The organism is Streptomyces sp. NPDC042102, from assembly GCF_055582305.1.
This window is the reverse complement of sequence record NZ_JBVJDL010000005.1, coordinates 406,152-458,798: the sequence shown is the minus strand read 5'-3', so window position 1 is coordinate 458,798 and position 52,647 is coordinate 406,152. Positions and strand designations below refer to the sequence as shown.

The 52,647-nt window shown below is 73.6% G+C and carries 45 protein-coding genes, 1 rRNA gene and 2 pseudogenes (1 of these 48 cut by a window edge); 34 read left to right on the top strand and 14 right to left on the bottom strand.

Going from position 1 to position 52,647, the window contains the following annotated elements; genetic code table 11:
• The 3 genes and pseudogenes from rrf to ACZ6KO_RS24210 all read left to right on the top strand — a co-directional run.
• A 5S ribosomal RNA gene (gene rrf / locus ACZ6KO_RS24220) occupies positions 1-91 on the top strand; the annotation flags it as partial.
• 364 nt (positions 92-455) lie between these two features.
• Positions 456-1,124, top strand: a pseudogene (locus tag ACZ6KO_RS24215) (tetratricopeptide repeat protein); the annotation flags it as partial.
• Between the two features lie 144 nt (positions 1,125-1,268).
• Positions 1,269-2,138, top strand: coding sequence for a tetratricopeptide repeat protein (locus tag ACZ6KO_RS24210; protein WP_469306090.1), 870 nt, complete (start codon positions 1,269-1,271; stop codon positions 2,136-2,138).
• Between the two features lie 119 nt (positions 2,139-2,257).
• Here the strand turns inward: ACZ6KO_RS24210 and ACZ6KO_RS24205 are convergent, their stop codons facing one another.
• A complete protein-coding gene (locus ACZ6KO_RS24205; RefSeq protein WP_469306067.1) occupies positions 2,258-3,529 on the bottom strand; it encodes a DUF1015 family protein in 1,272 nt (423 codons plus the stop codon).
• A gap of 115 nt (positions 3,530-3,644) precedes the next feature.
• Between ACZ6KO_RS24205 and ACZ6KO_RS24200 the strand changes: the two genes are divergently transcribed.
• From ACZ6KO_RS24200 to ACZ6KO_RS24185, 4 genes are all read left to right on the top strand, one after another.
• Positions 3,645-4,694 carry an HAD hydrolase-like protein gene (locus ACZ6KO_RS24200; protein ID WP_469306066.1) on the top strand — a complete coding sequence of 350 codons (1,050 nt, stop codon included), beginning with the start codon at positions 3,645-3,647 and terminating at the stop codon, positions 4,692-4,694.
• A gap of 132 nt (positions 4,695-4,826) precedes the next feature.
• The gene (locus ACZ6KO_RS24195; protein ID WP_469306065.1) at positions 4,827-5,873 is read left to right on the top strand and encodes a FecCD family ABC transporter permease; all 1,047 of its coding nucleotides are present in this window, start codon (positions 4,827-4,829) and stop codon (positions 5,871-5,873) included.
• Positions 5,870-6,946 (top strand): FecCD family ABC transporter permease, encoded by a 1,077-nt coding sequence (locus ACZ6KO_RS24190; protein ID WP_469306064.1) that lies wholly within the window; start codon positions 5,870-5,872, stop codon positions 6,944-6,946. The genes ACZ6KO_RS24195 and ACZ6KO_RS24190 overlap by 4 nt, the downstream gene beginning before the upstream one ends.
• Positions 6,943-7,779, top strand: coding sequence for an ABC transporter ATP-binding protein (locus ACZ6KO_RS24185; protein WP_469306063.1), 837 nt, complete (start codon positions 6,943-6,945; stop codon positions 7,777-7,779). Before ACZ6KO_RS24190 ends, ACZ6KO_RS24185 begins: the two co-directional genes overlap by 4 nt.
• Before the next feature lie 58 nt (positions 7,780-7,837).
• On the opposite strand, the gene ACZ6KO_RS24180 is transcribed toward ACZ6KO_RS24185, so the two are convergent.
• Positions 7,838-8,185: an SCP2 sterol-binding domain-containing protein gene (locus ACZ6KO_RS24180; RefSeq protein WP_469306089.1), complete on the bottom strand. Its 348-nt coding sequence runs from the start codon at positions 8,183-8,185 to the stop codon at positions 7,838-7,840.
• Positions 8,186-8,229: 44 nt separating this feature from the next.
• Here ACZ6KO_RS24180 and ACZ6KO_RS24175 point away from each other — a divergent pair, with 44 nt between their 5' ends.
• From ACZ6KO_RS24175 to ACZ6KO_RS24155, 5 genes are all read left to right on the top strand, one after another.
• Entirely contained in the window at positions 8,230-8,553 is a 324-nt protein-coding gene (locus ACZ6KO_RS24175; protein ID WP_469306062.1) for a hypothetical protein, read from the top strand.
• A gap of 7 nt (positions 8,554-8,560) precedes the next feature.
• Positions 8,561-9,376 carry a TlyA family RNA methyltransferase gene (locus ACZ6KO_RS24170; protein ID WP_469306061.1) on the top strand — a complete coding sequence of 272 codons (816 nt, stop codon included), beginning with the start codon at positions 8,561-8,563 and terminating at the stop codon, positions 9,374-9,376.
• 20 nt (positions 9,377-9,396) lie between these two features.
• Positions 9,397-10,326 carry an NAD kinase gene (locus ACZ6KO_RS24165; protein WP_469306060.1) on the top strand — a complete coding sequence of 310 codons (930 nt, stop codon included), beginning with the start codon at positions 9,397-9,399 and terminating at the stop codon, positions 10,324-10,326.
• A 98-nt stretch (positions 10,327-10,424) separates the two neighbouring features.
• Positions 10,425-12,203, top strand: coding sequence for a DNA repair protein RecN (gene recN / locus ACZ6KO_RS24160; RefSeq protein WP_469306059.1), 1,779 nt, complete (start codon positions 10,425-10,427; stop codon positions 12,201-12,203).
• Positions 12,204-12,439: 236 nt separating this feature from the next.
• Complete coding sequence (locus ACZ6KO_RS24155) at positions 12,440-13,564, top strand: glycosyltransferase family 4 protein (protein WP_469306058.1); 1,125 nt, start codon at positions 12,440-12,442, stop codon at positions 13,562-13,564.
• Positions 13,565-13,757: 193 nt separating this feature from the next.
• On the opposite strand, the gene ACZ6KO_RS24150 is transcribed toward ACZ6KO_RS24155, so the two are convergent.
• The 3 genes from ACZ6KO_RS24150 to ACZ6KO_RS24140 form a co-directional block, all read right to left on the bottom strand.
• A complete protein-coding gene (locus ACZ6KO_RS24150; protein ID WP_469306057.1) occupies positions 13,758-15,377 on the bottom strand; it encodes a PucR family transcriptional regulator in 1,620 nt (539 codons plus the stop codon).
• Positions 15,378-15,534: 157 nt separating this feature from the next.
• Complete coding sequence (locus tag ACZ6KO_RS24145; protein WP_469306056.1) at positions 15,535-16,917, bottom strand: FAD-binding protein; 1,383 nt, start codon at positions 16,915-16,917, stop codon at positions 15,535-15,537.
• Positions 16,918-17,024: 107 nt separating this feature from the next.
• Positions 17,025-18,830: a glycoside hydrolase family 15 protein gene (locus ACZ6KO_RS24140; protein ID WP_401456597.1), complete on the bottom strand. Its 1,806-nt coding sequence runs from the start codon at positions 18,828-18,830 to the stop codon at positions 17,025-17,027.
• 540 nt (positions 18,831-19,370) lie between these two features.
• On the opposite strand from ACZ6KO_RS24140, the gene ACZ6KO_RS24135 reads away from it, so the two are divergent.
• From ACZ6KO_RS24135 to ACZ6KO_RS24075, 13 genes are all read left to right on the top strand, one after another.
• Positions 19,371-21,023 (top strand): CTP synthase, encoded by a 1,653-nt coding sequence (locus tag ACZ6KO_RS24135; protein WP_401456596.1) that lies wholly within the window; start codon positions 19,371-19,373, stop codon positions 21,021-21,023.
• Between the two features lie 81 nt (positions 21,024-21,104).
• Positions 21,105-21,740, top strand: a complete 636-nt coding sequence (locus ACZ6KO_RS24130) for an NUDIX domain-containing protein (protein WP_469306055.1) — start codon at positions 21,105-21,107, stop codon at positions 21,738-21,740.
• A 151-nt stretch (positions 21,741-21,891) separates the two neighbouring features.
• Complete coding sequence (locus ACZ6KO_RS24125; RefSeq protein ID WP_469306054.1) at positions 21,892-23,856, top strand: tetratricopeptide repeat protein; 1,965 nt, start codon at positions 21,892-21,894, stop codon at positions 23,854-23,856.
• A 150-nt stretch (positions 23,857-24,006) separates the two neighbouring features.
• Positions 24,007-25,122, top strand: a complete 1,116-nt coding sequence (ald, locus tag ACZ6KO_RS24120) for an alanine dehydrogenase (RefSeq protein ID WP_469306088.1) — start codon at positions 24,007-24,009, stop codon at positions 25,120-25,122.
• Positions 25,123-25,449: 327 nt separating this feature from the next.
• Entirely contained in the window at positions 25,450-26,610 is a 1,161-nt protein-coding gene (locus tag ACZ6KO_RS24115; protein WP_401456592.1) for a ParA family protein, read from the top strand.
• Positions 26,607-27,092 (top strand): hypothetical protein, encoded by a 486-nt coding sequence (locus ACZ6KO_RS24110; protein ID WP_469306087.1) that lies wholly within the window; start codon positions 26,607-26,609, stop codon positions 27,090-27,092. Before ACZ6KO_RS24115 ends, ACZ6KO_RS24110 begins: the two co-directional genes overlap by 4 nt.
• An 862-nt stretch (positions 27,093-27,954) precedes the next feature.
• Positions 27,955-29,157, top strand: coding sequence for a segregation and condensation protein A (locus ACZ6KO_RS24105; RefSeq protein ID WP_469306053.1), 1,203 nt, complete (start codon positions 27,955-27,957; stop codon positions 29,155-29,157).
• Between the two features lie 43 nt (positions 29,158-29,200).
• Complete coding sequence (gene scpB, locus ACZ6KO_RS24100; protein ID WP_469306086.1) at positions 29,201-29,770, top strand: SMC-Scp complex subunit ScpB; 570 nt, start codon at positions 29,201-29,203, stop codon at positions 29,768-29,770.
• Complete coding sequence (locus tag ACZ6KO_RS24095) at positions 29,770-30,990, top strand: pseudouridine synthase (protein WP_469306052.1); 1,221 nt, start codon at positions 29,770-29,772, stop codon at positions 30,988-30,990. Before scpB ends, ACZ6KO_RS24095 begins: the two co-directional genes overlap by 1 nt.
• Before the next feature lie 185 nt (positions 30,991-31,175).
• Positions 31,176-31,784, top strand: coding sequence for a nicotinamide riboside transporter PnuC (pnuC, locus tag ACZ6KO_RS24090; protein WP_469306051.1), 609 nt, complete (start codon positions 31,176-31,178; stop codon positions 31,782-31,784).
• Positions 31,781-32,869, top strand: coding sequence for an AAA family ATPase (locus ACZ6KO_RS24085; RefSeq protein WP_469306050.1), 1,089 nt, complete (start codon positions 31,781-31,783; stop codon positions 32,867-32,869). Before pnuC ends, ACZ6KO_RS24085 begins: the two co-directional genes overlap by 4 nt.
• The gene (locus ACZ6KO_RS24080; protein ID WP_469306049.1) at positions 32,866-33,639 is read left to right on the top strand and encodes an NUDIX hydrolase; all 774 of its coding nucleotides are present in this window, start codon (positions 32,866-32,868) and stop codon (positions 33,637-33,639) included. Before ACZ6KO_RS24085 ends, ACZ6KO_RS24080 begins: the two co-directional genes overlap by 4 nt.
• Complete coding sequence (locus ACZ6KO_RS24075; RefSeq protein ID WP_469306048.1) at positions 33,636-34,655, top strand: ADP-ribosylglycohydrolase family protein; 1,020 nt, start codon at positions 33,636-33,638, stop codon at positions 34,653-34,655. Before ACZ6KO_RS24080 ends, ACZ6KO_RS24075 begins: the two co-directional genes overlap by 4 nt.
• A gap of 26 nt (positions 34,656-34,681) precedes the next feature.
• Here ACZ6KO_RS24075 and ACZ6KO_RS24070 read toward each other — a convergent pair whose 3' ends face one another.
• The 3 genes from ACZ6KO_RS24070 to ACZ6KO_RS24060 form a co-directional block, all read right to left on the bottom strand.
• Positions 34,682-35,356 carry a nucleotidyltransferase domain-containing protein gene (locus ACZ6KO_RS24070; RefSeq protein ID WP_469306085.1) on the bottom strand — a complete coding sequence of 225 codons (675 nt, stop codon included), beginning with the start codon at positions 35,354-35,356 and terminating at the stop codon, positions 34,682-34,684.
• Positions 35,357-35,403: 47 nt separating this feature from the next.
• Positions 35,404-35,823, bottom strand: coding sequence for a Rieske (2Fe-2S) protein (locus ACZ6KO_RS24065; protein WP_469306047.1), 420 nt, complete (start codon positions 35,821-35,823; stop codon positions 35,404-35,406).
• A gap of 102 nt (positions 35,824-35,925) precedes the next feature.
• Positions 35,926-36,267: a DUF952 domain-containing protein gene (locus ACZ6KO_RS24060; protein ID WP_469306046.1), complete on the bottom strand. Its 342-nt coding sequence runs from the start codon at positions 36,265-36,267 to the stop codon at positions 35,926-35,928.
• A 95-nt stretch (positions 36,268-36,362) separates the two neighbouring features.
• Here ACZ6KO_RS24060 and ACZ6KO_RS24055 point away from each other — a divergent pair, with 95 nt between their 5' ends.
• The 5 genes from ACZ6KO_RS24055 to der all read left to right on the top strand — a co-directional run bounded on the left by ACZ6KO_RS24055 (position 36,363) and on the right by der (position 41,096).
• Complete coding sequence (locus ACZ6KO_RS24055) at positions 36,363-36,812, top strand: YidB family protein (RefSeq protein ID WP_469306045.1); 450 nt, start codon at positions 36,363-36,365, stop codon at positions 36,810-36,812.
• Positions 36,813-36,983: 171 nt separating this feature from the next.
• Positions 36,984-38,072, top strand: coding sequence for a prephenate dehydrogenase (locus ACZ6KO_RS24050; RefSeq protein WP_469306044.1), 1,089 nt, complete (start codon positions 36,984-36,986; stop codon positions 38,070-38,072).
• 114 nt (positions 38,073-38,186) lie between these two features.
• The gene (gene cmk / locus ACZ6KO_RS24045; protein ID WP_469306043.1) at positions 38,187-38,912 is read left to right on the top strand and encodes a (d)CMP kinase; all 726 of its coding nucleotides are present in this window, start codon (positions 38,187-38,189) and stop codon (positions 38,910-38,912) included.
• Positions 38,913-38,968: 56 nt separating this feature from the next.
• Positions 38,969-39,556 carry a lysophospholipid acyltransferase family protein gene (locus ACZ6KO_RS24040; protein ID WP_469306084.1) on the top strand — a complete coding sequence of 196 codons (588 nt, stop codon included), beginning with the start codon at positions 38,969-38,971 and terminating at the stop codon, positions 39,554-39,556.
• Between the two features lie 76 nt (positions 39,557-39,632).
• Positions 39,633-41,096: a ribosome biogenesis GTPase Der gene (gene der, locus ACZ6KO_RS24035; protein WP_469306042.1), complete on the top strand. Its 1,464-nt coding sequence runs from the start codon at positions 39,633-39,635 to the stop codon at positions 41,094-41,096.
• A gap of 34 nt (positions 41,097-41,130) precedes the next feature.
• On the opposite strand, the gene ACZ6KO_RS24030 is transcribed toward der, so the two are convergent.
• Entirely contained in the window at positions 41,131-41,526 is a 396-nt protein-coding gene (locus ACZ6KO_RS24030; RefSeq protein ID WP_469306041.1) for a hypothetical protein, read from the bottom strand.
• 187 nt (positions 41,527-41,713) lie between these two features.
• Positions 41,714-42,502 carry a hypothetical protein gene (locus tag ACZ6KO_RS24025; protein WP_469306083.1) on the bottom strand — a complete coding sequence of 263 codons (789 nt, stop codon included), beginning with the start codon at positions 42,500-42,502 and terminating at the stop codon, positions 41,714-41,716.
• A gap of 320 nt (positions 42,503-42,822) precedes the next feature.
• Here ACZ6KO_RS24025 and ACZ6KO_RS24020 point away from each other — a divergent pair, with 320 nt between their 5' ends.
• Positions 42,823-43,611, top strand: a complete 789-nt coding sequence (locus tag ACZ6KO_RS24020) for a transglycosylase family protein (RefSeq protein ID WP_469306040.1) — start codon at positions 42,823-42,825, stop codon at positions 43,609-43,611.
• 35 nt (positions 43,612-43,646) lie between these two features.
• Complete coding sequence (locus ACZ6KO_RS24015) at positions 43,647-44,702, top strand: helix-turn-helix transcriptional regulator (protein WP_469306039.1); 1,056 nt, start codon at positions 43,647-43,649, stop codon at positions 44,700-44,702.
• On the opposite strand, the pseudogene ctaD reads toward ACZ6KO_RS24015, so the two are convergent.
• The 3 genes and pseudogenes from ctaD to ACZ6KO_RS24000 form a co-directional block, all read right to left on the bottom strand.
• Positions 44,587-46,278: pseudogene (gene ctaD, locus ACZ6KO_RS24010) on the bottom strand (aa3-type cytochrome oxidase subunit I); the annotation flags it as partial. The gene ACZ6KO_RS24015 and the pseudogene ctaD overlap by 116 nt on opposite strands.
• Before the next feature lie 477 nt (positions 46,279-46,755).
• Positions 46,756-47,850 carry a phosphatase PAP2 family protein gene (locus ACZ6KO_RS24005; protein ID WP_469306038.1) on the bottom strand — a complete coding sequence of 365 codons (1,095 nt, stop codon included), beginning with the start codon at positions 47,848-47,850 and terminating at the stop codon, positions 46,756-46,758.
• Between the two features lie 225 nt (positions 47,851-48,075).
• Positions 48,076-49,212 (bottom strand): hypothetical protein, encoded by a 1,137-nt coding sequence (locus tag ACZ6KO_RS24000; protein ID WP_469306037.1) that lies wholly within the window; start codon positions 49,210-49,212, stop codon positions 48,076-48,078.
• Between the two features lie 275 nt (positions 49,213-49,487).
• Between ACZ6KO_RS24000 and ACZ6KO_RS23995 the strand changes: the two genes are divergently transcribed.
• Complete coding sequence (locus tag ACZ6KO_RS23995) at positions 49,488-51,173, top strand: MFS transporter (protein ID WP_469306036.1); 1,686 nt, start codon at positions 49,488-49,490, stop codon at positions 51,171-51,173.
• Positions 51,174-51,453: 280 nt separating this feature from the next.
• Positions 51,454-52,620 (top strand): acyl-CoA dehydrogenase family protein, encoded by a 1,167-nt coding sequence (locus ACZ6KO_RS23990; RefSeq protein ID WP_469306035.1) that lies wholly within the window; start codon positions 51,454-51,456, stop codon positions 52,618-52,620.
• A 9-nt stretch (positions 52,621-52,629) separates the two neighbouring features.
• On the opposite strand, the gene ACZ6KO_RS23985 is transcribed toward ACZ6KO_RS23990, so the two are convergent.
• On the bottom strand, positions 52,630-52,647 hold the final stretch of the coding sequence (locus ACZ6KO_RS23985) for a cell division protein SepF (RefSeq protein ID WP_401456559.1). It continues 429 nt past the right edge of the window; 18 of the gene's 447 nt are visible here — the last part of the coding sequence; the start codon falls outside the window, past its right edge — the gene reads right to left on this strand; it ends in the stop codon at positions 52,630-52,632.

The following is a 52,647-nucleotide window of genomic DNA, read 5'->3' as shown; positions in this document are numbered from 1 at the left end:
GCCCGGTTACATTCCGAACCCGGAAGCTAAGCCTTTCAGCGCCGATGGTACTGCAGGGGGGACCCTGTGGGAGAGTAGGACGCCGCCGAACAATCTTTCAAAGGACCCTTGGTCCTCAGCGTTCACGCTGAGGACCAAGGGTCCTTTTTGTTTTTGCTCGTTTTTACGCCGGAGCGCGGCCATGGGCTGGTTGCGCGAGAATGACTAGCGGTACCCCGAAGACAGGAGTCACACCCATGTCCAACTCTCCCGACGATCGTCCGGAGCGCGAGCCCCGTCGCAACGACGGTGGTGACAGGGGCGGCTACCGCGGGGGCCGTGACGACCGTGGCGGTGACCGCGGCGGCTACCGTCGCGACGACCGTGGCGGCCGGCCCAGCGGTGGCGGCTACCCGCGTCGTGACGACCGTGGCGGCCGTCCGGCCGGCGGCGGCGACCGCGGTGGCTTCCGCGGCCGCGACGACCGCGGCGGCGACCGCGGTGGCGACCGCGGTGGTTACCCGCGTCGTGACGACCGTGGCGCCGGTGGTTACCCGCGTCGCGACGACCGTGGCGGCGACCGTCCGTCCTTCCGTCGCGACGACCGGGGCGAGCGTCCCAGCTACCCGCGTCGTGACGACCGTGGCGGCGGTGGTTACCCGCGCCGTGACGACCGTGGTGGCGACCGTCCGTCGTTCCGTCGCGACGACCGCGGCGAGCGTCCGAGCTACCCGCGTCGTGATGACGAGCGCGGTGGTTTCCGCGGCCGTGACGACCGCGGTGGCGACCGTCCGAGCTACCCGCGTCGCGACGACCGCGGCGGTGACCGTCCGTCCTTCCGTCGCGACGACCGCGGCGAGCGTCCCAGCTACCCGCGTCGTGACGACGAGCGCGGTGGTTTCCGCGGCCGTGACGACCGCGGTGGCGACCGCCCCAGCTACCCGCGTCGCGACGACCGTGGTGGCGACCGTCCGTCCTTCCGTCGCGACGACCGCGGCGAGCGTCCCAGCTACCCGCGCCGTGACGACGACCGGGGCGGCTTCCGCCGTGACGACCGGGGCGGCGACCGGGGCGGTTACCGCGGTGGCCGTGATGACCGCGGTGGCGACCGTGGTGGCTACCGGGGCCGTGACGACCGTGGCGGCGACCGTGGTGGGTACCGCGGTGGCCGTGATGACCGTGGTGGCTACCGCGGCCGTGACGAGCGGGACCGTGACTTCCGCGACCGCGAGCCCGTCAAGCGGCTCCCGATCGACGAGGACGTCACCGGTGACGAGATCGACGCCGACGTGCGCCAGGAGCTGCTGAGCCTGCCCAAGGGGCTGGCCGAGGAAGTCTCCCGGAACCTGGTCATGGTCGCGCGGCTGATCGACGAGGAGCCGGAGCAGGCGTACGCGTACTCGCGCATCGCCCTGCGCCTGGCCTCCCGCGTCGCCGCCGTCCGCGAGGCCGCCGGCTTCGCCGCGTACGCCACGCAGAAGTACAGCGAGGCGCTGGCGGAGTTCCGTGCCGCCCGCCGCATGACCGGTTCCGTCGAGCTGTGGCCCGTCATGGCCGACTGCGAGCGTGGTCTGGGCCGCCCCGAGCGGGCCCTGGCCATGGCCGGCGAGCCCGAGGTGCAGAAGCTGGACAAGGCCGGCCAGGTCGAGATGCGGCTGGTCGCGGCCGGTGCCCGGCGGGACATGGGGCAGCTGGACGCCGCCATCGTGACCCTCCAGAGCCCGGAGCTGGCCTCCAACTCCGTCCAGCCGTGGACCGCGCGGCTGCGCTACGCGTACGCCGACGCGCTGCTGGCGGCCGAGCGCGAGGACGAGGCGCGCGAGTGGTTCGCCAAGACCGTCGAGGCCGACAAGGACGGGGCGACCGACGCCTCCGACCGGCTGGCCGAGATGGACGGGGTCGAGTTCGTCGACGCGATGACCGACGAGGACGACGAGGAGTCGGACGACCCGGAGGTCCGCGCGGCCGAGCGGGCGGCGGACCGGACCGAGTACTACGACGAGGACGACGAAGAGTACGAGCCGGTCGGGGCGGGCGACGAGGACGAGGACACCCGGCCCGCCGGCGGCGACCTCGGTGCGGACGACATCGCCGACGAGGTCATCTTCGAGGAGGACGTCGAGCACAAGTCCGGCCAGGACGGGCGCGACGACCGCTGAGGCGGCTGACGCATGAGACGAAGGGCGGTACCCCGGTGAGGGGTACCGCCCTTCGTCGTGCCGTGTCCGTCGTCCGGGGGCCGTCGGGGGCTGCCGCAGAGCCCCGGGGTCGGGGTCGGTCAGTCCAGGCTGCGCAGGACCAGGCCCGTCGCCGGCTTCGGGCCGAACGACGTCGACTTGCGGGGCATGGTGACGCCCTGCCGGGCCAGGTCCCGTACGACTTCCTCGCGGACCGGGTGCAGCAGCACCGCCGTTCCGCCGGTGCGTTCGGCCATGGCGATGGTGGCCTCGGTGTCGTGGATGTAGGTGATGTGCTCGGGGGTGTCCGGGACCCGCCACACCGCGTCGAGGAGGGTGGCGTGCAGCACCGTCGCGTCGAGACGGCGCCAGGCCTCCGGACGGTCGTGCCGCACCGTACGGTCGATGAGCTCCGGGTCGGGGTCGGTGACCAGGTGGAAGCGGCCGTCGCCGGCGAGCAGGAAGGCGTTGCCCTCGGCGGTGGCCGCCGCCAGCGCGTCCAGTGCGGCCGGCAGCGGGCCGTCGACGACCCGGGTACGGAACCGGCCGCCGAGCGCGGCGAGGGCGTCGGCCACCGGCAGCCGGCGCAGCATCCGGTGGATGGCGCGGACCTGGAGCGGGTAGCGGGCCGTGTCCACCAGGAGGACCAGGCCGAAGTCCCAGTCGGTGGGACTCTGGTGCTCCTCCTGCAGGCGCAGGTACGTCGCCCAGCGGTGGTGGCCGTCGGCGATGAGGGCCTGGCGGCTGCCGAGGTCGGCGGTGACGGCGGCCAGCGCGGCCGGGTCGGTGATGGACCACAGGCGGTGGCAGAAACCGTCCTCCGTGGTGGTCGACAGCAGCGGTGTCCCGGCGGCGGTGGCCTCGACGACGCGGGCGGCGCCGGATCCGGGGTCGTCGCCGCGGTAGGTCAGGAGCAGCGGTTCGAGATTGGCCGAGGTGGCACGCATCAGGCCGGCCCGGTCGGTGACCACGTGCGGCATGACGTCCTCGTGCGGCAGGACGATGCCGGCGTCGGCGGTGGACAGGGCCAGGGCGCCGATGACGCCGCGCTGGAGCAGATCGCCCTTGCGCTGCTCGTAGACGTACAGGGCCGGCTCGGGGTCGGCGGACAGCACGCCCTCGGCGAGCCAGTCGTGGAGGGTCCGGGCGGCCTGCTCGTTGCGGGCGTCGGGGGTGTCCGCCTGGGGCAGGATCAGCCGGACGATGTTGTGGGGGTCGGCGGACTCGAGGTGGTTGAGGCCGTCGGGACGCACGACCACGTCGTACGGCGGCGAGGTGACGGCGGCGAGGCTGCCGACACGCTCCCGGACATAGCGCAGGCCATGGAAGGGGATCAGGCGCAGTCCGTGTTCCGCGGTACCAGATGGGGTCATTGGTGCATGGTAAGGGGCATCTCGCGATGCGGGATGATCGGGGGAGTACGGATTTCGGTCATGATCACGCACGGTCCGGCGGTGGCGCCGGAGTGCGGGGACGAGGAGCGGGCGGATGAGTCGGCAGAGCAGGACCAGGCCCTCCGGGAGCGAGCGGAGCCTGCACCGGGCGTACGACACGGCCCTGCTGGACCTGGACGGCGTGGTGTACGCGGGCGGTCTGGCGATCGCCCACGCCGTGGAGTCGCTGGGGGCGGCGCGCGCGGACGGGATGCACCTGGCGTACGTCACGAACAACGCGCTGCGCACGCCGGACGCGGTCGCCGAGCACCTGACCGAGCTGGGCATCCCGACGGTGGCGGACGAGGTGATCACCTCCGCGCAGGCGGTGGCCCGGCTGATCTCCGAGCGGCTGCCGGCCGGTGCGAAGGTGCTGGTGATCGGCGGCGAGGGGCTGCGGGTGGCGCTGCGCGAGCGCGGACTGGTGCCCGTGGACTCGGCGGACGAGGCGGACCTGGCGGCGGTGGTGCAGGGCTACGGCGGGCCGGAGCTGCCGTGGAGCCGTTTCGCGGAGGCCAGCTACGCGATCGCGCGCGGGCTGCCGTGGTTCGTGTCGAACACGGACCTGACGATCCCCAGCGCACGGGGGATCGCGCCCGGCAACGGGGCGGCCGTCGAGGTCGTCCGGATCGCGACGGGCGCGGAACCCGAGGTGGCGGGCAAGCCGCTGCCCCCGATGCACCGGGAGACGATCCTGCGGACGGGCGCCGAGCGGCCGCTGGTGGTGGGGGACCGGCTCGACACGGACATCGAGGGGGCGTTCAACGGGGAGGTGGACTCGCTGCTGGTGCTGACCGGGGTCACGGACGGGGCGCAGCTGCTGCGGGCCGAGCCCCGGCACCGGCCGACGTACGTGGACCGCGATCTGCGGGGGATGCTGACCGGGCAGCCGGAGGTGGTGGCGGCCGGCGAGGGGTTCCGGTGCGGGGCGTGGACGGCGGTCGCCGGGGACGGCGCCCTGGAGCTGCGCGAGGACGGCGACGGGGCGGGCGAGGGGGATCCGCTGGACGGGCTGCGGGCGCTGTGCGCGGCGGCCTGGAGCCGGGCCGGGGACGGAACCTGCGAGCTGGACGCGGACAAGGCGCTGGCGCGGCTGGGCCTTTGAGCGGGCGGGGGATGCCGGGCGCGATGCCGGGCGGTGCCGCGCAGTGCCTGGCGGTGCCGGGTGGTGTCGCGGGGCGGCCTCGGGGCAGCACACCTGATCAACAGGGTCGGAGGGTAGGCTAACCTAACCTTCGTGTTGGCTGAGAGTCCCCCGAAAGAGAGCGCGGCGCCGGTCGCCGCCGTCCGCCCGCGGCACGCGGCGCGCGCCGCCGGTCTGCTGTTCGCCCTCGGCGCCCTCGCACTGATCGCGGTGGCGAGTATCGCCGTCGGCGCCAAGCAGATGCCGCTGGAGGAGGTCTGGCACGGCCTGTTCCACTACACGGGCACGACCTCCGACGTGGTGGTGCGCGACCTGCGGGTGCCGCGCACCCTGCTCGGGCTGATGGTCGGGCTCGGGCTCGGGCTGTCGGGCGCGGTCATGCAGGCCCTGACCCGCAACCCGCTGGCCGAGCCGGGCATCCTCGGCGTCAACGCCGGTGCGGCCGCCGCCGTCGTCTCCGCCATCAGCTTCCTGGGCGCGAGCAGCCTGAGCGAGTTCGTCTGGTACGCCTTCGCCGGCGCGGCCGTGGTGTCGGTCGTCGTCTACGTCCTGGGCGGCAGCCGGAGCGCCACACCGGTCCGGCTGGCGCTGGCCGGCACCGCGGCCAGTTTCGCGCTCGTCAGTTACGTCAACGCCGTCCAGCTCATGGACAGCAAGGCGCTGGGCAAGCTGCGCTTCTGGTCGGTCGGTTCGCTGGCCTCCGCCACCATGGACACGGTCACGCAGGTCGCACCGTTCCTGCTGGCCGGCGCGGTGCTCGCGCTGGCGCTGGGGCGGCCCCTGAACGCGATGGCCATGGGCGACGACACCGCGCGGGCGCTGGGCGCGCATCTGACGCGGACCCGGATCACCGCCATGGTGGCCATCACCCTGCTGTGCGGGGCGGCGACGGCGGCCTGCGGGCCCATCGTCTTCATCGGCCTGATGGTCCCGCACCTCGTCCGCGTCTTCACCGGGCCCGACATGCGCTGGGTGCTCGCCTACTCGGCGGTCCTCTCGCCCGTGCTGCTGCTGGGCGCGGACGTCATCGGCCGGGTCGTCACGCGCCCCGCCGAGCTGCAGGTCGGCATCGTCTCGGCGATCATCGGCGGGCCCGTCTTCATCTACCTGGTTCGGCGCAAGAGGATGGCCCAGCTGTGACCGTGACTGCCAAGTCCCCCGAGGGCCGGGTCTCCCGGCCCCGACCCCGGGCGCTGCGCGGCCCCGGCGGGCTGTCCCTGCGCGTCGAGCCGCGTGCCGTGGTCGCCGGGGTGCTGCTGCTCGTCGCCGCACTGGCGATGGCGGTCGTGCTGATCGGCACCGGCGACTTCCAGATCGCGCCCGCCGACGTCGTCCAGACCCTGCTGGGCAACGGCACGCCCGCGAACGACTTCATCGTCAACGACCTGCGGCTGCCGCGGGCCCTGGTCGGGCTGCTGGTCGGCGCGGCCCTCGGGATGTCCGGCGCGCTCTTCCAGTCGGTGTCGCGCAATCCGCTCGGTTCCCCGGACCTGCTCGGTTTCGGATACGGCTCGGTGGTCGGCGCACTCGTCGTCATCACGGTCTTCAAGGGCGACGCCACCGAGGTCGCGCTCGGGGCGGTGGTCGGCGGCCTCCTCCTCGGCCTCGTCATCTATCTGCTCGCCTACCAGAAGGGCATTCACGGCTACCGGCTGGTGCTCGTCGGCATCGGAGCCTCGGCGGTGCTGGTGGCCGTGATCCAGTTCCTGCTGACCAAGGCCCAGGACACCGAGGCCGCCCGGGGCATCGTGTGGATGACCGGCTCGCTGGCCGGGCGGGACTGGGCCCAGGTCTGGCCGCTCGCGGTGGCCTGCGCGGTGCTGTTCCCGCTGGTGCTCGGGCAGGGGCGGGCCCTGCGGATGATGGAGATGGGCGACGACGCGGCGTACGCGGCCGGCGTACGGGTGGAACGTACCCGGATGCTGCTGATGCTGGCGGCGATCCTGCTGACCACGGCGGCGGCAGCGGCAGCCGGCCCGATCTCCTTCGTGGCGCTGGCGGCGCCCCAGCTCGCCCGGCGCCTGACCCGCTCGCCCGGGTCGAACCTGGTGTCCGCCGCGCTGATGGGCTCGGTGCTGCTGCTGGTGTCCGACTGGGCCTCGCAGCGGGCCTTCGGCGCCGACCAGCTCCCGGTGGGCGTGGTGACCGGGCTCGTCGGTGGTGTCTACCTGCTCTGGCTGCTCGTCACCGAGCGCAAGGCGGGACGTATATGAAGTCACAAGGGAGTGCGCAAGTGCAGGTGCAGCGGCTGACCGCGGAGAACGTGACCCTCGGCTACGACGAGCGGGTCATCGCCGAGAACCTGTCGGTGGAGATACCCGACAACTCCTTCACCGTGATCGTCGGACCGAACGCGTGCGGCAAGTCCACGCTGCTGCGGGCCCTTTCGCGGATGCTGAAGCCGGCGGCGGGGCGGGTGCTGCTCGACGGGCAGGCGATCGGGTCGCTGCCGGCCAAGAAGGTCGCCAAGACGCTGGGGCTGCTGCCGCAGTCCTCGATCGCGCCGGACGGGATCACGGTCAGCGACCTGGTCTCGCGCGGCCGCTACCCGCACCAGGGGCTGCTGCGGCAGTGGTCGCCGGAGGACGAGCGGATCGTCCAGGAGTCGATGGCCTCCACGGGCGTCGCGGAGCTCGCGGACCGGGCCGTGGACGAGCTGTCGGGCGGCCAGCGCCAGCGGGTGTGGATCGCGATGGCCCTGGCGCAGCAGACGCCGCTGCTGCTGCTGGACGAGCCGACGACGTACCTGGACATCCAGCACCAGATCGACGTCCTGGACCTGTGCGCGGAGCTGCACGAGACCCAGGGCCGCACGCTGGTCGCGGTGCTGCACGACCTCAACCACGCCGCCCGCTACGCCACGCACCTGATCGCGATGCGCGGCGGCCGGGTGGTCGCGGAGGGCCCGCCGGCCGAGGTGGTCACGGCGGAGCGGGTGGAGGAGGTCTTCGGGCTGCGCTGCCAGATCATCGACGACCCGGAGACGGGTACGCCGCTGGTCGTCCCGGCGGCGCGGAAGGCCCGGGCGAAGGTCCCGACGGCGTAGCGGGGCGCGGGCGGCCGGGCGCAGGCCGCCCGTCCGCCCGTCCGCGGCCGTCGGCCGCTCAGAGCAGCGAGCGCAGGCGCAGCAGGTCGCGGAAGCCGGCCTCCAGGCGGACGCGGCCGCCCGCCCACGCCTTCGCGAAGTTCAGCCGCCCGGCGACCATCGCCACCAGGTCGTCGCCGGTCATCGCCAGCCGGATCTCGGCCTTCGTCGCGGGCGGCCCCGCCGCGAGGCCGGCCACATGGATGCGGCCGCCCTCGAGCCGGCCCGTGAAGGTCCGGTCGAGGTCGGTGATGTGGCAGCTGAGCGTGCGGTCGAGCGCGGTCGCACCGCGCACGTCGCCGTCGGCCCGCGCCAGGTTCTCGGAGAGTTGGTCGAGTGCCGCTCGGCACTCCTCGATCGTCGCCATCGTGATCACGACCGTACCGCACGCCTTCGGGGTAGCGTCGGGGCATGAGCGACGAAGTGTTCCCGGAACCGGACGACGTGCCGGACGCGGCGGCGGACGACGTGCCGGACGCCCTCGCGGGCGGAGACGGTGCCGGTGAGGGCGACGGTGCGGGGGACGGGCCCGCCGGGCCCGCGCCGCTGGGCGTCGTACGGACCGCGACCGGCCACGCCGGGGTGGACGCCCTGCTGGAGCGGCTGGCCGACGCCGACCACCTCCCGGCGGACGGACATGTCGAGGTGTACGAGGATGTACACAGGGGACTGCGGGACACGCTGACCGCGCTGGACGCAGCCCCCGCGACTCGTCCGTACGAAAACAGGAGCTGAACCGAACGTGGCAGGAGTGGCACGCCGCCGCCTGGACGCCGAACTGGTACGCCGCAGCATGGCCCGCTCGCGCGAGCACGCGGCCCAGCTGATCGCCGCCGGCCGGGTCACCGTCGGCGGCACCACCGCGACCAAGGCCGCCACCCAGGTCGAGACCAGCGCCGCGCTGGTGGTCCTCAAGGACGACAGCGACCCCGACTACGTCTCGCGCGGCGGTCACAAGCTCGCCGGCGCACTGGCCGCCTTCACTCCGCTGGGGCTGCGCGTCGAGGGCCGCCGGGCCCTGGACGCGGGCGCCTCGACCGGCGGGTTCACCGACGTGCTGCTGCGCGCGGGCGCCGGTCACGTCGTCGCCGTCGACGTCGGCTACGGGCAGCTGGCGTGGTCGCTGCAGAGCGACGAGCGGGTCACGGTGAAGGACCGCACGAACGTCCGGGAGCTGACGCTGGAGCAGATCGACGGCGTCCCCGTCGACGTCATCGTCGGCGACCTGTCGTTCATCTCCATCGGCCTGGTGCTGCCCGCCCTGGTGCGCTGCGCGGCGCCGGACGCCGACCTGGTGCTGATGGTCAAGCCGCAGTTCGAGGTGGGCAAGGAGCGGCTCGGCAGCGGGGGCGTCGTCCGCAGTCCCGAGCTGCGCGCGGAAGCCGTGCGCGAGGTCGCGCGGGCGGCGGGGGCGCTGGGGCTCGGCGTACTCGGGGTGACCGCGAGTCCGCTGCCCGGGCCCTCGGGGAACGTCGAATATTTTCTCTGGCTGCGGGCGGGGGCACCGGCACTCGACCCGGCGGACGTTGACCGTGCAGTGGCGGAGGGGCCGCGGTGACAGTTTCAACAGGGGGATCGGTGGATTCGGCACAGGATTCCGGGCTCGGGCCCGCGACGGCGCGGACCGTCTTCCTGCTCGTGCACACCGGGCGGCCGGCGGCCATCCGCAGCGCCGAGCTGGTGATCAAGGGACTGCTGCGGTGCGGGCTGGGCGTACGGCTGCTGCGCCACGAGGCGGGCGACGTGTCGCTGCCATCCGAGGTGGAGCTGGTCGAGGAGAGCACCCCCGACGTGCTCGACGGGTGCGAGCTGCTGATCGTCCTGGGCGGTGACGGGACGCTGCTGCGCGGCGCGGAGTTCGCGCGCGCCTCCGGGGTGCCGATGCTGGGCGTGAACCTGGGCCGGGTGGGCTTCCTGGCCGAGGCCGAGCGCGACGACCTGGACAAGGTCGTGGACCGGGTCGTCACCAAGGAGTACGAGGTCGAGGAGCGGATGACGCTCGACGTCCTCGTCCGGACGAACGGTGACGTGGTCCACCGGGACTGGGCGCTGAACGAGGCGGCCGTCCAGAAGGTGTCCCCCGAGCGGATGCTGGAGGTGGTGCTGGAGATCGACGGCCGGCCCGTCTCCGGGTTCGGCTGCGACGGGATCGTCTGCGCGACCCCGACCGGCTCCACGGCGTACGCCTTCTCGGCGGGCGGGCCGGTGGTGTGGCCGGAGGTCGAGGCGCTGCTGATGGTGCCGATCAGTGCGCACGCGCTGTTCGCGAAGCCGCTGATCACCTCGCCGGACTCGGTGCTGGCGGTGGAGGTCCAGACGGGCACTCCGCACGGGGTGCTGTGGTGCGACGGCCGCCGCACGCTGGAGCTGCCGCCCAGCGCCCGTGTGGAGGTCCGCCGGGGCAGCGTGCCGGTCCGGCTGGCTCGGCTGCACCACGCGGTCTTCACGGACCGTCTGGTGGCGAAATTCGCCCTGCCGGTCTCGGGGTGGCGCGGGGCGCCGCACTGAGGCGGGTACGGGCCCGCCCGTCCGATCCGGCACCGATCCGTAACCCGATCGGTGCCGGGTCACACGGTGCCGTCGCATGCCACCGGTGAAACCTCGGTATGGTGCAGGACGTGCTTGAGGAGATGCGGATACGGTCGCTGGGTGTCATCGACGACGCGGTGGTCGAGCTGTCGCCCGGATTCACCGCGGTGACCGGCGAGACCGGCGCGGGCAAGACGATGGTGGTCACCAGCCTCGGGCTGCTGCTCGGCGGCCGGGCCGACCCGGCGCTGGTGCGGATCGGGTCCAAGGCGGCGATCGTCGAGGGCCGGATCGTCATGCGGCCGGACGCGCCCGCCGCCGTGCGGGCCGAGGAGGCCGGGGCCGAGCTGGACGACGGGGCGCTGCTGATCAGCCGGACCGTTTCCGCCGAGGGGCGCTCGCGCGCCCATGTCGGCGGCCGCTCGGTGCCCGTGGGGCTGCTCGGCGAGCTCGCCGACGACCTGGTGGCCGTCCACGGCCAGACCGACCAGCAGGGCCTGCTGCGGCCGGCCCGGCAGCGGCAGGCGCTGGACCGGTACGCCGGCGGGGCCGTCGCCGTACCGCTGGAGAAGTACGGGGCCGCCTACCGGCGGCTGCGGGCCGTCGCCGCCGAACTGGACGAGATCACCACCCGGGCCCGGGAGCGGGCCCAGGAGGCCGACCTGCTGCGCTTCGGGCTGGACGAGATCGCGGCCGTCGAGCCGCGGGCCGGCGAGGACGCCGAGCTGGCCGCGGAGGCGGAGCGGCTGGGCCACGCCGAGGCGCTGGCCTCGGCGGCGCAGCTCGCGCACGCGGCGCTCGCCGGCAACCCGGAGGACCCCGAGGGCGTCGACGCCAACACGCTCGTCGCGGGCGCGCACCGGGCGCTGGAGTCCGTGCGCGCGCACGACGCGGCGCTGGGCGTGCTCGCCGAACGCATCGGCGAGGTGGGCATCCTGCTGGCGGACGTGGCCGGGGAGCTGGCCGGGTACGCCGACGACCTCGACGCCGACCCGCTGCGGCTGGCGGCGGTGGAGGAACGGCGGGCGGCGCTGACCCAGCTGACCCGCAAGTACGGCGTGGAGGTGGCCGCCGGGCACGACACGAAGGCGGCCCACTCGGTGGACGCCGTGCTGGCGTGGGCCGAGCGGGGCTCGGCGCGGCTGCTGGAGCTGGACGGCGACGACGAGCGGATCGGGGACCTGACCGCCGAGCGGGACGCGCTGAGCGCGGAACTGTCGGGGCTGGCCCAGGCGCTGACGGACGCCCGTACGGAGGCGGCGGCGCGGTTCGCGTCGGCCGTGACCGCGGAGCTGGCGTCGCTGGCGATGCCGCACGCGCGGGTGACGATCGACATCCGCCAGACCGAGGACCCGGCCGGGGTCGAGGTCGGCGGCCGGCCGGTCGCGTACGGGCCGTCGGGCGCGGACGAGGTGGAGCTGCTCCTCGCCCCGCACCCGGGCGCGCAGCCGAGGCCGATCGCCAAGGGTGCCTCGGGCGGTGAGCTGTCCCGGGTGATGCTGGCCGTCGAGGTCGTCTTCGCGGGCTCGGACCCGGTCCCGACGTACCTCTTCGACGAGGTCGACGCGGGTGTCGGCGGCAAGGCGGCGGTGGAGGTCGGCCGGCGGCTGGCGAAGCTGGCGAAGTCGGCGCAGGTCGTGGTGGTCACGCACCTTCCGCAGGTGGCGGCTTTCGCCGACCGGCAGCTGCTGGTGGAGAAGACCAACGACGGCTCGGTGACGCGCAGCGGCGTCACGGTCCTGGAGGGCGAGGACCGCGTCAGGGAACTGTCGCGGATGCTGGCGGGCCAGGAGGACTCCGAGACGGCGCGGGCGCACGCGGAGGAACTGCTGGCGGCGGCGCGCGCCGACGCGTAGCCCCGCGCCGCGCCGGGCCCGGCCCGGCCGTGTCGTCGTCGCGGTCGCCGGTCCGGTGAAGCATGGCAGGGGGTACCGGCAACGGGCCCCGGGCCGGATATGTAGCCCGTGTGGGTGACGCTTCGCCGGAAGTCGCGTGCTCTTGCGTGGGATCCCTCCCCGTACGGTCCCGGAACGCGCGTACGGGCTGGCATCCTGGGCGACGTCCCTGCCTTCGTCACTCAGGAGCTCCGGCCGTGAGCAGCACACCGGTTCCGGTCCAGGCCCCGTCGTACGGGCGGCCGCCGTTGCGTACCGTCCAGGTCCTCGGGGACGCCTGCGCGGGCGTCCCCGGCGGCGGGGCGGGGAGCAGCGCGCACGTGCGGTCGCTGGCCACGGGGCTCGCGGCGCGCGGGGTGCGGGTGACGGTGTGCGCGCCGGTCGAGGCGGAGGGGGAGTACGACTTCACGGGCGCCGGGGCGCAGTTCACGCCGGCGGCGGTGAGCGCGCTGCGGGCCGCGTGCGCCGGGGCGGACGTGGTGCACGCGCACGGCGTGCACGCCGGGATGCGGGCGGCGCTGGCGCTGCGCGGCTTCCGGGTGCCGCTGGTGGTCACCTGGCACGGCTGCGGGCCGGGGGCCGAGGGGCTGCTGGGCCGGCTGACCCGGGTGCTGGAACGGCGGGTCGCGCGGTCCGCGGCGGTGGTGCTCGGCGCGACCTCGGACCAGGTGGACCTGGCGCGGCGGCGCGGGGCGCGGGACGCCCGGCTGGCCCCCGTGACGGTGCCGGTGGCCGGCCCGGGCCCGGCCGACCCCGGGAAGGTGCGGGCCGAACTGGGGGCGGTGGAGCGGCCGCTGCTGATCGCGGTCGGCAGCCTCGTCCCGCACCGCGGGTACGGCGTACTGCTGGACGCGGCCCGGTCCTGGCGGGAGCTGGATCCCGTACCGCTGCTGGTGATCGCGGGCGAGGGCGCGCTGCGGGCGTCGCTGGCGCGGCGGATCGAGGCCGAGGGGCTGCCGGTGCGGCTGCTGGGCAGGCGGTCGGACGTGGCCGACCTGCTGGCGGCGGCGGACGTGGCGGTGCTGCCGAGCCGGTGGGAGGCGCGGTCCCTGCTGGCCCAGGAGGCGCTGCGGGCGGGGGTGGCACTGGTCGCGACGCGGGTCGGCGGGGTGCCGGAGCTGGTCGGGGACGCGGCGGTCCTGGTGCCGTACGGTGACGCCGGTGCCCTCGCCTCGGCGGTCTCCGGCCTCCTGGTCGACCCCGGCGCCCGCGCGGCCCTGGGGGACGCGGGCCGGGCCCAGGCGGCGACGTGGCCGACGGAGGACGACACGGTGGCGCAAGTGCTCTCCGTGTACGACGAACTGATGGAGCGTCGCCGGTAGCCCACGGGTGGCTCCCGGGCCGGCCTGTGGCGCGGCCCGCCGCCGCGGCCCCACCGCTCGCCGCTGCGCGGGCCCTTCCCCACCCCGCCCCTTCCCGAAACCGGGGCTCCGCCCCGGACCCTCCCCAAGACTCCGGGGGACCCTCCACGCTTCAAACGCCGCGCGGGCTGGGTGTGCCGTCCGGCGGGCCCGGCTACGCCGTGTGGCGGCGGGCGCGCAGGGCCAGGCTCAGGGACAGGACCGTCTCCGGGTCGTCCAGGTCCGTGCCCAGGAGTTCGGAGATCCGGGCCAGCCGGTTGTACAGGGTCTGCCGGTTGAGGTGGAGCTCGCGCGCCGTCTCCGCCTTGCGCCCCGCGTGCGCCAGGTACGTCTCCAGCGTGGGCAGGAGGGGCGGGCGGGACGTCTGGTCGTGGGTCCGCAGCGCGCCGATCGCACGGTCCACGAACGCCGCCAGGTCCGGGTGTTCCCGCAGCCGCCACAGCAGCAGGTCGATGTCCAGGCGGCGGGCGTCGTACCAGGGGCGGCCCGGCAGGCCCTGGGCCGCGGTCGCCGTCTCCGCTGCGTGCCGCAGGCCCGACGAGGCCGCCGCCCAGCCGCCCGCCACGCCCACCACCACCGCCGGCGGCGCCCCGGCCCGGTCCAGACCCGCCCGCTCCACGCCCGCGCGCAGCGCCGCCGCGACCCGGTCGGCCACCGCCGTCCGCTCGGACTCGGCGCGCAGCGCCACCAGCAGCGGCACCCGCCCCTCCACCGGGCGGACGCCCAGCAGCACCGGGACGCCCACCGCCGACAGCTCCTCCGACACCGCCCGCGCCAGGACCGACCAGTTGCCGCCCGGGGCCACGCCCGCCGACAGCCGCATCACCACCGGCAGCAGCGGACCGGAACCCGGTTTGAAGCCCAGGACCCGCGCCTGCGCCGGCGCGTCCTCCGCCGAGATCCGGCCCTCCGCGAGGTCGGTCAGGAAGTCGCCGCGGCCACGCGCCGCCAGTTCCTCCTCCTGCCGCGCCTGCATCAGCACCACCGCGAGCACGCCCGCCGTACGCTCGGCCGCCATCCGGTGCACCGGCGCCAGCGGCGCGGAGACGCCCAGCAGCACCAGCCGGGCCCGGACCGAGCCGGGCCCCGGCCCGCCGCCGGGTACGTCGACCACGACCGCGTTCGACGGCGGTCCCTCCGCCTGGTGCCCGCGCAGCCCCTCCCACACCTGGAGCGGGTCCGCCGCGGCGTCCCCCGACGCGCTGCCCGCCGCGTACAGCAGCTGCCCGTCCGGGGTCTCCAGGAAGACCGGGTTCGCGGTGAAGTCGGCCAGGATCCGCAGGACCTGCGGGATCCCGCCGCCGCCCAGCAGCGCCTGCGTGCACCGCCGGTGGACCTCCTCGGCCCGCTGGAGCAGCGCGTAGTGCCCGTTGACGATCTCGGTGTGGACCTCCTCCGTGACCGCCACGAAGGGCACTTCACGGTGCAGCTGGACCAGCGGCAGGCCGGCCGCCCGGGCCGTCTCCACGATCGTCGCGGGCAGCCGCGTGAAGCGCGGCCCCAGCTCCACCACCAGCGCCGCGATGCCGCGTTCGGCCAGGCGCCGTACGAAGGCGCGCTGTTCGGCCGGGCGCGTGCCCAGACCCAGTCCCGTCGTCAGCAGCAGTTCGCCGCCCTTGAGCAGGGAGGCGATGTTGGGCACCTCGCCCGCGTGCACCCAGCGCACGGTGCGGCCCAGCCGGTCGGCCCCGGCCACCACCTCCGGCAGCCCGCCGCGCAGCCCCGGCAGCTCCAGCGCCCTTTGAACGGTGATCCCGCCGCCCTGGTTGTCCATGTCGCCGGACGCTACCGGCCGTGTCGTCGCGCGCACATCATCCACGGGTGGGGAGTCCTGTCCTGCCGTCCGGCCGGACCGACAACGCGTCGGCCCGGTAAGGGGATTATCCGATCACCGGTCGGCTGTGGCGTACGTCACCAGCCCGCGAGGAGGCTCAGGCCGGCCGGATGTTGTGGTTGAAGCGGAAGACGTTGTCCGGGTCGTACGTCCGCTTGACCCGGCCCAGCCGGGCCAGGTTCCCGTCACCCAGACCCGCCGCCACGCGCTGCGGGCCCTCGTCGCCGAGGAAGTTGAGGTAGACCGCGCCGGTGCTCCACGGCCGCACGTCGGCGCGGACGTCCTTGACCCACTGCCGGCAGCGCTCGTCGTCCGCCGGGTCCTCCCAGATGCCGAAGGGGTGCACCGCCCACGGGGCGTCCCGGTAGGGCACCGGGAACTCGGCCGGCCCCCTCGCGATCGCGCCGCCCTGCGGGAAGAGGATGTGCTGGGTGCCCGACGGCACGGGCATCGTGGCGGCCCGGCCGCAGAAGGCGTCCACCAGGCCGTCGGGCGCCCCGGTCAGGTACTCCGCCGACCAGTAGTTCCGCATCCCCGGCGGATCGTCGATCATGCACTGCAGGTCCGCGTACGGGATGCCGGTGACGATCTCCACCTCGTGCGGCAGGGCCAGCAGCGGCGCGGCCAGCTCCCGCACCCCCTCCTCCGGCCCGGCGTACGTCAGCAGCGCCGTGCACAGCAACTGCCCGACCAGGGGCGGCGGCATGAAGTCCTCCGGCGGCGCCGTCAGGTAGATCACCCCGCCGCCCGCCTCGTGCGGCCCGTTCTCGATCAGGTCCCGGAAGGTGCGCATCACCTCGGGCCCGTGCTCGGGCAGGTACATCAGGAACGCGATCGACATGTGCGGCAGGTCGTGCAGGCGCAGCGTGATCGAGGTGGCGATGCCGAAGTTCCCGCCGCCGCCGTGCAGCGCCCAGAACAGCTCCGGGTGGTCCTCGGCGGTCGCCGTGACCCGCTCGCCGCCGGCGGTGACCACGTCCACGCCCAGCAGGTTGTCCACGGCCAGCCCGAAGACCCGGTCCAGCCAGCCCGTTCCGCCGCCGAGGACGAAACCGCCGACGCCGGTGGTGGAGGCCCGGCCGCCGGTGGTGGCCAGGGCGTGCGGCTGGCAGGCCCGGTCCAGATGGCTCATGGTGGCCCCGCCGCCGATCCGGACCGCCTTCGCGGCCGGATGGACCGTCACGTCGTGCATCCGCCGCAGGTCCACGACCAGGGCCCCGTCGCCCAGCGCCATGCCCGCCACGCTGTGCCCGCCGCCGCGCACCGCGATCGGCAGGTCCAGCTCGCGCGCGAAGCGGACGGCGGTGACCACGTCCGCCTCGTCCTCGACCTGCGCGATCACGGCCGGACGCCGGTCGATCATGGCGTTGAAGACGGTCCGGGCCTCGTCGTAGCCCGGATCGCCCGGGGCGTGGACGGCACCGGTCAGATCCTCGCGGAGCCCGGCCAGGGCCGTGCCCGCCTTCGAGTGGGGAGCCATGGACGCGCCCCCTTCTCCCGAGGGGTGAAGGACCCCTCCAGCCTAGGCGGGCCCGGTCCCGGCGGCGCGCCGGAACCGGGCCCCGGCCCGTGGCCCGGAGGTGCCGCTCAGCCCCCGTACGCGCCGCTCGCCGTCAGCCGCAGGGCCGTGTCGATGAGCGGAACGTGGCTGAAGGCCTGCGGGAAGTTGCCCACCTGCCGCTGGAGCCGCGGGTCCCACTCCTCCGCCAGCAGCCCGACGTCGTTGCGCAGGCTCAGCAGCTTCTCGAACAGCCGGCGGGCCTCGTCGACCCGGCCGATCATCGCCAGGTCGTCGGCCATCCAGAACGAGCAGGCCAGGAACGCGCCCTCGTCGCCCTCCAGGCCGTCCACGCCGGCCTCCTCGCCCGCCGTCGGGTAGCGCAGGATGAACCCGTCGGTCGTCGACAGCTCGCGCTGGATCGCCTCGACGGTTCCGATGACCCGCTTGTCGTCCGGCGGCAGGAAGCCGACCTGCGGGATCAGCAGCAGGGAGGCGTCCAGTTCCTTCGAGCCGTAGGACTGCGTGAAGGTGTTGCGCTCCTTGTCGTAGCCCTTCTCGCAGACGTCCCGGTGGATCTCGTCGCGCAGCTCGCGCCAGCGCTCCAGCGGTCCGTCCGCGTCCCCGCTCTCGATCAGCTTGATCGTGCGGTCCACGGCCACCCACGCCATCACCTTGGAGTGCACGAAGTGGCGGCGGGGGCCGCGCACCTCCCAGATGCCCTCGTCGGGCTGGTCCCAGTGGGCCTCCAGGTAGCGGATCAGCTTCAGCTGGAGCAGGGAGGCGTAGTCGTTGCGGGCCAGGCCCGTCATATGGCCCAGGTGCAGGGCCTCGGTGACCTCGCCGTACACGTCCAGCTGGAGCTGGTGGGCGGCGCCGTTGCCGACGCGCACCGGCTGGGAGTTCTCGTAGCCGGGCAGCCAGTCCAGCTCGGTCTCGCCGAGCTCGCGCTCGCCCGCGATGCCGTACATGATCTGCAGGTTCTCCGGGTCGCCGGCGACCGCGCGCAGCAGCCACTCGCGCCAGGCGCGGGCCTCCTCGCGGTAGCCGGTGCGCAGCAGCGAGGAGAGGGTGATCGCGGCGTCCCGGAGCCAGGTGTAGCGGTAGTCCCAGTTGCGGACGCCGCCGATCTCCTCCGGCAGGGAGGTGGTGGGCGCGGCGACGATGCCGCCGGTGGGCGCGTACGTGAGCGCCTTGAGGGTGATCAGGGAGCGGACGACGGCCTCCCGGTAGGGGCCGTGGTACGTGCAGTGCTCGACCCACTCGCGCCAGAAGTCGGTGGTGGCCTCCAGCGCGGCCTCGGCGTCGGGCTCCTGCGGCGGCTCCTTGTGCGAGGGCTGCCAGCTGATGCAGAACGCGATCCGGTCGCCGGGGCCGACGGTGAAGTCGGCGTACGTCGTCAGGTCCTTGCCGTACGTCTGGGCGTCGGTGTCCAGCCAGACCGAGTCCGGGCCGGCCACGGCGACCGTACGGGCGTCGACCTTGTGCACCCACGGCACGACCCGGCCGTAGCTGAACCGCATGCGCAGGGCCGAGCGCATCGGCACCCGGCCGGTGACGCCCTCCACGATCCGCACGAGCTGCGGGGCGTGGTCCTCGCGGGGCGGCATGAAGTCGATGATGCGGACCGTGCCGCGCGGTGTGTCGAATTCCGACTCCAGCACGAGCGAGTCCCCCCGGTAGCGGCGGCGGTCGGCCTTGGGGGCCTCCGCGCCCGGCGCGACGGCCGGGCCGATGCGCCAGAAGCCGTGATCCTCGGTGCCCAGGAGCGCAGCGAAGATGGCATGTGAGTCGAAACGGGGCAGACACAACCAGTCCACAGACCCGTCCCGGCACACCAGTGCGGCGGTCTGCATGTCCCCGATCAGTGCGTAATCCTCGATGCGCCCGGACACGTTGCTTCTCCAGTCGAACGGCCACGTCCGCCCCGAAGGGCGCTTGCAGTGCGCTGTTGCGCGGTCCTAGGGTCCCCCACGCGAGCATCGGATGTCCGGGACGGGCTGGGTGGTGCCGTGAACCGGATGACCGGACTGCTCGGGCGGCGATGTTGAGCGATATCCGAGCAGGATATGTCGGCACCCTAGTGATCTCCTTAAGTCTGGGAACAATGGCGCTCCTCCAAACGGGTGAGGAGTGTTGGTATGACCAACGGTTCCGGCGCTTGCCCCCGGTATACGGCGGGCACGGCCCGCGCGCCGGGGCGGGCGGGCCGTGCCTGACGTGCACGCGGGCGCGGCCGGACGTGCCGGCGGGCGTGGCCGGAGGCGGACCTGCCGGGTCGCTGATAGGCTGGTACCCCGTGGACCGGTGGTCTGCCTGTGCGAATCAGGGGCCCCGAAACCGCAGCTTCGGCGCCCCCTGAGACCCGTTCCGGGTCTCCGCGGAACGGCACCGGACGCACCTCACCTCGCGACCACGGGAGCCCCCTCTTGGCGATGCCGCCCAAATCCATGACGACCAAGCACATCTTCGTCACCGGGGGTGTCGCTTCGTCCCTCGGCAAGGGCCTGACGGCCTCCAGCCTGGGTGCGCTGCTCAAGGCGCGCGGCCTGCGGGTCACGATGCAGAAGCTCGACCCGTACCTGAACGTCGACCCCGGCACGATGAACCCGTTCCAGCACGGCGAGGTGTTCGTCACCAACGACGGCGCCGAGACCGACCTGGACATCGGCCACTACGAGCGCTTCCTCGACGTCGACCTCGACGGCTCGGCCAACGTCACCACCGGCCAGGTCTACTCGACGGTCATCGCCAAGGAGCGCCGCGGTGAGTACCTCGGCGACACCGTGCAGGTCATCCCGCACATCACCAACGAGATCAAGCACCGCATCCGCCGCATGGCGACCGAGGACGTCGACGTCGTCATCACCGAGGTCGGCGGCACGGTCGGCGACATCGAGTCGCTGCCGTTCCTGGAGACCGTCCGCCAGGTCCGCCACGAGGTCGGCCGCGACAACGTCTTCGTCGTGCACATCTCGCTGCTGCCCTACATCGGCCCCTCCGGCGAGCTGAAGACCAAGCCGACGCAGCACTCGGTCGCCGCGCTGCGCAACATCGGTATCCAGCCCGACGCGATCGTGCTGCGCGCCGACCGCGACGTGCCCACCTCCATCAAGCGCAAGATCTCGCTGATGTGCGACGTCGACGAGGCGGCCGTGGTCGCCGCCATCGACGCCAAGTCGATCTACGACATCCCGAAGGTGCTGCACACCGAGGGCCTGGACGCGTACGTCGTGCGCAAGCTCGACCTGCCGTTCCGCGACGTGGACTGGACGGTGTGGGAGGACCTGCTGGACCGGGTCCACAACCCCGACCACGAGGTCGACGTCGCGCTGGTGGGCAAGTACATCGACCTGCCCGACGCCTACCTGTCGGTGACCGAGGCGCTGCGCGCCGGCGGTTTCGCCAACAAGGCCCGCGTCAAGATCAAGTGGGTCACCTCCGACGACTGCAGGACCCCGGCCGGCGCGGCGGCGGTGCTCGGCGACGTGGACGCGATCTGCGTGCCCGGCGGCTTCGGCGACCGCGGTGTCAACGGCAAGGTCGGCGCCATCACGTACGCCCGCGAGAACAAGATCCCGCTGCTGGGCCTGTGCCTGGGCCTGCAGTGCGTGGTCATCGAGGCCGCGCGCAACCTGGCGGGCATCGAGGACGCGAACTCCACCGAGTTCGACGCCTCCACCCCGCACCCGGTCATCTCGACCATGGAGGAGCAGCTGGCCTTCGTCGAGGGCGCGGGCGACCTGGGCGGCACCATGCGCCTGGGCATGTACCCGGCGAAGCTCGCCGAGGGCTCGATCGTGCGCGAGGTCTACGGCGACCAGGCGTACGTGGACGAGCGGCACCGCCACCGCTACGAGGTGAACAACGCCTACCGCGGCGAGCTGGAGAAGAAGGCGGGCATCGTCTTCTCCGGCACCTCCCCGGACAACAAGCTGGTCGAGTACGTCGAGTACCCGCGCGAGGTGCACCCCTACCTGGTGGCCACCCAGGCCCACCCGGAGCTGCGCTCGCGCCCGACCCGCCCGCACCCGCTGTTCGCGGGCCTGGTCAAGGCGGCGGTGGAGCGCCAGCAGGCCGCCAAGTGACGGTGTGACGGCATAACGTAGGCAGCCGGGGTGCGCGCAGGCGCGCATCCCGGCTGTCGCGCGTCCGGGAGGACTTCGGAAATGGGCATCGTGGACATCAAGGACTCCGCTCTGGCCTGGGAGGTCGTGTCGCAGGACCGTCCCTTCGAGGGGGCGAAGACGGCCGTCGCCTCGGACCGGGTACGGATGCCCGACGGCTCGGTGGCGCGCCGCGACTACCAGGTGCACCCGGGCTCGGTGTGCGTGCTGGCGCTGGACGCGCAGGACCGGGTCCTGGTGCTGCGCCAGTACCGGCACCCGGTGCGGCACAAGCTGTGGGAGCTGCCCGCGGGGCTGCTGGACGTGCCGGGGGAGAACCCGCTGCACGCCGCCCAGCGCGAGCTCTACGAAGAGGCGCACGTCAAGGCCGAGGACTGGCGGGTCCTCGCCGACTTCTTCAGCTCGCCCGGCGGCTCCGACGAGGCGGTACGGATCTTCCTGGCCCGCGACCTGGCCGAGGCGGAGGGCGAGCGGTACGCGGTCTCCGACGAGGAGGCCGACATGGAGCTGGCCCGGGTCCCGCTGGCCGAGCTGGTCCGCGGCGTCCTGGCGGGCGAGCTGCACAACCCCGGCCTGGTCACGGGCGTACTGGCGCTCGCCGCCGCCCTGGCCGCCGGCGGCCCCGACACCCTCCGCCCCGCCCAGGCGCCCTGGCCGGCCCGCCCGTACGAGGTCTAGGCGGCCCGTACGGGGGCCGGTGGGCGCCGGGAGGGGCCGGTGTGACGATCGGCTGATCCGATCGGGCGATTTGTCCGCCGCGCTCCCCACAAGTCGTCGCTCTGTGTGAACTACGCTCAGCTTTCCCGGACGCAGGGAGAGGAGCGGATCCGTGACGGATTTCGTCGGGCGGCGGCGTGAGCTCAAGGAGCTGCGCGAGGACATCGCGCGGACCGGGCTCGACACCCTCTCCGGGCGCAAGGCGAAGGCGCCCCGCGCCCGCGTGCTGCTCGTCGCCGGGCGGCCCGGCTCCGGGCGGACCGCGCTGGCCGAGGAGTTCGTGGCCGAGGTGGCCGCGCAGTACCCCGACGGGGTCCACACGGCCCGGCTGACCGCCCCCGGCGGGGAACAGGCCGCCACCGACACCGTGCTGCGCGGCCTCCTGACCGGACTGGGCGAGCGCACCCCGCCCGGCGCCGGCGAGGACGAACTGTCCGCACAGTTGCGCGCCGTGCTCGCCGGCCGCCGGGCGATCCTCCTCCTCGACGACGCCGCCGACGTCTACCAGGTGGACGCGCTGCTGCCGGACAACCCCGAGTGCCTGGTCGTCGTCACCTCCGAGGGCCCCCTGACCGGCATCCCGGACGTACGCCCCTGCACCCTCGGCGGCCTGGAGACCCCCGCCGCCGTCGAGATGATCGTGGACCGGATCGGCGGCATCCGCGTCACCGTGGACCCCACCGCAGCCGAGGCCATCACCGAGGAGTGCGGCGGCCAGCCCGCCGCCCTCGCGCTCGTCGCCGGCTGGCTCGCCGCCCACCCCAAGGCCTCCCTGGCCGACCTGGCCAAACAGCTGCACGACATGCCCCCCGGCACCTCCGGCCCGCTGGGCCGCGCCTTCCGGCTGGTCTACGAGTCCCTGCCGCAGCCCGCCCAGCGCACCCTGCGCCTGCTGCCCCTCGCCCCCGCCGGGGTGGTCGACTCGCACAGCGCCTCCGCGCTCGCCGGCTGCTCGGTCGCCGCCGCCCAGTCGACGCTGGAGGACTTCGCCGGTCTGGGCCTCGTCCGGCCCGCCGCGGACGGGCTGTTCCGGCTGCCCGGGTGCCTCGCGCCCCTGCTGCGGGCGCTGCTCGAGACCAAGGAGCGGCCCACCGAGGTCCAGCTGGCGCGGGCCCGCATGATGGAACGGACCGTCCGCCTGCTGCACTCCTGCCGGGCGATGGCCGAGGCCGACGCCGTCGCCGCGCGCGACCGGCTCGAGGGCCTGCCCCGGGCGCTGCGCTTCGCCGACCGCCGGGCCGCCGCCACCTGGCTGGACACCCGGCTGCCGGCCCTGGCCGCGTGTGCGCGCCTCGCGGTCGCCGACGGCGAGCTGGACACCCTGGCCCGCCGCCTGATCGCGGCCCTGGTGCGGGCGCTGGTCGAGCACCGCGGCACCGCCGAGGCGGCCCCCGAGCTGTACGGGCTGCACCGGCTGGTCCTGGACGTGGCCGAGCGCCGCGCCCTGCACCGCGAGCAGGCCGCCGCCCTGCTGAACCTGGCCGATCTCGACGCGGAGACCGGGCGCACGCAGGAGGCGCTGGAGCGCTACCGGGCCGCCCTGGACGCCGGACGGGCGGCGCAGGACCCGTACGCCACCGGCCGCGCGATGGAATCCGTAGGTGGCGCCTACCAGGAGCTCGGCGACTGGCACCGGGCCGCCGACTGGTTCGGTCGAGCGCTGTCCCAGTCGCTCACGAGGGGTGAGCGAGCGGACGAGGCCAGGCTGTACGGGAGGCTCGGCAACGTGCACACCTACGCGGGCCGGTACGGCGACGCGCTGCGCAGCTGGCGGGCCGCCGCGGCCGGCTACCGCAAGCTGGCCGATGTGCCCGGCCAGGCGCGGGCGTTGAGCGAAATGGCGCGGATCCAGGAGTACGCCGGACGGCCCGAGGAATCGCTGCACACCTGCCGCGAGGCGATCGAGGTGGCGCGGCGGGCCGGGGACCTGCGGCTTCAGGCCGCCCTGCAGGTGCGGCTGGCCGACACCCTCGACCGGCTCGGTGATCCGGCGGCGGCCCGGCTGCACCGCACCGCGGCCGACAGATTGCTCGGAGACGATCCCGCAGCCTACGAAATCCGCAGTGGTTCCGACTGAGATTATTGGTTTGCAAGGCTAGACACCGAGAAATCCTTCATTAGACTGGCTCCACCACGTCATCCCGTGGTGCATCCCGTTGCGCGCTGGTGCAATGGGTATGTATGGCATTGCACCGTTACATCCCCTGAGCCAAGGACCGTGATCGACGTGAAGGTCGGTATCCCCCGCGAGGTCAAGAACAACGAGTTCCGGGTGGCCATCACCCCCGCCGGCGTGCACGAGCTCGTCCGCAACGGCCACCAGGTCTTCATCGAGCAGAACGCCGGTGTCGGCTCCTCGATCACGGACGCCGAGTACGTCTCCGCCGGCGCCGAGATCCTCGGTACCGCCGACGAGGTGTGGGCGACCGCCGACCTGCTGCTCAAGGTCAAGGAGCCGATCGCGGAGGAGTACCACCGGCTCCGCAAGGACCAGACGCTCTTCACCTACCTGCACCTGGCGGCCTCCCGCGAGTGCACGGACGCCCTCCTGGAGTCCGGCACCACCGCCATCGCGTACGAGACGGTCGAGCTCGCCAACCGCGCGCTGCCGCTGCTCGCCCCGATGTCCGAGGTCGCGGGCCGGCTGGCCCCGCAGGTCGGCGCCTACCACCTGATGCGCTCGGCCGGCGGCCGCGGCGTCCTGCCCGGCGGTGTCCCCGGCACCCACGCCGGCGAGTGCGTGGTCATCGGCGGTGGCGTCTCCGGCTGGAACGCGGCGCAGATCGCCATCGGCATGGGCTTCCACGTGACCCTGCTCGACAAGGACATCAACAAGCTCCGCGAGGCCGACAAGATCTTCGGCACGAAGATCAAGACGATCGTCTCCAACGCCTTCGAGCTGGAGAAGGCCGTCGTCGAGGCCGACCTCGTCATCGGCGCGGTGCTGATCCCGGGTGCGAAGGCCCCGAAGCTGGTCACCAACGAGCTCGTCGCCAAGATGAAGCCCGGAAGTGTCCTTGTCGACATTGCGATCGACCAGGGCGGCTGCTTCGAGGACTCCCGTCCGACCACCCACGCCGAGCCGACCTTCCAGGTCCACAACTCGGTCTTCTACTGCGTCGCCAACATGCCGGGCGCGGTGCCGAACACCTCCACCTACGCGCTGACCAACGCCACGCTGCCCTACATCGTGCAGCTCGCGAACCTGGGCTGGGTCGAGGCGCTGCGCCGGGACCCCGCGCTGGCGCTCGGCCTCAACACCCATGACGGCCAGGTCGTTTACGGTCCGGTCGCCGAGGCCCACGGCCTGCAGACCCTGGAGCTCAGCACGCTGCTCGGCTGATCACGTCAACGACTGACGTCAATCTCACGTATCCGGCCGGACCTTGCCCGCAAGGTCCGGCCGGACGCGTATGGCGGCCCGGCGGAGATCCCGCTCAACTCGCCTCGAACGTAACCCTTTAACCGTTTCGCGCACCCGCGAAACTTCACAGTGACGGCCCGGACGCCCTTGACAGAGTGGTGTTCGGTTGCCGACACATCGTGCCGGGTCCGGCGGATTGTGTTGCTGCGGAGTGGTGACACGCCATAGAGTCGCCAACCGTCGGCATGGTGCCACGCTGACCTATCGATAAGTGTCCTGGTCACGTCCAAGGAGGTAAGACGACTTGTGAATGAGTCGACATTTGCTCCTGGGGGTGGTCAAGCAGACGCGTCTGCGCGGGGCCAGGGCCCTGCCGGACTCGAAGCTGTCGGCTCCGTCGCAGTACGCACCTTCGCAAACCACCAGCACATGACGACGCCCCAAAAGAGCATGGACGGCCTAGACGTGAACTCCACGGCCGGCGACCTGAGCGGCGCCACGCCCACCGGTCTCGCCGACTACGACGTGGTGCCCGAAGGGCACTTCTACGACCCCGACGCCGAGTACGAGCCCGACCCCGAGTACGCGGCCACCCTCGCACCCGACGCGGCGAGACAGCGCCGCGAACGGATCGGCCCGACCGGACGGCCGCTGCCGTACTTCCCGATCCCGGGTCCGCTGACGGACCACGGTCCGGCGAAGATCATCGCGATGTGCAACCAGAAGGGCGGCGTCGGCAAGACCACGTCGACCATCAACCTGGGCGCCGCACTCGCGGAGTACGGGCGGCGCGTGCTGCTCGTCGACTTCGACCCGCAGGGCGCGCTGTCCGTGGGCCTCGGAGTCAACCCGATGGAGCTGGACCTGACGGTCTACAACCTGCTCATGGAGCGGGGCATGTCGGCCGACGAGGTGCTGCTGAAGACGGCGGTCCCCAACATGGACCTGCTGCCGAGCAACATCGACCTGTCCGCCGCGGAAGTGCAGTTGGTCTCCGAGGTCGCGCGCGAGTCGACGCTCCAGCGGGCCCTGAAGCCGCTGATGAACGACTACGACTACATCGTGATCGACTGTCAGCCCTCGCTCGGCCTGCTGACCGTGAACGCCCTGACAGCAGCTCACAAGGTCATCGTGCCGCTGGAGTGCGAGTTCTTCGCCCTGCGCGGTGTGGCGCTGCTGACGGAGACCATCGAGAAGGTCCAGGAACGCCTCAACCCGGAGCTGGAGCTCGACGGCATCCTGGCGACGATGTACGACTCCCGTACGGTGCACAGCCGCGAGGTGCTGGCGCGGGTGGTCGAGGCCTTCGACGACCACGTCTACCACACCGTCATCGGCCGTACGGTGCGCTTCCCGGAGACCACGGTCGCCGGTGAGCCGATCACCACGTACGCCTCCAACTCCGTCGGCGCCGCCGCGTATCGCCAGCTCGCCAGGGAGGTGCTCGCCCGGTGTCACGCCGAGTGAGTCTGCCCGGAGCCGACGAACTGTTCCGTACGACCGGGGGGACGGCCCTGCAGGCCTCCTCACCGCGACGGGGTCCTGACGAGGCGTCGCCCTCGGACTCCGAGCACAGCGCGACGCGGGACACCGCGGCGGGCCCCGGCCGGGAGGCCGAGGAACCGGTGGTCGCCGCCCCACGCCGCCCGCAGGAAGGTTCCGGCCCCGCCCCGGCCCCGGCCGCGGCCACGGGTACGTCGCGGCGCAAAGGGGGCCGGGGGGCGAACCGCCGGCCGAGCGGGCGCGAGCGCCACGACGAGAAGATCACGGTCTACGTCTCCGCCGAGGAACTGATGGACCTGGAGCACGCGCGGCTGGTGCTGCGCGGCGAGCACGGGCTGGCCGTGGACCGCGGCCGCATCGTCCGCGAGGCGGTCGCCGTCGTCCTGGCGGACCTGGAATCCCGCGGCGACGCCAGCATCCTGGTCCGCCGCCTGCGCGGCCGCTGAAGCCTCTTGCGCTCCGCGGAGCCGTGGGGCCACCTCGCGCAGGCCTGCGGTGCTCCGCCCCACAGCCCCCGCGCCTCAAGCGCCGGCGGGGCTGGATAGAGGCCGGCGTTCCGAGCCGGCGCCGCGGGGCCACCTCGCGAAGGCCTGTGGGCTCTGCTCCGCGCCCTGCGCCTCAAGCGCCGGCGGGGCTGGGTGGGGCGTCGAGCGCCGGCGTGGCAGGCGGGGGTCGGCCCCTGTAGCCCGAGCGGCGTTTGAGCGGGGCTCGGCGGAGCCGCTGGGCACCTCACGCAGGCCTGCGGTGCTCCGCCCCACGCCCCGCGCCTCAAGCGCCGGCGAGGCTGGATAGAGGCCGACGTTTCGAGCGGGGCTCGCCGCAGGCGCGGGGTCGTGTTCCGAAGGCCTGCGGGGCTCTGCCCCACGCCCTGCGCCTCAAACGCCGGCGGGGCTGGGTGGGGCGTTGAGCGCCCGCGGGGCGGGCGGGGGTCGCCGCTTGCAGCCCGAGCGGCGTTTGAGCGGGGCTCGGCGGAGCCACTGGGCACCTCGCGAAGGCCTGCGGTGCTCCGCCCCACGCCCCGCGCCTCAAACGCCGGCGAGGCTGGATAGGGGCCGATGTTCCGAGCCGGAGCCGTGGGGCCACCTCGTGAAGGCATGCGGGGCTCTGCCCCACGCCCTGCGCCTCAAGCGCCGGCGGCTGGATCAGGGCCGGCCGTTTCGAGCCCGAGCGGCGATTGAGCGGGGCCGGTGGAGCCGCCGGGTGCGACGGGGAGCAGGGGTCGCGTTGCGGGCGTCGGCGCCGAGGGAACCGGGGGGTGCCCGGTAGGCTGCCAGGGCCGCCAGACACGCCGCCGGACCCAGGAACGCGATGCCCCCGAACGACCCCGCTCGGCCCGCCCCCAGGCGCCGCCTGGGCCGCGGCCCGGGGGCCGACCCGAAACCGGCTGCCGGGGCGGCGGCAGAGCCGTCCCCCGAGCCCGTCCCCGCAGCGGCGGCCCAAGAGCCCGTCCCTGCGGCGGCCCCCGAGCCCGACCCTGCGGTGGCTCCCCAGCCCGTCCCCGCGGCGGCCCCGGAGCCAGGCCCGGCGGCGGCCCCGGAGCCGGGCCCCGTCGCCGGGTCGGAGGCCCTTTCCGTCGAGCTGACGGCCGTGGGCGCCGATGCCCTGGCGGGGGCCGGGGCCGTTGGGGCACCGGGCGTGCCGGTGGCGGGGGACGGGGTGGTGTCGGCGGGGGGCGGTCGTGGGGCTGAGGGTGGTGGTGACGGGCGGTTCACGTTGCGGCTCGCCAACTTCGAGGGGCCCTTCGATCTGCTGTTGCAGCTCATCACGCGGCACAAGCTCGACGTCACCGAGGTCGCGCTGTCCAAGGTCACCGACGAGTTCATGGCGTACATCCGGGCCATGGGACCCGACTGGGACCTCGACCAGACCACCGAGTTCCTCGTCGTCGCCGCGACCCTGCTCGACCTCAAGGCCGCCCGGTTGCTGCCCGCCGCCGAGGTGGAGGACGAGGCCGACCTCGCCCTGCTGGAGGCCCGGGACCTGCTCTTCGCCCGGCTGCTGCAGTACCGGGCGTACAAACAGATCGCCGCGATCTTCGAGGACCGCTCCGACGCCGAGGCGCGCCGCTACCCCCGTACCGTCGGGCTGGAGCCGCACCTCGCCGAGCTGCTGCCCGAGGTCGTCATCAGCATCGGCGCCGAAGGGTTCGCCCGGCTCGCCGTCAAGGCCATGCAGCCCCGGGCCAAGCCCGAGGTGTACGTCGACCACATCCACGCGCCGCTGGTCAGCGTGCGCGAGCAGGCCGAGGTCGTGGTCCGGATGCTCCAGGCGCGCGGCGAGGCCAGCTTCCAGGAGCTGACCGAGGGCGTCACCGACACCCTGACCGTCGTCGCGCGCTTCCTGGCGCTCCTGGAGCTCTACCGGGAGAAGGCCGTCTCGCTGGACCAGGAGGAGGCCCTGGGGGCGCTCATGGTCCGCTGGAGCGGCGGCACCGGTCCCGGGCCGGCCGTGACCGACGAGTTCGACCGAGTCGTGGAGGAGAGTGAGGAGAGTGGAGGCGATCGTGACTGAGGGGGCGGCAGTGCCGCTGAAGCCCGCGCTCGAGGCCGTGCTCATGGTCGTCGACGAACCCGCCACCGAGGCCCACCTGGCCAAGGTGCTCGGCCGCACTCCCCGTGAGGTCGCCGACGCGCTGCGCGAGCTCGCCGACGAGTACACCGTGCAGGGCCGCGGCTTCGAGCTGCGGCTGGTCGCCGGTGGCTGGCGGTTCTACAGCCGCGCCGAGTACGCCGCCGCCGTCGAGGGCTTCGTCCTGGACGGCCAGCAGGCCCGGCTCACCCAGGCGGCCCTGGAGACCCTCGCCGTCGTCGCGTACCGCCAGCCGGTCAGCCGTTCCCGCGTCTCGGCGGTGCGCGGAGTCAACTGCGACGGGGTCATGCGCACCCTCCTCCAGCGCGGTCTGGTCGAGGAGGCGGGCACGGAACCCGAAACAGGTGCGATCCTGTACAGGACGACGAACTACTTTCTGGAGCGGATGGGCCTGCGCGGCCTGGACGAGCTCCCGGAGCTCGCGCCCTTCCTCCCGGAGGCGGAAGCGATCGAGGCCGAGACGCAGGAAGGCGTCCCGTCGTTCGATCCGGACGCTCCGGACACAGACGAAGACGACAAGACGACGGAACTTTGATGCGAAGCAGCGGCGGCAACGGCGGCAACAGGAACAGCGGCAACAGCGGCGGGCGCGGTAACTACCGCGGCGCCGGGAACGGGCGCGACGACAGGCAGGGCGGCGGCCGGGGCGGCCAGGGCCAGAGCCAGGGCCGGGGCCGGAGCCAGGGTCAGGGCCAGGGGCAGGGTCAGGGCCAGGGTGAGAGCCGTCCGCGCCGTCCGCGTCCCGAGGAGCGCCGCTACGACGTGGGCCCCGAGGGCGAGCGCAGCGGCGGCGGCGCCAAGGCCGGTGGCGGCGGCGCCCGCGGCGCGGCCGCGCGCGGCGGTGCCAAGGGCGGCCCCAAGACGTCCAAGACCCCCGGCATCGGCGGGGCCGGCGGCCCGCGCCGCGGTCCCGGCAGCCGCAGCGGCCAGTCGCGCCCCCGCGAGTACGACGCCCGCGTCGAGGAGCGCAACCGCGAGCGCTACGCGAACAAGCCCGAGATCAAGACCCCGAAGACCTTCCCCGGCGCCGAGCAGGAGGGCGAGCGGCTGCAGAAGGTGCTCGCCCGCGCCGGCATGGGCTCGCGCCGCGCCTGCGAGGAGCTGATCGAGCAGGCCCGCGTCGAGGTCAACGGCAAGGTCGTCGTCGAGCAGGGCCTGCGCGTGGACCCGCAGAAGGACGAGATCAAGGTGGACGGCCTGACCGTCGCCACCCAGTCGTACCTCTTCTTCGCGCTGAACAAGCCGGCCGGCGTGGTGTCCACCATGGAGGACCCCGACGGCCGCCAGTGCCTGGGCGACTACGTCACCAACCGTGACACGCGGCTCTTCCACGTCGGGCGCCTGGACACCGAGACCGAGGGCATCATCCTGCTCACCAACCACGGCGAGCTGGCGCACCGCCTGACCCACCCCAAGTACGGCGTGCAGAAGACCTACCTGGCCGCCATCACCGGCCCGCTGCCGCGCGAGGTGGGCAAGCGCCTGCAGTCCGGCATCGAGCTGGAGGACGGCTACGCCCGCGCCGACCACTTCCGCGTGGTCGACCAGGTCGGCAAGAACTACCTGGTCGAGGTGACCCTCCACGAGGGCCGCAAGCACATCGTGCGCCGCATGCTGGCCGAGGCCGGCTTCCCGGTCGAGAAGCTGGTCCGTACCGCGTTCGGCCCGATCGAGCTCGGCGACCAGAAGTCCGGCTGGCTGCGCCGCCTGACCAACACCGAGGTCGGCATGCTCATGCGCGAGGTCGGTCTCTAGCCTCTATTGCAGCCTGTCCGAGGGCTGAGAGCCCGCGGTGCCCCACCGGCACCGCGGGCTCTTCGCGTTTCCGGGCCGCGCCCGTTCCTCCGGTTCCTCCGGTTCCCACGTTTCCTCCGGTCCCGCGTCTTGCCGCCCTCCGCGATCACTGTTTATAGTCAGAGTGACTATTAAGGGGGGTCGTCGTGAGCTGGACTCTCACCTGGACCGAGGTCCTCGGGTTCGCCACCGGCGCCGTGTGCGTCTGGCTGGTGGCCCGCCAGCACGTCGCCAACTGGCCGATCGGCATCGCCAACAACGTGTTCTTCATCGTGCTGTTCACCCAGGCGGGCCTGTACGCCGACGCCGGCCTCCAGATCGTCTTCATCGCCCTCGCCGCGTACGGCTGGTGGACCTGGACCCACGGGGGTGGACCGGGCTCCACGGACGCCCTTCCGGTGCGCCGCACCTCGCGCGCCGAATGGTTGTGGCTGGCCGTGGCGGGGGTGGTGGGGACCGCCGCCCTGGCGCTCCTGCTGGACCGGGCCACCGACTCCACGGTGCCGTTCTGGGACGCCCTGACCACCGGGCTCTCGCTCATGGCGACGTACGGCCAGTGCCGCAAACGCGTGGAGTCCTGGTGGCTGTGGATCGCCGCCGACGTCGTCTACATCCCGCTGTACGTCTCCAAGGGCCTCCTGCTCACCGCCCTGCTGTACGTCGGCTTCCTCGCCCTGTGCGTCGTCGGCCTGCGCAGCTGGCGGCGCGACCTGGCCGCGCCGCGCGCGGCCCGGGCCCTGGGAGCGACGGCATGAGCGGGCCGCGGGCCTACGGACACGGGCTGGTGCTGGGCAAGTTCTACCCGCCCCACGCCGGCCACCACCACCTCGTACGCACCGCGCTCGACCAGTGCGAGCGGCTGACCGTGCTGGTGTGCGCGGCCTCCGTGGAATCGGTGCCGCTCGCCGACCGGGTCGCCTGGATGCGCGAGGCGCACCCGCAGGCCGAGGTGGTCGGCGCCGTCGACGACATCCCCGTCGACCTGACCGATCCGGCGGTCTGGGAGGCTCACATGGCGGTCTTCCGGGCGGCCGTGCCCGGCCCGGTCGACGCCGTCTTCACCTCCGAGGCGTACGGCACCGAGCTCGCCCGCCGGTTCGGCGCCGACGAGGTCCGCGTCGACCCCGACCGCACCCTCTTCCCGGTCTCCGGGACGGCCGTGCGCAAGGACCCGGTGGGCTGCTGGGAGTTCCTCGGACCGGCCGTCCGGGCGGCCCTCACCCGGCGGGTCGTCGTCCTGGGCGCCGAGTCGACCGGCACCACCACCCTGTCGCGGGCCCTGGCCGCCCACTACCGGCGGCGCGGCGGCGTCTGGGCGCAGACCGGCTGGGTGGCGGAGTACGGACGCCGCTACAGCGAGGAGAAGCTGGCGGCGCTGCGGGCCGAGGACCCGGCCGCGGGCTGGGCCGACGCCGTCTTCGCCGCCGAGGAGTTCCCCGTCATCGCCCGCCGGCAGGACGAGGACGAGGACCGGGCTGCCCGGCTGGGCTCGCCGGTGCTGTTCTGCGACACCGACTCCTTCGCCACCGGCGTGTGGCACGAGCGGTACGTGGGCGGGCGCAGCGCCGACGTCGAGGCGATCGCGGCCCGCCGCCCGCGGGACCTGTACCTGCTGACCGATCACGAGGACGTGCCCTTCGAGGACGACGGGCTGCGCGACGCGCCGCACCTGAGGCCCTGGATGACCGGCCGCTTCCACGAGGAACTCACCCGCACCGGCCGACGTTTCCTCCTCGTCGGCGGGGACCGCGAGGAGCGGCTGGAGACGGCCGTGGCCGCCGTCGACGCGCTCCTCGCCGAGGGCTGGCACTTCGCCGATCCCCTGCCGGAGCGCCGGTGAGCGGCGCCGGGGACGGCCATGACCCGTCCGCCTCCTACGACCCGTCCGGCTCCTACGACCCCTCCGCCTTCGAGCCGTTCGCGGTGACGGTCGACCTCGCCGTGTTCACGGTGCGCGGCGGCGCCCTGCACGTGCTGCTGATCCGGCGCGGACAGGAGCCGTACCTGGGCGCGTGGGCGCTGCCGGGCGGCTTCGTCACGCCCCGGGAGTCCGCCGAGACCGCCGCCCGCCGCGAGCTGGCGGAGGAGACCGGCCTGACCGACGACGTGGTCGCGGCCCTGCACCTCGAACAGCTGCGCACGTACAGCGAGCCGGACCGCGACCCCCGGATGCGGGTGGTCTCCGTGGCCTTCACCGCACTGGTGCCGGACCTGCCCGAACCGGCCGCCGAGGGCGGCGGCGACGCGGCCCACGCCCGCTGGATGCACCTCGCCGAGGTCGGCGCGCTGGCCTTCGACCACGCCGCGATCCTCGCGGACGCCCGCTCCCGGATCGGCGCCAAGCTGGAGTACACGTGCCTGGCGACCGCCTTCTGCCCGCCCGAGTTCACCCTCGGTGAGCTCCAGGCCGTCTACGAGACGGTCTGGGACACCGCCCTGGACCGCCCCAACTTCCGCCGCAAGGTGCTCGCCACGCCCGGCTTCGTCGAGGCCGTGCCCGGCGCCGCCCGGCTGACCGGCGGGCGCGGCAAACCGGCCGCCCTCTACCGGGCCGGACCGGCCACCACGCTCCATCCCCCGCTGCTCCGCCCGGAAGGACACCCCCGATGACGGTACCCACCAAGCGCGCCGCGACCGGCGCCCTGATCGGCCTGGCCCTCGGCGACGCGCTCGGTTTCCCCACCGAGTTCAACGACGTCCCCTCGATCCTGGCCAAGACCGGCCCGTGGCGCCGGATGGACCTGCCCCGCCCGGCGATCGTCACCGACGACACCCAGATGACCCTCGCCCTGGCCCGCGGCATCCGTACGGCCATGGGGCGCGGCCCGCTGGACCCGGCGGCGCTGGCCGGCCCGGTGCGCGAGGAGTTCGTCGCCTGGTACCACTCCCCGGACAACAACCGGGCACCCGGCAACACCTGCCTGCGGGCCTGCGGCCTGCTGGACGACCCGCGGCGCGACTGGCGCGACGCCAGCCAGACCGGCTCCAAGGGCTGCGGCGCGAACATGCGGGTGGTGCCGGTGGGCCTGGTGCCCGGCTGGACGGACGAGGAGCGGGCCGGCGCGGCCCAGCTCCAGTCGGCCCTCACCCACGGCCACCCGACGGCGCTCGCCGCCTCCGACCTGACGGCGCGTGCGGTCCGGCTGCTGGCGCGGGGCGCCGAGGTGACCGGCCTGGTCGGCCTGCTGCGCTCGTACGCCCTGGACCAGCGCACGACCTACCACGAGCGCTGGCTCGGCGACCTCTGGATGCGCACCGGCTCGGACGCGAGCCCGCAGTCCTTCATCGCCCGCGGCTGGGACGAGTGCCTGGCGGTCCTGGACCGCCTGAGCGCGGCCCTGGCATCGCCCTCCCCGGAGACGGACCCGTGTCTGGCCACCGGCGACGGCTGGATCGCCGAGGAGGCCCTGGCCACGGCCCTGCACTGCTTCCTGCTCTTCCCCGCGGACCCCCTGACCGCGCTGCGCCGGGCGGCCTGCACCCAGGGCGACTCGGACTCGATCGCCTGCCTGGCGGGCGCCTTCGCGGGCGCCCACCTGGGCGCGGACGTCTGGCCCCGCGACTGGGAGGGCCGCATCGAATACCGTGCCGACCTGCTCACCTTCGGCGCCCTCTGGGACGCGTGAACGTCCGGGCGGCGGCCGGGGCGGGGTCAGCGCAGCGCTGAGGCGCGGCGGGTGCGGACGAGGAAATCCTGGACGCGGGCGTGGTCCGGGGCGGCCGGGAGGGGGGTCGTGGCCAGGGCGGCCTCCGTCTCGGCGGTCAGAGTGGCCATCCAGGACTCGACCCGGTCCCAGGGGAGTTCGCCGTGCTTGACCGCCAGCAGCCGGTCGCGGTGCTCGCCCGCGTCGATGGTCAGCCGGCCGGTGCGCAGCAGGTCCCGGCAGGAGATCAGCAGGCGGAGCAGGTGCATCGCGTGCTTCCAGCGCGGGCCGCCGTGCAGGCGGACGTCCGCCTCGAGCTTGGCGCGCTGGGATACGGCGTAGCGGGTGAAGGTGGTGTGGGCCTCGCGGGAGAGGAAGGCGTCCCGCAGCGCGCGCAGCTCCTCGCCGACCGGGGTCAGGACCTCGACCAGCGGGGAGTGCAGGCACTCCAGGACGTTGGGGTTGGCCTTCAGGGCCAGTGCGCAGAATCGTTCCAGCTCCCAGGAGAACTGCTCCTCCAAGGGCCCGTCCACATGCGTCGGCGGCTTGTCGAAGCGCCAGAACAGCGGCGTCGGCGCCAGGTAGACGCCGCGCAGGTCGGTGTCGCTCGTCTCCGTCGCCAGCCCGAAGGCGCGCGAGCCCATCACGCAGGAGTAGACCGTGTGCTCGCGCACCAGGTCCATGTCGTCGATCGCTTCCACCGGTCGGAGACTAGACGCCCCCGTGCCGCTCACGCGAGCGAGATGTTCTCGCCCGAGACCTTGATCGGCTTCTCGGGCAGCGGCCTGGTCGCCGGGCCGTGGGCGACCGCGCCGTCGGCGATCGCGAACCTGCTGCCGTGACAGGGGCAGTCGATCGTGCCGTCCGCCACCTTCGCCACCGTGCAGCCCTGGTGCGTGCAGACCGCGGAGAAGGCCCGGAAGGTGCCGGCCTCCGGCTGGGTGACCACGATCTTCTCCGCGGCGAGGACCGTGCCGCCGCCCACCGGGACCTGGGAGGTCGTGGTGAGGACCTGGCCGCCGGTCGGTGCGCTCCCGCTCCCGGCCGCCGGCTGCTGCGCCGTCCCGCAGGCCGTCAGTGCGCAGCCGGTCAGGGCCGCGGTGCCCACCACCAGGACCGTGCGCCGGGGGGTGCCCGTGGGGTCGCTCATGACGTCTCCTCGTTCGGGGACCGGGTCCGCCCGGGCGGGCGGGGACGGCGAACAGCATCCCGGGCCGCCCCGGCCCCGCCCGGCAGGTCGGCGTACGGCGTGTCAGGCGCCCGGTTCCCACGGCCGCAGCGCCGACGGCCGGCCCGGGGCGCGCACGACCTCCCACAGGCGGACCGCGGCCGCCCGGTTGAGCGGCCCGTGCACGTGCGGATAACGGGCCCCCGATTCACCCTCCCGGCGCACCTCCGAGGTCAGCGCGCGCTCGTCGAGCTCCACGGCCAGCAGCGTGCCGGGGGTGTCGCGGTAGTGCGTGTCGGCGATCTCCAGGGTGATCGGGCGGTCGGCCGAGCAGTGCACGAAGCCCTCGGACTCCAGGGAGGGCGGCGCGTACGGCAGCTCCGGGGCGGCGCTCCAGTCGGCGAGCGGGACGATGTGAAAGATCATGTCGATGGTTCTATCGCAGTCCCCGCCGGGTGGCGGAATGGGAGGGTACGGGTCACATTGTCCCTGATCTCCGTCCCACATCGAAAGGCGACACCATGGCGGGAAACGACCTCGGATCCCTGCTCGGCGGGCTCCTCGGCGGCGGCAAGGACGGCTCCGCCGCGGGCGGCGGGGGCAATGTCCTCGGTGCTCTGCTCGGCGCCATCCTGGGCGGCGGGTCGGGCGGCGCCGGCGGGGCCGGGGCCGCGGCCGGCGGGGACAATCCGCTGGGCGGCCTGCTGGACATGCTGACCAGGTCCGGGCTGGCCGACCAGGCGCAGTCCTGGATCGGCACCGGCGAGAACCAGCCGATCACCGGGGAGCAGGTCCAGCAGGCGCTGCCCGACGGCACCCTGGCGAAGGTGGCCGAACAGGCCGGCGTCACCCCGCAGGCCGCCGCCGACCAGATCGCCCAGACCCTCCCGACGGCCGTCGACAAGCTCACGCCCGAGGGTCAGCTGCCCAGTGGTTCGCTGGAGGACATCATCAGGCAGCAGAAGTTCTGACCCTCCGGCGGCCCGATGGCCCGGGTACGCGACGACCCGGGTGCGCGACGGCCCGGCGGACCGAGGACCCGGCCGGACCGTCCCACGGGGCGGCCCGCCGGGTCCTCGTACTCCCGGGGCTGACTACGCTGAGTACGCCGGAGCAGCACAGCCACCCGAGGAGCACCCCCAGTGAGAACCGCCGTCGTCATCGGAACCGGACTGATCGGCACCTCCGCGGCGCTCGCGCTGGCCGGGCGCGGGGTGACCGTGCACCTCGTCGACCACGACCCCACCGCGGCCCGCACCGCCGCCTCCCTCGGCGCCGGCACCTGCGACGCCCCCGAGGGCCCGGTCGACCTCGCGGTCGTCGCCGTGCCGCCGGCGCACGTGGCCGCCGCGCTGGCGGAGGCGATCGGGCGGGGCACGGCCCGCGCGTACGTCGACGTGGCCAGCGTCAAGGGCGGGCCGCGCCGTGAGCTGGAGGCGCGGGGCGTGGACCTCTCCACGTACATCGGCACCCACCCGATGGCCGGCCGGGAACGCTCCGGGCCGCTCGCGGCGACGGCGGACCTCTTCGAGGGGCGGCCGTGGGTGCTGACGCCGGCCCGCGAGACCGACCACTGGGTCCTCAACCTCGCCCTGGAACTCGTCGCCCTGTGCCGGGCCGTCCCCGTGGTCATGGACGCCGACCAGCACGACCGCGCCGTCGCCCTCGTCTCGCACACCCCGCAGCTGGTGTCCAGCATGGTCGCGGCCCGGCTGGCCGACGCCGACGAGTCGGCGGTGCGGCTGTGCGGCCAGGGGATCCGCGACGTGACCCGGATCGCCGCCTCCGACCCCCGGATGTGGGTGGAGATCCTGTCGGCCAACCCGGGACCGGTGGCCGACGTCCTGTCCGGGATCGCCGCCGACCTGGACGAGACCGTGCAGGCCCTGCGCGGCCTGCAGTCCGCCGACGAGGACAAGCGGCGCGGCGGCGCGGAGGGCATCGAGGACGTCCTGCGGCGCGGCAACGCCGGCCGGGACCGGGTCCCGGGCAAGCACGGCGCCGCCCCCACCCGCTACGAGACGGTGGCGGTGTTCATCAGCGACCAGCCGGGCGAGCTGGCACGGATCTTCGCCGACGCCGGCCGGGCCGGGGTCAACGTGGAGGACGTACGCATCGAGCACGCCACCGGACAGCAGGCGGGACTGGTCCAGCTCATGGTCGAACCGCGCGCGGTCGCGGGCCTGACCACCGCCCTGCGGGAACGCGGCTGGGCCCTGCGCCAGCAGTGACCGCGGCGCCCGGAGACGGAGCGGGGAGCGCCGGGCCCGGGGCCCGGTAACCTTGGGGAGGGGCGCTTTGGCGCGCCCGGAACACGTACGCGCAACCAGGAAGGTGCTCGCCCCGTGGAAACCGCCGCTCCGTCCGCCGTGATCGTCGCCATCGACGGTCCCTCCGGCACGGGCAAGTCCAGCACCTCCAAGGCCGTCGCCGCCACGCTCGGGCTGCGCTACCTGGACACCGGTGCCCAGTACCGGGCCATCACCTGGTGGATGATCACCAACGGGATCGACATCGCCGACCCCCACGCGATCGCCGTCGCCGCGGGCAAGCCCGTCATCGAGTCCGGTACGGACCCGGCCGCGCCGACGATCACGGTCGACGGGGTCGACGCCGCCGGCCCGATCCGCACCCAGGAGGTCACCTCCAAGGTCAGCGCCGTGAGCGCCGTGCCCGAGGTGCGCACGCTCATCACCGAGCTCCAGCGCTCGATCGCCGCGCGGGCCGAGGGCGGGATCGTCGTCGAGGGCCGCGACATCGGCACGACCGTCCTCCCGGACGCCGACCTCAAGATCTTCCTCACCGCGTCGGCCGAGGCCCGTGCGGCCCGCCGCAACGGCGAGCTGGCGGGCAAGGAGGCCACCGACCTGGCGGCCACCAAGGAAGCCCTGATCAAGCGCGACGCGGCGGACTCCGGACGCAAGACCTCCCCGCTGGCCAAGGCCGGCGACGCCGTCGAGGTCGACACCACCGACCTGACGCTGGAGCAGGTCATCGAGTGCGTCGTGACGCTCGTGGAGTCCAAGCGCGGCGGGACCGACGGCGCGGAGAAGCGGGCGGGCCGCAAGTGAGCGAAACGCCCTCCCTCAAGGGTGCGGCGGTCGGGCGGCGGATCGGCATCGGGCTCATGTACGGGCTGTGGAAGCCCCGTGTGCTCGGCGCCTGGAGAGTGCCGGCCTCCGGGCCGGTCATCCTCGCCGTGAATCACGCGCACAACATCGACGGCCCCATGCTCATGGGGACGGCGCCCCGCCCCCTGCACTTCCTGATCAAGAAGGAAGCGTTCGTCGGGCCGCTCGGCACCTTCCTGGAGGGCATCGGCCAGGTCAAGGTCGACCGCACCGGCACCGACCGGACCGCCATCACCCGGGCGCTGGCCGTGCTCGACAACGGCGGGGCCCTGGGCATCTTCCCCGAGGGCACCCGGGGCGAGGGCGACTTCGCCTCGCTGCGCGCGGGCCTCGCCTACTTCGCCGTACGCTCGGGTGCCCCGATCGTGCCCGTCGCCGTCCTGGGCAGCACCGAGCGCCGGGGCCGCCTGGTCAAGGGGCTGCCGCCCCTGAAGAGCCGGGTCGACATCGTCTTCGGCGACGCCTTCCAGGCCGGCGACGGATCCGGCCGCCGTACCCGCACCGCGCTCGACGAGGCCACCGTACGCATCCAGCGGCACCTCACGGAGCACCTGTCCGACGCCAAGCGCCTGACCGGGCGCTGAGCGAGACTTGAACCAGTAGTGGGCCCGCGGCAGCGCGGGTGCCACCGATCACCACGAACGACGAGGAACGGACTTCATGAACGACCAGCACGACCACGGAGCGCTTGGCGACGCCGAGTACGCGGAGTTCATGGAGCTCGCCGCGGAAGAGGGCTTCGACATCGAGGACGTCGAAGGCGCGATCGAGGCGGCGGGCCACGGCCCCCTCCCCGTCCTCGCCGTCGTCGGCCGTCCCAATGTCGGCAAGTCGACTCTGGTCAACCGCATCATCGGCCGCCGCGAGGCGGTCGTCGAGGACAAGCCGGGTGTCACCCGTGACCGCGTGACCTACGAGGCCGAGTGGGCCGGCCGCCGCTTCAAGGTCGTCGACACCGGCGGCTGGGAGCAGGACGTCCTCGGCATCGACGCCTCCGTCGCCGCCCAGGCCGAGTACGCCATCGAGGCCGCCGACGCGGTCGTCTTCGTCGTGGACGCCAAGGTCGGCGCCACCGACACCGACGAGGCCGTGGTCCGGCTGCTGCGCCGGGCCGGCAAGCCGGTCGTGCTGGCTGCCAACAAGGTCGACGGGCAGTCGGGCGAGGCCGACGCCTCGATGCTGTGGGCCCTGGGCCTGGGCGAGCCGTACCCGGTCTCCGCGCTGCACGGCCGCGGCACCGGTGACCTGCTGGACCAGGTCCTCGAGGCGCTGCCCGAGGCGCCCGAGCAGACCTTCGGCGGGACCGCCCTCGGCGGCCCGCGCCGGATCGCGCTCATCGGCCGCCCGAACGTCGGCAAGTCCTCGCTGCTGAACAAGGTCGCGCGGGAGGAGCGGGTCGTCGTCAACGAGCTGGCCGGCACCACCCGCGACCCGGTCGACGAGCTGATCGAGCTCGGCGGCGTGACCTGGAAGTTCGTCGACACCGCGGGTATCCGCAAGCGCGTCCACCTCCAGCAGGGCGCCGACTACTACGCCTCCCTGCGGACGGCCGCGGCCGTCGAGAAGGCCGAGGTCGCGGTGATCCTGATCGACTCCAGCGAGTCCATCAGCGTCCAGGACCAGCGGATCATCACCATGGCCGTCGAGGCCGGCCGCGCCATCGTGATCGCGTACAACAAGTGGGACACCCTCGACGAGGAGCGCCGCTACTACCTCGAGCGCGAGATCGAGACCGAGATGCAGCAGGTCGCCTGGGCGCCCCGGGTGAACGTCTCCGCAGCCACCGGCCGCCACATGGAGAAGCTGGTCCCGGCGATCGAGACGGCGCTGGCGGGCTGGGAGACGCGCGTGCCCACGGGACGCCTCAACGCGTTCCTCGGTGAGATCGTCGCCGCCCACCCGCACCCGATCCGGGGCGGCAAGCAGCCGCGCATCCTCTTCGGCACCCAGGCCGGCACCAAGCCGCCGCGGTTCGTGCTGTTCGCGTCGGGCTTCCTGGAGCACGGCTACCGGCGCTTCGTCGAGCGCCGGCTGCGCGAGGAGTTCGGCTTCGAGGGCACCCCGATCCACATCTCGGTGCGGGTGCGGGAGAAGCGCGGCGCCAAGACCGCCAAGAAGAAGTAGCGCGGCGGGCCGGCGTGGCGGTGGTCCGCCGGTTTCAGTAGCCGCGGCGCGGAGCGGGCGGCAGGGCCGCCGGGACGTGGTGCGTCCCGGTCTGGTGCTGCCGCCCGCCGCCGTATCCGGAGCCGCCCGCGGTGACGGCGGCGACGGCGTAGAGGGGCTGCGGTGGCGGGGCGAGCTGCGGGGCGCCGTACATCGTCTGCCACGGTTCGGTCTGCCATGCGGAACCGTTCCATCCGCTGACGCTGCTTCCGGTGGCGGCGACGGGGTGGCCGGCGCCGTACGGCCCGAAGGCCGTGAAACCGTGGTCCTCCTCGCCCGTACGGTCGCCCGGCAGGGTCCGGAACGCGCGCAGGTACTCGGAGTACAGCGCGTCGTAGATCGGGGTCGGGCTGGGGAAGGACGGGGCGCGGGAGGGGTCGTATGAATGCACGTATCAGCCAACGACCCCGGCGCCCTGCGGATGCGGGGACGGGCGGAGAAAACGCAGATCGCCCAGGGTGCGCGGGACGGACCGCGGACCCTGGGCGCACGGCGCCGTCCGGCCCCGGGACGGGGCCGGACGGCGGGGGCGGAGCACGGCCGGTACGGGCCCGCCACGGGGCCGGTACCGGTGGGGATCAGGTGCCGGCGAGGGGCATGGAGGCGGCGACGAGCTTGCCGGCGGCCGCGGCCTTGTCGAGGGCGTCGCGCAGCAGGTCCTCGCGGGGCTGCTGGCCGATGGAGCCGACCGGGGCGGCGTAGACCAGCACCCGCTGGGTCTTGTTGACGGCGGCGCGCCAGCCGTCGGTGACCGAGAGCGCCTGGTGGGCCTGCCACCACGCGACCTGGCCGCCGCCCTCGGTGCCGGGCTGGAGCACGGCGTGCAGCTGGCCGGCCGCCAGGAGGACCGACCAGCCCGCGAGCGGGGAGGGCGGCGAGGCGGTGTCGGTGACCGGGATGAAGCCCTGCTCGATGAGGAGCGGCAGGAAGTCGTCGCCGGGGCCGGTGGTGCCCGGGCGGGCGATCGGCGCGGTCGGCTCGACCACGAGGGCGGGGTGCAGTTCACCGCCGATCAGGACCAGACCGCTGGTGATGCCGAGCACGGCCTGGCCGCCGGGGACGGGGGCGGGCGGGGCACCGGCGGCCGCGGGGGCGGGGCTGTCGCCGGTGATGCTGCGGACGGCGCCCTGGAGCTGCTCCTCCGAGACGGTGACGACCTGGGAGGGGATGCAGCCGGCGTGGGCGAAGGCGAGGACGGCGGTCTCCTCGCCGACGAACAGCACCGTGCTGGTGCGTTCGCGCTCGGAGTCTCCCGGGGTGCGGCAGGAGGTGCAGTCGTAACTGCCCGGCGCGGTCTCGCCGGCGAGCAGCAGGTCGGCTTCTTCGTCGCCGATCTCGGCGCGTACGTCATCACTGACGTCGAGCATGCGCGGCACGGGGTGACTCCTCGGACTAGGACGGAACGAACGGGCGTGCGCGGCCGGGCGGTTCCCGGCTCGCCTCACTCAACGGGGGAGCGGTGCACGGGGTCACGCCGATCGAGGGAACGGATTCGAACCGGGCCCCCGAACGAGTGAAGGGCCCGACCGCGGCGTTCTGTTCGGTGCAACTCGTGTCTTTTTGTGGTCAGTTGCTGCGACAGATCGCCCGTTTGCGGAACCGGGTGCGGTCGGCCGACCGGGTGGGCCGCGGTGCGGTGCCGCGCGGCGGGCCGGGGACGGCGCAGCGGGCTGCCTAGCGTGATCCGGTGCCCGACCTCCGGATCCGGTGGCCGGCCGTGCCCGCGGCGGCCGCCGCCGCCGTGCTGGCGCCGCTGCTCGCGCTCCTGCCACTGACGCTGCCGTTGTCGTTCGCCGCGGCCGCGCCGCCGCCGCCCGCGCCCGGGCCGGGCGGGGTGGCGGCGGAGGTCGGCTCGCCGGGGGTGATCGGCAGCGGGCCGGGGGACTGCGGGCCGGGCGGGACCTGGCCGTGGGACTGCGTCGCCGACTGCGAGAGCAGCGGGCGCTGGCACGTCAACACCGGCAACGGCTTCTACGGCGGGCTCCAGTTCTGGCAGCCGACGTGGGAGGACCACGGGGGCCTGGCCTTCGCGGAGCGCGCGGACCTGGCGACGCGGGAGCAGCAGATCCGGGTCGGGGAGGAACTGCTGGGCGCGCAGGGCTGGGAGGCGTGGCCGGTGTGCTCGAAGCGGTACGGGCTGGCCGGGCGGTGGCACGTGGTGCGGGCGGGGGAGACGCTGTTGTCGATCGCCCGGAAGCGGAAGGCCGTCGGGGGCTGGCCGGTGCTGTACGAGGCGAACCGCGCCGCGATCGGCCCCGACCCCCGCTCCCTCGCGCCGGGCACCCTGCTCCGGCTCCCGTCCCCGGCGAAGCCCCCGGCCCCGGCGACGGCCCCGGTGGCACCCGCGGGCCAGCCGAAGCCGGCGGCACCGTCGCCCTCCGCGAAGCCGTCGGCCTCCGCGAAGCCCGCGCTCCCGGCGAAGCCCTCGTCGGCCGCGAAGCCCCCGCTTCCGGCGAAGCCGCCCGTCGCACCGTAGGCCCGCCCGGGAGGGCGTACGGCAGACTCGGGGGCATGCTGGAGACCTCCGCACGACTGCTGCGCCTGTTGTCCCTGTTGCAGGCGTACCGCGAATGGACCGGCGCCGACCTCGCCGAGCGCCTCGGCGTGACCCCGCGTACGGTCCGCCGGGACGTCGAGCGGCTGCGCGAGCTCGGTTATCCGGTCAACGCCAGCCCCGGTACCGGCGGCGGCTACCAGCTGGGCGGGGGCGCCGAACTGCCGCCGCTGCTGCTGGACGACGACGAGGCGGTGGCCGTGGCCGTCGGCCTGCGCACCGCCGCCGGCAACGGCGTCGAGGGCATCGGGGAGGCCTCCGTACGGGCACTGGCCAAGCTGGAGCAGGTCCTGCCCGGCCGGCTGCGACGCCGGGTGTCCACGCTCAACGAGTTCACCGTGCCCATGTTGCGCGGCCAGCAGCGCTCCACGGTCGACCCCTCCGTCCTGACCGAGCTGGCCGCCGTCTGCCGCGACGGCGAACGCCTGCGCTTCGCCTACCGCGACCACGAGGGCAACGCCACCCGCCGTACCGTCGAGCCGCACCGCCTGGTGTGCAGCGAGCGCCGCTGGTACCTGGTCGCCTGGGACGTGGACCGGGCGGACTGGCGGACCTTCCGCGCCGACCGGATCGAGCCGCGCCCGCCGCACGGCCCGCGCTTCGCGCCGCGTACGCCCCCGGCCGAGGACCTCGCGGCCTACGTCTCCCAGGGCGTCTCGCTGCGCGCGTACGCCGCCCGGGCCGTCGTACGGCTGGAGGTGCCGGCGCAGGAGGCGGCGGGGACGATCGGACCCGCCGACGGGACCCTGGAACCGCTGGACGAGCACAGCTGCCTGCTGCGCACCGGGGCGGTCAGCCTCGATGTGATGGTGCTGCATCTGATGCTGCTGGGGCACGAGTTCGAGGTGCTGGAGCCGCCCGAGCTGGTGGAGCAGATCACCGCCGCCCGGGATCTGCTGGCGCGGGCGGCGGACCGGTCCGCCGGGCCGGCGGCGCCCCCGGCCGCGGTGCCCCGAACCCGGGGTGGTGCAGATCGAAGGCCGGTGACTCGGAGCGGACCGGGGGCAGGGTGAGGAAGTTGTGCCGGGGCGGTGGGCAGGAGGTCGCCCACTCCAGGGAGCGGCCGTAGCCCCAGGGGTCGTCGACCTCGACCCTGGGGGCGTACTTCGCGGTCTTCCAGACGTTGTAGACGAACGGCAGCGTCGACAGCCCCAGCAGGAAGGAGCCGATGGTGGACACGGCGTTGAGCGTGGTGAAGCCGTCGGCGGCCAGGTAGTCGGCGTAGCGGCGCGGCATGCCTTCCGCGCCCAGCCAGTGCTGCACCAGGAACGTGGTGTGGAAGCCGACGAAGAGGGTCCAGAACTGGATCCTGCCCAGGCGTTCGTCGAGCAGCTTGCCGGTGAACTTCGGCCACCAGAAGAAGAAGCCGGCGAAGGTCGCGAAGACGACGGTGCCGAAGACGACGTAATGGAAGTGCGCGACCACGAAGTAGGAGTCGGTGACGTGGAAGTCCATCGGCGGTGACGCCAGGATCACCCCGGTCAGCCCGCCCAGCAGGAAGCTGACCAGGAAGCCGACGGCCCACAGCATGGGCGTCTCGAAGGACAGCGAGCCGCCCAGCATGGTGCCGGTCCAGTTGAAGAACTTCACGCCCGTCGGTACCGCGATCAGGAAGGACAGGAAGGAGAAGAAGGGCAGCAGGACGGCGCCGGTGGCGAACATGTGGTGCGCCCAGACGACCACCGAGAGCCCGGTGATGGCCATGGTCGCGCCGACCAGCGTGAGGTAGCCGAAGACGGGCTTGCGCGAGAAGACCGGCAGGATCTCGGTGATGATCCCGAAGAACGGCAGCGCGATGATGTAGACCTCCGGGTGCCCGAAGAACCAGAAGAGGTGCTGCCACAGCAGGGCGCCGCCGTTCTGGGGCTGGAAGACCACCGAGCCGAACCGCCGGTCCGACTCCAAGGTGAGCAGGGCGGCGGCCAGCACCGGGAACGCGAACAGGATCAGGATCGACGTGAACAGCACGTTCCACGTGAAGACGGGCAGCCGGAACATCGTCATCCCCGGCGCGCGCAGGCCGACGATGGTGACGATGAAGTTCACGGCGCCCAGGATGGTCCCGAACCCGGCCAGCGCCAGCCCCATGATCCACATGTCGGCGCCGATCCCGGGGGTGCGCTGCAGGCTGTTGAGCGGGGCATAAGCGAACCAGCCGAAGTCCGCCGGACCCTGCGGGGTGAGCAGCGAGCCGATCACGATCAGGCCGCCGAAGAGGAAGAACCAGTAGGACAGCATGTTCAGGCGGGGGAACGCCACGTCGGGCGAGCCGATCTGGAGCGGCATGATCTCGTTGGCGAAGCCGGCGAAGGTCGGCGTCGCGAAGAGCAGCAGCATGATCGTGCCGTGCAGGGTGAAGGCCTGGTTGAACTGTTCGGCGGAGACGATCTGGAGGCCCGGTCGGGCCAGCTCGGCACGCATCAGCAGGGCCATCACGCCGGCGGCCAGGAAGAAGAGGAACGAGGTCACCAGGTAGAGGTGGCCGATCTTCTTGTGGTCGGTCGTGGTCAGCCAGTCCACCACGACCCGGCCCGGTCGCCGGGCGGCGGCCGGCGGCCCGGAGAGGGCCGGTGCGGCTTCGGTTCCCATGGCCATGGTCCCCTCGCTGAGGCGGCGTCGGACTCGCCACGATGCTCGCAGGGCGGCGCCCGGGAGCGTGCGCGGACGCGCCAGTGAAGAAAGGATGAGGGACTAGTGTGCCCGGCCGCAGCTCCCTGCCACGGGCCGCCGGCACCGATCGGACGGGAGACCCGACGGAAATCGGAGGCCCCGAATCAGGGGCGCTCCGGACGGAATTCGGAAGGCGTTCTCCGTCGGGCGTGTCGAGGCCCGGAAAGGAATTGCCGACATGCCGGGAACTGCCGGGCGTGGCGAAGTCTGACGGTGAAGCAGTTGTCGACATTCCGTGACCCAAGCGTGACCCGGCTCGGAGGAACGGCTGGGCGCGGAGCTGACGCATCCGTACGAAAAGACGGCCGCGGGCCGGGTGATGACCCGGCCCGCGGCCGCGATACGAGAGGTGCCGCCGGGGCCGGTGGTGCGTACCGCCCCGACGGAAGGAGGGCCTCAGCCGCCGGTGACCGGGCGGGCCGAGGGGGTCCGGCCGGCGCGTTCGGTGTGCGCCGGACGGCGGCTGCCGGCCGGCGTCACCGGAGTGCGCTCGGAGCGGATGACATGCGGCCGCAGGTGCGTGACCTGCCGGGAGGCGGTGGCATGGCCGGGGACGGGGGCCGCACCGGCCTCGCCGCCCTCCTCGTGGCCGCCGCCCGCCGCCCGGTGGACCAGCACCTTGGCCTGCGCCGACAGCACCCGCGCCGCGGCGGGGGCGACGGACGCGGCGGACCCGGTCGAGGGCACCGGTGCCGCCACCGGCGCGCCCGACGGGGCCGGGGCGGAGCCGGCCAGCTGGCCGCGCACCACGTCGCGCACGTCGAAGATCCATGTCTCGGTGCGGGCGATCAGCGGCTCGAACCAGGGCAGTGCCAGCATGATCAGCAGGCCGGCGGACCAGCCGAGCAGCACGTCGCTGACCCAGTGGGTACCGAGGTAGACCGTGGTGGCGCCGACGCTCAGCGAGACGACGGCCGAGACCACCGACAGCACCCGCCGGGTGACCACGGTCGATGCCAGGTAGGCCAGGATTCCCCAGGTCACGACGGCGTTGGCGGTGTGGCCCGAAGGAAATATATCGCCGCCCGCGAAGAGTTCGGCGGAGCCGATCTGCGTCGCGTAGTGGGGGCCGAGCCGGCCGAGGCCGAGCTTGACGGAGCCGACGGTGACGTTCAGCAGGAGCAGGGCCACGCCCAGGGTGATCAGCGGGCGCAGGGTGTGCTGCCGCCAGGAGCGCCAGCCCAGCCACGCGGCCACCATGACCGCGGTGGGTCCGCGCTGGCCCAGGACCACGAGGTAGTCCAGGAAGGCGTGGAGTTGCGGCCACTGCTCGTAGGGCCGGAAGAACATGATCTGCCAGTCCAGCCGGACGAGCCAGGACGTGGTCAGGACGGCCACCACGATCGCCAGGTAGAAGGCGAGGGTGGAACTGAGGAGCACGACACGGTGCCGGCTCATCTGCGGCGTCTGCAGATGAGCCGGTCGTTGGGGTTCACGGTCCAGCCGGGCGAAGACCCGTTCCAGACGGGTGAACTCATGGTCGGTACGCACTCAATCGACGTTACCGCGCGCGAGTGGGCGGCCCAGGCGAATCGCGGGCTTTGTGATGACCATGTGATGTGGAGTGCGTCTCGTTCGGGGCTTTGTTCCGGTTAATCCGTGACGGCGTTCGAGTTATCTCGAAACGTGCCCGCAATTCGCCCTGCGTGCTTACTTCGTCATTATTTCGGGCGCTCAATTCCTTACGGAAAAGCCGACTTGGAATGGAGACTTCCGCTACGGCGGTCCGGAGCCGTTCAGCCAGAAGGCGCCGTACGCCGCCGCGGCCAGCGCCGCCGCCCCCAGCGCGGCCCCCGCGCGGGCCGTCCGCCACCGGGCCAGCGCGACGGCCACCGGCAGCAGCAGCGGGAAGGCGGGCAGCAGCAGCCGCGGCTTCGACCCGAAGTACCCCGACGCGCACAGCGCCAGCGCGACCACGATCCCGCAGTAGACGAGCAGCGCGGCCGGCTGGCGCTGCTTCACGCACAGCCGGTACAGCCACAGCACCAGGGCCACGCCGGCGATCAGCCCGATCCCGGCCGCGAACGCCGGCGAGGCCAGCTTGTCCCCGACGAACCGGGCGAAGGCCCAGCCCCCGTCGAAGCCGTTGCCCCAGCCGGCCTGCACGTCCAGGTACCCCAGCACGCCCCGGCCGGTGCGCGCGCCCACCCACAGTACGTACGCCGCCGCCCCCAGCGGCGCCAGCAGCACCCCCGCCACCGTCCGCCAGGAACCCTCGCCGCGCCGCCACGCGAGCGCCGCCGCCACCCAGACCCCGGCCACGACGGCCGCCCCGACCGGCCGGGTCAGCCCCGCGCCCGCCGCCAGCAGGCCCGCCGTGAGCCACTGGCCGCGCAGGGCGCCGTACAGCGCCCAGGCGGCGAGCGCCGTGAACAGCGCCTCGCTGTACGCCATCGACTGCACGATGCCGACCGGCAGCGCGGCCCACGCCACCGCCGCGCACGTACCGGCCCGGCGCCCGTACAGGAGGTCGGCGACCGCGAAGATCCCCCAGGCCGCGGCGAGCGAGGCGACCGCGGAGACCACCAGGCCCGCACTGCCGTACGACAGCCCCGTCACCGCCGCCACCGCCCGCTCCAGCCAGGGCAGCAGGGGGAAGAACGCCAGGTTGGAATGGACGTCCCCGCCGGGCAGCACGATCTCGTACCCGTACCCCTCGGCGGCGATCCGCGCGTACCAGAGCGAGTCCCAGCGGGCCGAGAGCAGGGTGTGGGGGCTGCTGCCCGCCGCCGCGGACCACGCGGCGAGCACCGCGAGCCCCAGCAGCCGGACCGCCGCGAAGCCCGCGAGGGCGGGCGCGGCCCGGCGCAGCGTGGGCGCGGCCCGGCGAAAACCATGATCTTTCACAGGCATGATTATCGGTGGCGCCGCGGTTCCGGCCCGATGACCGGCGCCGGAGGAGAACCACGGGCCGTGAGCGGGCGTGTACGCGGGGGGAGGGTGAGTGGCGCATGCCACATACGGGCGGCCACCAGGGTGAGAGCTTGACCACGTGACCCATGACCGAACTCGCGTACGCTGACTTTTCACTCGCGTGTCGATGCCGGACCCCGTAACCGCGCCGCTCACCCGCGGCACGTCACCACGCTGGTCCGCCGCGTGCGAGGGATCACCTGGGAGGTACATGCATGTCGGGGACGAACCCGGGCGGCCACAACCGGACCCCTTCCCCCTGGCAGGCACGGGCGCGGCTCACCGCCGTCGCCGGCGGCACCAATCGCTGGCTCGTCCTGGCCGTCCTGTGCATCAGCCTGGTCCTCGTCGCCCTCGACGCGACGATCCTGCACGTCGCCGTCCCCGCCGTCACCGAGGACCTGCGCCCCGGCGCGATCGAACTGCTGTGGATCGTGGACGCGTACCCGCTCGTCTGCGCCTCGCTCCTGATCCTCTTCGGCACGCTCGGCGACCGCGTCGGGCGCCGCCGCATCCTCCTCCTCGGCTACGGACTCTTCGGCGTCGCCTCCGCGATCGCCGCCTTCGCCGACAACGCCTCCGTGCTCATCGCCGCCCGCGCCCTCCTCGGCATCGGCGGCGCGATGATCATGCCGGCCACCCTGTCGATCCTGCGCCAGGTCTTCCCCGACCGGCGGGAGCGGGCGCTGGCCATCGGCATCTGGACCGCCGTGGCCGCCATCGGCGCGGCCAGCGGGCCGGTGCTCGGCGGCTTCCTCGTCCAGCACTACTGGTGGGGCTCGGTCTTCCTCATCAACATCCCGCTGATGGCCCTGATCCTGCCGGTCGGCCGCTGGCTGCTGCCGGAGTCCCGGGGCGCGTCGGACGGCCCGTGGGACGTGCTCGGCGCACTGACCGCCGCGGCCGGCGTGCTCGGTGTCGTCCTCGGCGTCAAGCGGGCGGGCGCCGGCCAGAACCTGCTGGACCCGAAGGCGCTGGTGCCGCTGCTGCTCGGAGCGGCGCTGCTGGTGCTGTTCGTACGGCGCCAGAAGCGGCGGGCACACCCGCTGATCGACATGCGGATGTTCTCGCGCGCCACCTTCACCACGTCGGTCGGCTGCATCGTGCTCGCCATGCTGGCGCTGGTCGGGCTGGAGCTGCTGGCCGTCCAGTACCTGCAACTGGTGCTGCACCTGAGCCCGCTGGAGACCGGCCTGCGGCTGCTGCCGCTGACGTTCGCCGCGATGGCGGCGGGGGCCACCGGTTCGTACACCCTGCACCGCGTCGGCCCGCGCACGATGGTGTCGCTCGGCTTCGTGCTGACCGCGCTGGCCGTGCTGCTGCTGACGCTGATGGGGCTGCACGACCGGCCGGTGCTCCTGACCGCCGGCTTCGTCCTGCTGGGCTTCGGGCTCCAGACGACGCTGTTCGCCGCGTACGAGTCGATGCTGAGCGAGGCGCCCGTGGAGGCGGCGGGCGGCGCCGCGGCCATCGGCGAGACGTCGTACCAGCTGGGCGCGGGAATGGGGATCGCGCTGCTCGGCAGCGTGATGAACGCGGCGTACGCGCCGGGGCTGGCGGACGTGGCGGGCGTGCCGGCCGATCAGGCGGCGGGCGCCGCGCACTCGCTGGGCGAGGCGTACGCGATCGCCGGGCACCTCGGCGGGGCGGCGGGTGACGCGCTGTACACGGCGGCGCGGACCTCGTTCGTGTACGGGCTGCACGTGACGCTGGTGGTCAGCGCGGGGCTGCTGCTGGCGGGCGCCGTGATGGCGCTGAAGCTGCCGAAGGCGATGGAGTGCGCGGCGGATCCGGACGGTGAGCCCGACGCCGGGGCGCCGGTGTCGCCCCCGGCTCCGAAGATCCCGGCCCCGACGAAGCCGGACCATGCCCCGGCCCCGGTCCCGGGCCGCCCGGCCTGACCCTTCCCCGGGCGGGGCTTGCCGCTGCGCGGCGCCTTTCCCCCACCCCGCCCCTTCCCGAACCGGGGGCTCCGCCCCCGAGCCCCCGCGCCTCAAACGCCGGCGGGGCTGGATGTTGTCCGGTGGCGCTGGATGGTTGCCCGGCGGGGCTGGATGTTGTCCGGCGGGGACGGTCTGCGCGGGGTAGGGGAGGGGTGGACGTGGGGCGGTGGGGCGCATAGCGTCGGGGCGGCCGCCGCAACGGCCCCGCCCACCGCACCCCAGGTCGCCAGGAGTCCCCTTGTTCCTGCCCCACGATCCGCTCGGGATCGACGAGCTGCTCAGCCCCGAGGACCTCGCCGTCCGGGACACCGTCCGCGGCTGGGCCGCCGACCGGGTGCTGCCGCACATCGCCGAGTGGTACGAGAACGGCGAGCTGCCCGGGATCCGCGAGCTCGCGCGGGAGCTCGGCGCGCTCGGGGCGCTCGGCATGTCGCTGGAGGGGTACGGCTGCGCCGGGGCCTCCGCCGTCCAGTACGGGCTCGCCTGCCTGGAGCTGGAGGCCGCCGACTCCGGGATCCGGTCCCTGGTGTCCGTGCAGGGGTCCCTCGCCATGTACGCCATCCACCGCTACGGCTCCGAGGAGCAGAAGCAGCGCTGGCTGCCCGGCATGGCCGCCGGTGAACTCATCGGCTGCTTCGGGCTGACCGAGCCCGACGTCGGCTCCGACCCCGCCGCCATGCGCACCTACGCCAAGCGCGACGGCACCGACTGGGTGCTGAACGGCCGCAAGATGTGGATCACCAACGGCGGTGTCGCCGCCGTGGCCGTCGTCTGGGCACAGACCGACGAGGGGATCCGCGGGTTCGCCGTCCCCACGGACACGCCCGGCTTCGCCGCCCCCGAGATCAAGCACAAGTGGTCGCTGCGGGCGTCCGTCACCAGCGAGCTCGTCATGGACGACGTACGGCTGCCCGCCGACGCGGTGCTTCCGGGAGTCACCGGGCTCAAGGGACCGCTCGGCTGTCTCAGCCACGCCCGGTACGGGATCGTCTGGGGCTCCATGGGCGCGGCGCGCGCGAGTTTCGAGGCCGCGCTCGACTACGCGAGGACGCGGGAGCAGTTCGGCCGGCCGATCGGTGGCTTCCAGCTCACCCAGGCCAAGCTCGCCGACATGGCGCTGGAACTGCACAAGGGCATCCTGCTCGCCCACCACCTGGGCCGCCGTATGGACGCCGGTACCCTGCGGCCGGAGCAGATCAGCTTCGGCAAGCTCAACAACGTCCGTGAGGCGATCGAGATCTGTCGTACCGCGCGTACGATCCTCGGCGCGAACGGGATCTCGCTGGAGTACCCCGTCATGCGGCACGCGACCAACCTGGAGTCGGTGCTCACCTACGAGGGCACCGTCGAGATGCACCAGCTGGTGCTGGGCAAGGCGCTCACCGGGCTCGACGCCTTCCGGTGAGAGCCTCGCTCAGCTCTGGTTGAAGAA

What these genes read in the sequence shown, in the direction of transcription:
- ACZ6KO_RS24015 (WP_469306039.1), top strand. Translation starts at nt 43,647, where the DNA reads ATGCTGGAGACCTCCGCACGACTGCTGCGCCTGTTGTCCCTGTTGCAG.
- ACZ6KO_RS24095 (WP_469306052.1), top strand. Translation starts at nt 29,770, where the DNA reads ATGCGAAGCAGCGGCGGCAACGGCGGCAACAGGAACAGCGGCAACAGC.
- scpB (WP_469306086.1), top strand. Translation starts at nt 29,201, where the DNA reads ATGGTCGTCGACGAACCCGCCACCGAGGCCCACCTGGCCAAGGTGCTC.
- ACZ6KO_RS23995 (WP_469306036.1), top strand. Translation starts at nt 49,488, where the DNA reads ATGTCGGGGACGAACCCGGGCGGCCACAACCGGACCCCTTCCCCCTGG.
- ACZ6KO_RS24145 (WP_469306056.1), bottom strand. Translation starts at nt 16,917, where the DNA reads ATGGCTCCCCACTCGAAGGCGGGCACGGCCCTGGCCGGGCTCCGCGAG.
- ACZ6KO_RS24085 (WP_469306050.1), top strand. Translation starts at nt 31,781, where the DNA reads ATGAGCGGGCCGCGGGCCTACGGACACGGGCTGGTGCTGGGCAAGTTC.
- ACZ6KO_RS24065 (WP_469306047.1), bottom strand. Translation starts at nt 35,823, where the DNA reads ATGAGCGACCCCACGGGCACCCCCCGGCGCACGGTCCTGGTGGTGGGC.
- ACZ6KO_RS24025 (WP_469306083.1), bottom strand. Translation starts at nt 42,502, where the DNA reads ATGCTCGACGTCAGTGATGACGTACGCGCCGAGATCGGCGACGAAGAA.
- ACZ6KO_RS24180 (WP_469306089.1), bottom strand. Translation starts at nt 8,185, where the DNA reads ATGGCGACGATCGAGGAGTGCCGAGCGGCACTCGACCAACTCTCCGAG.
- ACZ6KO_RS24040 (WP_469306084.1), top strand. Translation starts at nt 38,969, where the DNA reads ATGTACGGGCTGTGGAAGCCCCGTGTGCTCGGCGCCTGGAGAGTGCCG.
- ACZ6KO_RS24130 (WP_469306055.1), top strand. Translation starts at nt 21,105, where the DNA reads ATGGGCATCGTGGACATCAAGGACTCCGCTCTGGCCTGGGAGGTCGTG.
- ACZ6KO_RS24070 (WP_469306085.1), bottom strand. Translation starts at nt 35,356, where the DNA reads ATGGACCTGGTGCGCGAGCACACGGTCTACTCCTGCGTGATGGGCTCG.
- ACZ6KO_RS24105 (WP_469306053.1), top strand. Translation starts at nt 27,955, where the DNA reads ATGCCCCCGAACGACCCCGCTCGGCCCGCCCCCAGGCGCCGCCTGGGC.
- ACZ6KO_RS24055 (WP_469306045.1), top strand. Translation starts at nt 36,363, where the DNA reads ATGGCGGGAAACGACCTCGGATCCCTGCTCGGCGGGCTCCTCGGCGGC.
- recN (WP_469306059.1), top strand. Translation starts at nt 10,425, where the DNA reads ATGGTGCAGGACGTGCTTGAGGAGATGCGGATACGGTCGCTGGGTGTC.
- ACZ6KO_RS24135 (WP_401456596.1), top strand. Translation starts at nt 19,371, where the DNA reads ATGCCGCCCAAATCCATGACGACCAAGCACATCTTCGTCACCGGGGGT.
- ACZ6KO_RS24060 (WP_469306046.1), bottom strand. Translation starts at nt 36,267, where the DNA reads ATGATCTTTCACATCGTCCCGCTCGCCGACTGGAGCGCCGCCCCGGAG.
- ACZ6KO_RS24150 (WP_469306057.1), bottom strand. Translation starts at nt 15,377, where the DNA reads ATGGACAACCAGGGCGGCGGGATCACCGTTCAAAGGGCGCTGGAGCTG.
- ACZ6KO_RS24205 (WP_469306067.1), bottom strand. Translation starts at nt 3,529, where the DNA reads ATGACCCCATCTGGTACCGCGGAACACGGACTGCGCCTGATCCCCTTC.
- ACZ6KO_RS24075 (WP_469306048.1), top strand. Translation starts at nt 33,636, where the DNA reads ATGACGGTACCCACCAAGCGCGCCGCGACCGGCGCCCTGATCGGCCTG.
- ACZ6KO_RS24000 (WP_469306037.1), bottom strand. Translation starts at nt 49,212, where the DNA reads ATGCCTGTGAAAGATCATGGTTTTCGCCGGGCCGCGCCCACGCTGCGC.
- ACZ6KO_RS24200 (WP_469306066.1), top strand. Translation starts at nt 3,645, where the DNA reads ATGAGTCGGCAGAGCAGGACCAGGCCCTCCGGGAGCGAGCGGAGCCTG.
- ACZ6KO_RS24175 (WP_469306062.1), top strand. Translation starts at nt 8,230, where the DNA reads ATGAGCGACGAAGTGTTCCCGGAACCGGACGACGTGCCGGACGCGGCG.
- der (WP_469306042.1), top strand. Translation starts at nt 39,633, where the DNA reads ATGAACGACCAGCACGACCACGGAGCGCTTGGCGACGCCGAGTACGCG.
- ACZ6KO_RS24185 (WP_469306063.1), top strand. Translation starts at nt 6,943, where the DNA reads ATGAAGTCACAAGGGAGTGCGCAAGTGCAGGTGCAGCGGCTGACCGCG.